Annotated in this window: 52 protein-coding genes (1 of these 52 only partly in view); 29 read left to right on the top strand and 23 right to left on the bottom strand. The window is 60.7% G+C overall.

The features are described 5' to 3' along the window. Positions 1 to 224: 224 nt before the first annotated feature. Positions 225 to 1,181: a drug/metabolite exporter YedA gene (gene yedA / locus I5L79_RS13695; RefSeq protein WP_196955617.1), complete on the bottom strand. Its 957-nt coding sequence runs from the start codon at positions 1,179 to 1,181 to the stop codon at positions 225 to 227. An 85-nt stretch (positions 1,182 to 1,266) separates the two neighbouring features. Continuing rightward, the gene (locus I5L79_RS13690) at positions 1,267 to 3,219 is read right to left on the bottom strand and encodes a sialate O-acetylesterase (protein ID WP_196955616.1); all 1,953 of its coding nucleotides are present in this window, start codon (positions 3,217 to 3,219) and stop codon (positions 1,267 to 1,269) included. Between the two features lie 180 nt (positions 3,220 to 3,399). On the opposite strand from I5L79_RS13690, the gene I5L79_RS13685 reads away from it, so the two are divergent. The 4 genes from I5L79_RS13685 (at position 3,400) to I5L79_RS13670 (ending at position 8,892) form a co-directional block, all read left to right on the top strand. Then, positions 3,400 to 5,055 carry a M1 family metallopeptidase gene (locus tag I5L79_RS13685; protein WP_196955615.1) on the top strand — a complete coding sequence of 552 codons (1,656 nt, stop codon included), beginning with the start codon at positions 3,400 to 3,402 and terminating at the stop codon, positions 5,053 to 5,055. Positions 5,056 to 5,115: 60 nt separating this feature from the next. Further along, positions 5,116 to 6,639: a dienelactone hydrolase family protein gene (locus I5L79_RS13680; protein ID WP_196955614.1), complete on the top strand. Its 1,524-nt coding sequence runs from the start codon at positions 5,116 to 5,118 to the stop codon at positions 6,637 to 6,639. A 344-nt stretch (positions 6,640 to 6,983) separates the two neighbouring features. Beyond that, positions 6,984 to 8,390: a dihydrolipoyl dehydrogenase gene (gene lpdA, locus I5L79_RS13675; protein ID WP_196955613.1), complete on the top strand. Its 1,407-nt coding sequence runs from the start codon at positions 6,984 to 6,986 to the stop codon at positions 8,388 to 8,390. Positions 8,391 to 8,490: 100 nt separating this feature from the next. After that, positions 8,491 to 8,892: a hypothetical protein gene (locus I5L79_RS13670; RefSeq protein ID WP_196955612.1), complete on the top strand. Its 402-nt coding sequence runs from the start codon at positions 8,491 to 8,493 to the stop codon at positions 8,890 to 8,892. 18 nt (positions 8,893 to 8,910) lie between these two features. Here the strand turns inward: I5L79_RS13670 and I5L79_RS13665 are convergent, their stop codons facing one another. The 4 genes from I5L79_RS13665 to I5L79_RS13650 all read right to left on the bottom strand — a co-directional run bounded on the left by I5L79_RS13665 (position 8,911) and on the right by I5L79_RS13650 (position 13,321). Further along, positions 8,911 to 9,759, bottom strand: a complete 849-nt coding sequence (locus I5L79_RS13665) for a DUF5694 domain-containing protein (protein ID WP_196955611.1) — start codon at positions 9,757 to 9,759, stop codon at positions 8,911 to 8,913. Positions 9,760 to 10,019: 260 nt separating this feature from the next. Continuing rightward, entirely contained in the window at positions 10,020 to 10,670 is a 651-nt protein-coding gene (locus I5L79_RS13660) for a phospholipid scramblase-related protein (protein ID WP_231403083.1), read from the bottom strand. Positions 10,671 to 10,750: 80 nt separating this feature from the next. Continuing rightward, positions 10,751 to 12,250, bottom strand: coding sequence for a TPM domain-containing protein (locus tag I5L79_RS13655; RefSeq protein WP_196955610.1), 1,500 nt, complete (start codon positions 12,248 to 12,250; stop codon positions 10,751 to 10,753). A gap of 183 nt (positions 12,251 to 12,433) precedes the next feature. Further along, entirely contained in the window at positions 12,434 to 13,321 is an 888-nt protein-coding gene (locus tag I5L79_RS13650) for a DUF922 domain-containing protein (protein ID WP_196955609.1), read from the bottom strand. A 165-nt stretch (positions 13,322 to 13,486) separates the two neighbouring features. Here I5L79_RS13650 and I5L79_RS13645 point away from each other — a divergent pair, with 165 nt between their 5' ends. The 3 genes from I5L79_RS13645 (at position 13,487) to lepB (ending at position 16,701) form a co-directional block, all read left to right on the top strand. Then, positions 13,487 to 14,689, top strand: coding sequence for a hypothetical protein (locus tag I5L79_RS13645; protein WP_196955608.1), 1,203 nt, complete (start codon positions 13,487 to 13,489; stop codon positions 14,687 to 14,689). Between the two features lie 56 nt (positions 14,690 to 14,745). After that, on the top strand, positions 14,746 to 15,333 hold the full coding sequence (locus I5L79_RS13640; RefSeq protein WP_196955607.1) for a YdeI/OmpD-associated family protein: 588 nt from the start codon (positions 14,746 to 14,748) through the stop codon (positions 15,331 to 15,333). A 204-nt stretch (positions 15,334 to 15,537) separates the two neighbouring features. Beyond that, complete coding sequence (lepB, locus tag I5L79_RS13635) at positions 15,538 to 16,701, top strand: signal peptidase I (RefSeq protein WP_196955606.1); 1,164 nt, start codon at positions 15,538 to 15,540, stop codon at positions 16,699 to 16,701. A gap of 158 nt (positions 16,702 to 16,859) precedes the next feature. On the opposite strand, the gene I5L79_RS13630 is transcribed toward lepB, so the two are convergent. After that, the gene (locus I5L79_RS13630) at positions 16,860 to 18,518 is read right to left on the bottom strand and encodes a hypothetical protein (RefSeq protein ID WP_196955605.1); all 1,659 of its coding nucleotides are present in this window, start codon (positions 18,516 to 18,518) and stop codon (positions 16,860 to 16,862) included. 238 nt (positions 18,519 to 18,756) lie between these two features. On the opposite strand from I5L79_RS13630, the gene I5L79_RS13625 reads away from it, so the two are divergent. Both I5L79_RS13625 and I5L79_RS13620 read left to right on the top strand, forming a co-directional pair. After that, positions 18,757 to 19,164 (top strand): hypothetical protein, encoded by a 408-nt coding sequence (locus I5L79_RS13625; RefSeq protein WP_196955604.1) that lies wholly within the window; start codon positions 18,757 to 18,759, stop codon positions 19,162 to 19,164. Between the two features lie 135 nt (positions 19,165 to 19,299). After that, on the top strand, positions 19,300 to 19,530 hold the full coding sequence (locus I5L79_RS13620) for a hypothetical protein (protein WP_196955603.1): 231 nt from the start codon (positions 19,300 to 19,302) through the stop codon (positions 19,528 to 19,530). A gap of 89 nt (positions 19,531 to 19,619) precedes the next feature. Here the strand turns inward: I5L79_RS13620 and I5L79_RS13615 are convergent, their stop codons facing one another. From I5L79_RS13615 to I5L79_RS13595, 5 genes are all read right to left on the bottom strand, one after another. Next, positions 19,620 to 20,600, bottom strand: coding sequence for a phosphatidylglycerol lysyltransferase domain-containing protein (locus I5L79_RS13615; protein ID WP_196955602.1), 981 nt, complete (start codon positions 20,598 to 20,600; stop codon positions 19,620 to 19,622). A gap of 161 nt (positions 20,601 to 20,761) precedes the next feature. Further along, positions 20,762 to 21,748, bottom strand: coding sequence for a 23S rRNA (adenine(1618)-N(6))-methyltransferase RlmF (rlmF, locus tag I5L79_RS13610; RefSeq protein ID WP_196955601.1), 987 nt, complete (start codon positions 21,746 to 21,748; stop codon positions 20,762 to 20,764). 182 nt (positions 21,749 to 21,930) lie between these two features. Next, positions 21,931 to 22,389 carry a cold-shock protein gene (locus tag I5L79_RS13605; protein WP_196955600.1) on the bottom strand — a complete coding sequence of 153 codons (459 nt, stop codon included), beginning with the start codon at positions 22,387 to 22,389 and terminating at the stop codon, positions 21,931 to 21,933. A gap of 303 nt (positions 22,390 to 22,692) precedes the next feature. Then, positions 22,693 to 22,902 (bottom strand): zinc ribbon domain-containing protein YjdM, encoded by a 210-nt coding sequence (locus I5L79_RS13600; protein WP_196955599.1) that lies wholly within the window; start codon positions 22,900 to 22,902, stop codon positions 22,693 to 22,695. Positions 22,903 to 22,985: 83 nt separating this feature from the next. After that, a complete protein-coding gene (locus I5L79_RS13595) occupies positions 22,986 to 23,594 on the bottom strand; it encodes a pseudouridine synthase (protein ID WP_196955598.1) in 609 nt (202 codons plus the stop codon). Between the two features lie 218 nt (positions 23,595 to 23,812). On the opposite strand from I5L79_RS13595, the gene I5L79_RS13590 reads away from it, so the two are divergent. The 3 genes from I5L79_RS13590 (at position 23,813) to I5L79_RS13585 (ending at position 25,314) form a co-directional block, all read left to right on the top strand. Further along, on the top strand, positions 23,813 to 23,986 hold the full coding sequence (locus I5L79_RS13590) for an SDR family NAD(P)-dependent oxidoreductase (protein WP_231403082.1): 174 nt from the start codon (positions 23,813 to 23,815) through the stop codon (positions 23,984 to 23,986). A gap of 11 nt (positions 23,987 to 23,997) precedes the next feature. After that, positions 23,998 to 24,078 (top strand): hypothetical protein, encoded by an 81-nt coding sequence (locus I5L79_RS23790; RefSeq protein ID WP_394368808.1) that lies wholly within the window; start codon positions 23,998 to 24,000, stop codon positions 24,076 to 24,078. Positions 24,079 to 24,225: 147 nt separating this feature from the next. Continuing rightward, positions 24,226 to 25,314, top strand: coding sequence for a M23 family metallopeptidase (locus I5L79_RS13585; RefSeq protein ID WP_196955597.1), 1,089 nt, complete (start codon positions 24,226 to 24,228; stop codon positions 25,312 to 25,314). A 76-nt stretch (positions 25,315 to 25,390) separates the two neighbouring features. Here the strand turns inward: I5L79_RS13585 and I5L79_RS13580 are convergent, their stop codons facing one another. From I5L79_RS13580 to I5L79_RS13555, 6 genes are all read right to left on the bottom strand, one after another. Further along, positions 25,391 to 26,716, bottom strand: a complete 1,326-nt coding sequence (locus tag I5L79_RS13580) for a serine hydrolase domain-containing protein (protein ID WP_196955596.1) — start codon at positions 26,714 to 26,716, stop codon at positions 25,391 to 25,393. Between the two features lie 36 nt (positions 26,717 to 26,752). Then, positions 26,753 to 27,457, bottom strand: a complete 705-nt coding sequence (locus I5L79_RS13575; RefSeq protein ID WP_196955595.1) for a LytR/AlgR family response regulator transcription factor — start codon at positions 27,455 to 27,457, stop codon at positions 26,753 to 26,755. A 262-nt stretch (positions 27,458 to 27,719) separates the two neighbouring features. Next, positions 27,720 to 28,826 (bottom strand): chorismate mutase, encoded by a 1,107-nt coding sequence (locus tag I5L79_RS13570; protein WP_231403081.1) that lies wholly within the window; start codon positions 28,824 to 28,826, stop codon positions 27,720 to 27,722. Between the two features lie 175 nt (positions 28,827 to 29,001). Next, the gene (locus I5L79_RS13565; protein ID WP_196955594.1) at positions 29,002 to 29,847 is read right to left on the bottom strand and encodes a prephenate dehydrogenase; all 846 of its coding nucleotides are present in this window, start codon (positions 29,845 to 29,847) and stop codon (positions 29,002 to 29,004) included. Then, positions 29,844 to 31,034 carry a pyridoxal phosphate-dependent aminotransferase gene (locus I5L79_RS13560; protein ID WP_196955593.1) on the bottom strand — a complete coding sequence of 397 codons (1,191 nt, stop codon included), beginning with the start codon at positions 31,032 to 31,034 and terminating at the stop codon, positions 29,844 to 29,846. The genes I5L79_RS13565 and I5L79_RS13560 overlap by 4 nt, the downstream gene beginning before the upstream one ends. 26 nt (positions 31,035 to 31,060) lie before the next feature. Then, a complete protein-coding gene (locus tag I5L79_RS13555; RefSeq protein ID WP_196955592.1) occupies positions 31,061 to 31,945 on the bottom strand; it encodes a prephenate dehydratase in 885 nt (294 codons plus the stop codon). 455 nt (positions 31,946 to 32,400) lie between these two features. On the opposite strand from I5L79_RS13555, the gene I5L79_RS13550 reads away from it, so the two are divergent. From I5L79_RS13550 to I5L79_RS13540, 3 genes are all read left to right on the top strand, one after another. Beyond that, on the top strand, positions 32,401 to 33,597 hold the full coding sequence (locus I5L79_RS13550; protein ID WP_196955591.1) for a tetratricopeptide repeat protein: 1,197 nt from the start codon (positions 32,401 to 32,403) through the stop codon (positions 33,595 to 33,597). A gap of 73 nt (positions 33,598 to 33,670) precedes the next feature. Further along, complete coding sequence (locus I5L79_RS13545) at positions 33,671 to 34,747, top strand: tetratricopeptide repeat protein (protein WP_196955590.1); 1,077 nt, start codon at positions 33,671 to 33,673, stop codon at positions 34,745 to 34,747. Positions 34,748 to 34,887: 140 nt separating this feature from the next. Next, a complete protein-coding gene (locus I5L79_RS13540; protein WP_196955589.1) occupies positions 34,888 to 35,649 on the top strand; it encodes a porin family protein in 762 nt (253 codons plus the stop codon). 500 nt (positions 35,650 to 36,149) lie between these two features. Here the strand turns inward: I5L79_RS13540 and I5L79_RS13535 are convergent, their stop codons facing one another. Beyond that, entirely contained in the window at positions 36,150 to 38,090 is a 1,941-nt protein-coding gene (locus I5L79_RS13535; protein WP_196955588.1) for a vWA domain-containing protein, read from the bottom strand. A gap of 191 nt (positions 38,091 to 38,281) precedes the next feature. Between I5L79_RS13535 and I5L79_RS13530 the strand changes: the two genes are divergently transcribed. Next, positions 38,282 to 38,908 carry an RNA polymerase sigma factor gene (locus tag I5L79_RS13530; protein ID WP_196955587.1) on the top strand — a complete coding sequence of 209 codons (627 nt, stop codon included), beginning with the start codon at positions 38,282 to 38,284 and terminating at the stop codon, positions 38,906 to 38,908. Further along, positions 38,895 to 40,181 carry an energy transducer TonB gene (locus I5L79_RS13525; RefSeq protein WP_196955586.1) on the top strand — a complete coding sequence of 429 codons (1,287 nt, stop codon included), beginning with the start codon at positions 38,895 to 38,897 and terminating at the stop codon, positions 40,179 to 40,181. The genes I5L79_RS13530 and I5L79_RS13525 overlap by 14 nt, the downstream gene beginning before the upstream one ends. A gap of 86 nt (positions 40,182 to 40,267) precedes the next feature. Here the strand turns inward: I5L79_RS13525 and I5L79_RS13520 are convergent, their stop codons facing one another. Next, positions 40,268 to 40,510: a hypothetical protein gene (locus I5L79_RS13520; RefSeq protein WP_196955585.1), complete on the bottom strand. Its 243-nt coding sequence runs from the start codon at positions 40,508 to 40,510 to the stop codon at positions 40,268 to 40,270. Between the two features lie 199 nt (positions 40,511 to 40,709). Between I5L79_RS13520 and fumC the strand changes: the two genes are divergently transcribed. The 6 genes from fumC to I5L79_RS13490 all read left to right on the top strand — a co-directional run bounded on the left by fumC (position 40,710) and on the right by I5L79_RS13490 (position 45,088). Beyond that, a complete protein-coding gene (gene fumC, locus I5L79_RS13515) occupies positions 40,710 to 42,116 on the top strand; it encodes a class II fumarate hydratase (RefSeq protein ID WP_196955584.1) in 1,407 nt (468 codons plus the stop codon). Positions 42,117 to 42,221: 105 nt separating this feature from the next. Beyond that, the gene (locus I5L79_RS13510) at positions 42,222 to 42,818 is read left to right on the top strand and encodes a GNAT family N-acetyltransferase (protein ID WP_196955583.1); all 597 of its coding nucleotides are present in this window, start codon (positions 42,222 to 42,224) and stop codon (positions 42,816 to 42,818) included. Continuing rightward, complete coding sequence (locus I5L79_RS13505; protein WP_317191382.1) at positions 42,811 to 43,209, top strand: diacylglycerol kinase family protein; 399 nt, start codon at positions 42,811 to 42,813, stop codon at positions 43,207 to 43,209. Before I5L79_RS13510 ends, I5L79_RS13505 begins: the two co-directional genes overlap by 8 nt. Before the next feature lie 87 nt (positions 43,210 to 43,296). Next, complete coding sequence (locus tag I5L79_RS23335) at positions 43,297 to 43,767, top strand: DUF6970 domain-containing protein (RefSeq protein WP_231403080.1); 471 nt, start codon at positions 43,297 to 43,299, stop codon at positions 43,765 to 43,767. Positions 43,768 to 43,870: 103 nt separating this feature from the next. Further along, positions 43,871 to 44,374, top strand: a complete 504-nt coding sequence (locus I5L79_RS13495) for a DinB family protein (RefSeq protein ID WP_196955582.1) — start codon at positions 43,871 to 43,873, stop codon at positions 44,372 to 44,374. A 105-nt stretch (positions 44,375 to 44,479) separates the two neighbouring features. Beyond that, a complete protein-coding gene (locus I5L79_RS13490) occupies positions 44,480 to 45,088 on the top strand; it encodes a thioredoxin family protein (RefSeq protein WP_196955581.1) in 609 nt (202 codons plus the stop codon). 80 nt (positions 45,089 to 45,168) lie between these two features. Here I5L79_RS13490 and I5L79_RS13485 read toward each other — a convergent pair whose 3' ends face one another. Further along, entirely contained in the window at positions 45,169 to 45,963 is a 795-nt protein-coding gene (locus I5L79_RS13485; RefSeq protein ID WP_196955580.1) for a DUF4382 domain-containing protein, read from the bottom strand. Positions 45,964 to 46,076: 113 nt separating this feature from the next. Further along, positions 46,077 to 49,124, bottom strand: coding sequence for an AsmA family protein (locus I5L79_RS13480; RefSeq protein WP_196955579.1), 3,048 nt, complete (start codon positions 49,122 to 49,124; stop codon positions 46,077 to 46,079). Positions 49,125 to 49,286: 162 nt separating this feature from the next. Between I5L79_RS13480 and I5L79_RS13475 the strand changes: the two genes are divergently transcribed. Continuing rightward, on the top strand, positions 49,287 to 50,324 hold the full coding sequence (locus tag I5L79_RS13475; RefSeq protein WP_231403079.1) for a PorP/SprF family type IX secretion system membrane protein: 1,038 nt from the start codon (positions 49,287 to 49,289) through the stop codon (positions 50,322 to 50,324). Between the two features lie 68 nt (positions 50,325 to 50,392). Continuing rightward, entirely contained in the window at positions 50,393 to 51,658 is a 1,266-nt protein-coding gene (locus I5L79_RS13470) for an SUMF1/EgtB/PvdO family nonheme iron enzyme (protein WP_196955577.1), read from the top strand. A 161-nt stretch (positions 51,659 to 51,819) separates the two neighbouring features. On the opposite strand, the gene I5L79_RS13465 is transcribed toward I5L79_RS13470, so the two are convergent. Continuing rightward, positions 51,820 to 52,527 carry a ComF family protein gene (locus I5L79_RS13465; RefSeq protein WP_196955576.1) on the bottom strand — a complete coding sequence of 236 codons (708 nt, stop codon included), beginning with the start codon at positions 52,525 to 52,527 and terminating at the stop codon, positions 51,820 to 51,822. 174 nt (positions 52,528 to 52,701) lie between these two features. Between I5L79_RS13465 and I5L79_RS13460 the strand changes: the two genes are divergently transcribed. The 4 genes from I5L79_RS13460 to I5L79_RS13445 all read left to right on the top strand — a co-directional run. Then, on the top strand, positions 52,702 to 53,082 hold the full coding sequence (locus I5L79_RS13460) for a carboxymuconolactone decarboxylase family protein (RefSeq protein ID WP_196955575.1): 381 nt from the start codon (positions 52,702 to 52,704) through the stop codon (positions 53,080 to 53,082). Positions 53,083 to 53,085: 3 nt separating this feature from the next. Beyond that, positions 53,086 to 53,451 carry a hypothetical protein gene (locus tag I5L79_RS13455; protein ID WP_196955574.1) on the top strand — a complete coding sequence of 122 codons (366 nt, stop codon included), beginning with the start codon at positions 53,086 to 53,088 and terminating at the stop codon, positions 53,449 to 53,451. A gap of 92 nt (positions 53,452 to 53,543) precedes the next feature. Next, positions 53,544 to 54,320 carry an exodeoxyribonuclease III gene (locus tag I5L79_RS13450; protein ID WP_196955573.1) on the top strand — a complete coding sequence of 259 codons (777 nt, stop codon included), beginning with the start codon at positions 53,544 to 53,546 and terminating at the stop codon, positions 54,318 to 54,320. A gap of 133 nt (positions 54,321 to 54,453) precedes the next feature. Further along, a protein-coding gene (locus I5L79_RS13445) for a DUF4175 family protein (RefSeq protein WP_196955572.1) crosses the window boundary here: on the top strand, positions 54,454 to 56,012 show its 5' end (the start). The gene runs 1,864 nt beyond the window's last position; the window shows 1,559 of its 3,423 coding nt (coding positions 1–1,559); it begins with the start codon at positions 54,454 to 54,456; the stop codon falls past the right edge of the window.

The raw sequence follows: 56,012 nt of genomic DNA, 5'->3' as shown, positions 1-56,012 counted from the left end.
CTTGCTTGCTTCCTGAAAAGTAGAGCCGCTTACGGTACACTTGGGCTATAGGTTATATAAATACATTGCCTCCATCACCCCCTCTTTCTATTGCGGCTGATTGGGATGATGCAGCGCGCTAACATTGGCTCCCGTCAACCTTTGGCTGGTTTAAAGAAAGGCCTATCAGCAGTAGCTAGCGGCAACGCAGACAGCCGATCCTCAGGGTAGCGCCCTACACGAAGCTAGGCTTTAGAAGCAACCGTTTCCGACGAAGATTCTGAAGTTGGTGCTTCCGGCGCCCGGCGGCCGCCCAGCACTACCAGTACCACGGCCACTACAATGAGAGCAGCCCCACCGAGCATCTGGGCATTGAGCGTTTCGCCGGCAAAGGCCCACCCCAGCAGCACCGCTACTACCGGGTTCACGAAAGCATACGTGCCCGCCAGAGCTGGCTCCACGTGCCGCAGCAGCCAGATGTAGGCGGTAAAAGCCACGATGCTCCCAAACGTAACCAGGTAAGCATACGCCAGCCACGATTTGGTAGTAACGGCAGCTATGCTGAAGCCGGCTGCCTCGCCGCGCAGTAAGCCCACTACTATCATCACCAGCCCGCCGCACAGCATCTGCATCCCACCCGATACGAATGGGGACGAAGCCGGCTGCTTTTTCTTGGAGTAGAGTGAGCCAATAGCCCACACCAGGGCCGCCGTGAGCACGCACACGATACCAATGATTTCGTGGCCCGGAATAGCTACGTGGGCCGCGCCCGGGGTGCGTGCCAGCAGATATACGCCCACCATGCCAATTGCCAGCCCTATTGATACCCACAGCGTAGGCCGCGCCGAGACGCCGCTCAGCCAGCCCAGCAGCGCCAGAAACATGGGGACCGTGGCTACCAGCAGCGCCGCCAGCCCCGAGGGAATGTACTGCTCACCCACCGTCACGCCCCCGTTGCCGAACGCCAGCAGGCAGATGCCAATAAGAAGCGCCGTACCCCAGCCCCGCAGCGTGGGGGCTGGCTCCCCGCGCCAGCGCATAAATCCATAGAGCAGCGCCCCGGCCAGCGCGTAGCGCGTACCAGCCATTAGCAGAGGCGGAATGGAGTCGATGGCAAAGCGGATGCCCAGGTAGGTGGAGCCCCAGATGATATACAGAGCGGCAAAAGCCAGCAGCAGCGAAGCGCGGGAAGGGCGAGGCATACGGGAAAAGCAAAGTACAGGGCAAACCTACACCGGAAAACCCGGGCGGGTTGCGCCGGAATCCTGCGAAGCTGCGCCCGGCAGCTTATTTCCAGCCAGTGGTAAGGCCGGGCCAGTCGTCGGTGCGGAAGGGCGGAGCGGGCAGGCCTTCCTTGTTGTACAGATTAGGGAACGGATTGTTGCTCCAGGCGTAGCGCACAGCCACCGGCGCGGGCACCTGCGGGCTCGAAAGCACCAGAGTATTGCCTTCCAGCCGGCCCTGGGCCCACACGAATTTGCGGTCGGCTCCAGCAATGGCGAAGCTTTTGAGCGTGGTGCCGCCAGCGTCTTTCAGCTCGAGCCCGCTGCCGGTATTTTTGAAGGTGATACGCACTTCCTGGCCCTGCACCTGCATTTTCTCAAACGTTGGGCCGGAGGCTACTACCTGCTTGTCCCCGTAGGCTACCTGCCGGGCAGCCAGCGCCAGGCGGCGGCCCACTTCCTGCTTGTTGCGGGGGTGGATATCGGCCGGGTTGCCAATGTCGATGGCGGTGGCCATGCCGGTGCGGGGCAAGCTGAGGGTGCGGGCCTGGGCCTCGCGTAGCTCGGCCCACTCGTAGTCGGCGGGCTGGGGCTCATCGGCCATGAAGTTGGCCAGCTGCACGAACAGGAACGGAAAGTCGCCCTGGCCCCAGCGCTGCCGCCAGTCCCGGATCAGGGTTGGAAACAAAGAACGGTACTGCTCGGCCCGGCCGGCGTTGCTTTCGCCCTGGTACCAGATGGCGCCTTTGATGGCATAGGGTAGCAACGGCGCAATCATGGCATTATAGAGCACCGTGGGGCTGTTCTGGGCCCCGGCCGGAAACGGGTTGCGCGGGGTGGTTTGCCGGTCATACGCTATCTGGTACGCCCAATTGCCAGCCAGCGGTACCGCGCGGGGGCCGGTGGTCAGAGTCATATCCCGGGCCTCGCCCCAGATGCCTCCACCCCCACCGTTGTCTACCACGCGCACCGTCACTACGTTGCGACCGGGCTTTACCAACGCCGCCGGCACGGTGTAGCGGCGGGGCTCGTTGTAGCCGTTGGTGCGTCCGATGAAGGTCCCGTTGAACCAGGTGGAGTCGTTGTCGTCTATCTGGGCCAGGCTAAGCTGGGCGGGCTGGTTGGCTTCCTCGGCGGTGAGGGTTACTTCCTTGCGAAACCATATCACTCCATCAAAATTTTGCAGGCCCGGGGTAGCTTCCCAAACGCCGGGCAGCGGCATGGTTGGCCAATTGGCCGCCGCGTAGTTAACTTCAAACCAAGCTTGGGCGCCGGGGCGGTGGCCCTGGTCCTGACCAGCCGGGCTGCGGCGCCAGGCAGCCATCTGCGCTTCAAAGTCGGCTACCTGATGGCTGATGTCGCGCGGGTTGCTGCGTAGCTCCTCCACAACTGGCGTAAACTCGGGCAAGGCCTTTAGGGCCTCTGCACTGGTCCACGACTCGGCTGGGGTACCGCCCCACTCGGCCGTAATCAGGCCGATGGGCACGTGGTAGCGCTGCTGCAGGTCGCGGGCAAAAAAGTAGGCTACGGCCGAGAAGCTGCCGGCCGTAGCCGGGCTGCACACCTGCCAGCCGGCCCCGCCAAACTCGGCTTGGGGGCGCGAGGCCATTACGTTGGGCACGTCAATCAGCCGAATCTGCGGGAAGGCAGCGGCGGCAATTTCCCGGGGGCCGTTGTCGGCGTCGCGCAGGGGCCACTCCATGTTCGACTGCCCCGAGGCCAGCCACACGTCGCCCACCAGGATATCGATCAGCTCCAGGGTGTTGCTGCCTTTGATGGACATGGTATAGGGGCCACCGGCGGGCATGGCGGGCAGCGTGAGCGTCCATTTGCCAGTGGCATCGGGCTGGGCAGCGTAGGTTTTGCCCTGGAACGTGAGGCTGACTTTCTCGCCCGGCGCGGCCCAGCCCCAGAGCGGCAGCCGGGTGTCGCGCTGCAGTACCATGTGGGAGCCCACCAGCCGGGGCAGCCGCACGGCAGCCTGCGCGGCAGAGCTTACGACACCAAAACCAAGCAACAATAGCGGGAAACGAAGCATCGAGAACCGGGCTTTCAGACGTGAACAAACGTTTGCACAGCCAATAGTAAGCAGAAATAGCCCGAAATGCCGCTCAGCCAGCCGCGCAACGAGGCCCCGAAGCAGGCGTCTGTTCCGGGCGCAGTATCTTGGCTGCTCTTCCTTCTCTCCGCTTGTTCTATGCTCCGACGTATACTGCTGTTCGCCGCGCTGTTGAGTTTAACCCAGGCCGCTACGGCCCAGCTGCTGCAGCCCAAAGCCGGCTTCACCCGCGCCGATTCCCTGCGCGGGCAGCTTACGCCCCTGCGCACCTGCTATGACCTCAACTATTATCACCTTGATGTGAAGCTGGATGTGGATAAGCGCTTCCTGAGCGGATCCAACCTGTTCCGCTTCACGGCTACCCAGGACTTCACGCGGCTGCAGTTTGATTTGTTTGCCAACCTCTCGGTAGACAAGGTGGAGTACCAGGGCAAATCGGTGCCGTTCACGCGGGAGGCCAATGCGGTGTTCGTGACGTTCCCGCAGCCCATCCGCCAGGGCACCCGCGACCAGTTCACGGTGTTTTACTCCGGCCAGCCCGTTGTGGCCAAGAAAGCACCTTGGGATGGGGGCTTCGTGTTCACGCAGGATGCCGCCGGTAAGCCCTGGGTAGCCACCGCCTGCCAGGGCGTAGGCGCCAGCATCTGGTGGCCCACCAAAGACCACCAATCCGACGAGGTTGACTCCATGCTCATCAGCATCTCGGTGCCCAAGGGCCTCAAAGACGTGTCGAATGGCCGCCTGCGCAAAGTCACGAAGCTGAAGGGCGGCTACACACGCTACGACTGGTTCGTGAACAACCCCATTAACAACTACGATGTGGCCCTGAACGTGGGCGACTACCGGCACTTCAACGGGGGTACCTACGCCGGGGAGAAAGGCCCGCTCACGCTCGACTATTGGGTGCTGCCCGAAAACCTGACCAAAGCCAAAAAGCACTTCGCCGCCAACGTGCCGGCCATGCTCAAGGCGTTTGAGTACTGGTTTGGACCGTATCCATTTTATGAAGATGGCTACAAGCTGGTAGATGCGCCCCACCTCGGTATGGAGCACCAGAGCGCCGTGGCCTACGGCAACAAATACCTCAACGGCTACCTCGGCAAAGACCGCAGCAACACCGGCTGGGGCCTGAAATGGGACTTCATCGTCATCCACGAAAGCGGGCATGAGTGGTTCGGCAACAACATCACGAGCAAGGACATTGCCGACATGTGGGTGCACGAAAGCTTCACCACTTACTCGGAGTCGTTGTTTGTGGAAAGCATGTTCGGCAAACAAGCAGGCCAGGAATACCTCCACGGCCAGCGCCGCAACATCCAGAACGACGGCTCCATCATTGGCCCCTACGGCGTGAATAAGGAAGGCTCCGGCGACATGTACGACAAGGGCGCCAGCCTGCTAAACATGCTACGCGTGGGGCTGGACAATGACGACAAATGGCGCGAGCTGCTGCGTGGCCTCAACCAGCAGTTCTACCATCAAACCGTCACCACGGAACAAGTGGTCGACTACTTCCGGGGCACCGGCCGCTACCTGAAGCCCGTATTCGACCAGTATCTGCGCCACAAGACCATACCAACGCTGGAAATCAGATTTGACGAAGGCCAGATGCTGGCACGCTGGCTTGCCGATGTGCCCGAATTCGACATGCCTATTCAGGTGCGCACCAAGGGCGGTACCTACCAGCGCATTTTCCCCAAAACCAAGTGGGAGAAATTCGCCATAGCCGGCGCCACCAAAGAAAACATCGAGGTGGACACGTTTAACTACTACATCGGGGTGCTGGTAGAGTAGCGTATGAGGCGGCAGCAGGGCCGATGAGGTTGTATTATTGCCGCTTCATTCAAATTCCCCATGATAAAAACTGCGTTACTGCTCGTTCTGTGCTTTTGCACTTCCGTGGCCCAGGCGGCTTCCGGCTTTGCCGACCTTAAGCCCGGCCCGCACACCGTTGGCTTCCGTGTGGTGCAGCAGTACGATTACGCCCGGGCCTATAAAGGCCGTACCGATGCCGTAACCGGGAAAACAACCACCGGCGAACTGGCCCGGCCCGTGCAAACCCTGGTGTGGTACCCGGCCCAGAAAGGCGGCACTGCCATCCGCTACGCCGATTACCTGCGCACGGAGGCCACCGACGAGAACTTTACCCGGACCGATGCGGAAACCGCCGCCTTCCTGGCTGACAAGCTGCAGTGGGCTGCCGCGCAGGTCGGCCAGAAGCAGGCGCAACAGCTCCTTGATCAGCGCATGTGGGCCGTGCGCAATGCCCCGGCGGCGGCTGGTAAGTTTCCGGTGGTGATTTATGCGGCCGGTGGCGGCGGCACTGCCCACGAAGTCGCCGACTTTTGCGAATACCTCGCCAGCCAGGGCTACGTGGTGCTGGCCAGCCGCAGCCTGGGCACGCGCACGAAGGACATGAACTTCGACGCCGAAGGGCTGGATACCCAGGCGCGGGATATTCAGTTCCTGCTTTCCTACGCCCACACATTACCCCAGGCCGACATGGCACACGTGGCGGCCGCCGGCTGGAGCTGGGGTGGCTTGGCTAATGCGCTGGCGGCCACCCAAGACGCGCGCATAAGCGCCATCGTGAGCTTTGATGGTACCAAAGCCTGGGAGGATACCAAACCCGTGTCCCGCGTGCGCCTGACCGTACCGTGGCTGTACGTGCAGCGCCGCTCCGAATCGGTGCGCGAGCTTAGCGCCAAAGGGATGCAAACGACGGGCATCCTGCTGAATGAAGCCAAGTACGCAGACCTCTACCACGTGGTGATGAACCCGATGGAGCACAGCGACTTTTCGACCATCGGCCTGCGCTTTGCCGGAGCGGAGCACTTCACGGAGTATTCCCGCGCTGAGGTAGAAGCAGCCTACCACTGGGCCTGCCGCTACACCCTCGAATTCCTCAATGCCAACTTGAAAGGCGATGCCACCGGCCGCCAGTTTCTGGACCGCACGCCCACGCAGAACGGTGTGCCAGCCCATATGGCTCGCCTCTACCACCTGCCCGCCCGGTCCGGCCCCGTGCCTACGCAGGCCGGCTTCGCGGCTGCCCTGGCCCGGGAAGGCTTCGATAAAGCTTTGGAAATCTACCGCCGCCTGCAGCAGCAGGAGCCCACATTTGCGTTGTCGGAAGGTGCGCTGAATACCTGGGGCTACCAGCTTATGCGCGAGGCCCGCGACCTGCCTGCCGCCAGGGCCATCTTCGCCCTGGGCACGGAGCTGTACCCCAACGACGCCAACCTCTTCGACTCCCTGGGGGAAGCCGACGAGAACAGCAAGGACCCCAAGTCAGCCATTACCCACTACCGCCGCTCCCTGGAGCTGAACCCCGCCAACCTCAACGCCCGCCAGCGCCTGCAGGCCCTCGGCGGCTAAGGAAAACGTGTCATGGCGAGGCACAGGCGAACCAATCAATCCGCTGACATGGGCTGAGCCTTCTAATTTGAAGCCCTAACGTCTGCTCTGGCGTTAGGGCTTTTTGGTTAAATGGAGTTTGTTATCAGCAGCAGACGGATTGTTTCGGCTGCGCCTCGCCATAACAGGATAAGGGCTGAGGGAAAAGACCGTGTCGTTCAAGGGCATTACCATGCCGGCCTCCTACCACCCCTCCTTAAAAAAGGAGGTGAGCTTGCCCCAGAACAAAACTCACTATTTCACCATTTCACTAAATCACCTTCCGTACCTTCGCCCCCGTTGATGCTCACGAATTCATCCTTAGTATGAACCAATACGACGTTACCGTCATCGGCTCCGGGCCCGGCGGCTATGTGGCGGCTATCCGCTGCGCCCAGCTGGGCCTCAAAACCGCCCTCATCGAGAAGTACGATACCCTGGGCGGCACCTGCCTCAACGTAGGCTGCATTCCCAGCAAGGCCCTGCTCGACTCGACGGAGCACTACCACAACGCCGCGCACACCTTCAAGGAGCACGGCATTGAGCTGAGTGACCTGCAGATCAACATGAATCAGCTCATCGACCGCAAAAACGGGGTGGTGAAGGCCAATACCGACGGGATTCAGTTCCTGATGAAGAAAAACAAGATTGACGTCCTGCACGGCGTCGGCTCGTTTGTCGATAAAAACCACATCAGCATTGCGCCCACAGCCGGCGGCGAGGCCCAGCAGATTGAGACGAAAAACGTCATCATTGCTACCGGCTCCAAGCCCACGGTACTGCCGTTCATTCAGCAGGACAAGCAGCGCATCATCACCAGCACCGAGGCCCTGAATATCCGCGAAGTGCCCAAGCACATGATTGTGATTGGCGGCGGCGTCATCGGGCTGGAAATGGCCTCCGTGTATGCCCGCCTCGGCGCGAAAGTATCGGTGGTGGAGTTTATGGATTCCCTCATTCCAACCATGGACCGTGGCCTGGGCAAGGAGCTCAAGCGCATCCTGGGCAAAATCGGCATCGAGTTCTTCCTGAGCCACAAAGTAACCGGCGCCACCCGCGAGGGCGACACCGTGACGGTAACCGCGACCAACCCCAAAGGCGAGGAAGTGAAGTTTGAGGGCGACTACTGCCTGGTAGCCGTAGGCCGCGTGCCCTACACCGCGGGCCTGAACCTGGAAGCCGCCGGCGTGGCCATGGAAGAGCGTGGCCGCATTAAGGTTGATGAGCACCTGCAAACCAACGTGCCCGGCATCTACGCCATCGGCGACGTGATTCGCGGCGCTATGCTGGCCCACAAGGCCGAGGAAGAAGGCGTGTTCGTGGCCGAAACTATTGTGGGCCAGAAGCCCCACATCAATTACCTGCTCATCCCCGGCGTGGTCTACACCTGGCCCGAGGTGGCCGGCGTGGGCTACACCGAAGAGCAGCTCAAGGAGCAGGGCAAGGCCTACAAAACCGGCTCTTTCCCGTTCCGCGCCTCGGGCCGCGCCCGCGCCTCCATGGACCTAGACGGCTTCGTGAAAGTGCTGGCTGACAAGGAAACCGACGAAATCCTGGGTGTGCACATGATCGGCCCCCGCATCGCCGACCTCATTGCCGAAGCCGTAACGGCCATGGAGTTCCGCGCCTCCGCCGAGGACGTAGCCCGCATGAGCCACGCCCACCCCACCTACGCCGAAGCTATGAAGGAAGCCTGCCTGGCTGCCACGGAGAACCGGGCGATTCATATGTAATTCTGAGCCGAGAGGTAGCACGCAAAAGCGGCTGAAACTCCTGGGAGCTTCAGCCGCTTTTGTGTTTATTCGTTATATCATACGTGAAAACTAAAATATCATGGCGGCTCCATTTACGAGCGAGGTGATTTTTGAGGAGTGTTTGCCTTTGATTGATATAGTAGTTCGGGAGTTAACCCTAACCACTGGGATGATGATTGACTGTCAGTCAGCAGGGGTTGATGACGTGCTATGGCGAATAAGTAACCAGAAAGCAGCTATGGCAATTGACTTAATGCCTTATGTGGAAGTCATTCCCTATAAGTACACGTATCTTATTGCGTCGGACCCTTTCAATAAATGGAATCCTTATTTGCATAGGACACTATTATTTGTGCTGCTAAAACTTGGTGGAAAATCTGAAGATCAACTACCTGTATGGGCAGGTCTGCCTTGGCTTGTGGCTCAAAAAGACTGGAACCCCAATTACCTCAAAGGATTTGAGCTTTGGTATAAACGCTAACGCATACTGCCGGAGCCTTTACTTTAGCACATCCTTCAGTTCCTTCAGCCGAAACCGCGAATCGTACTGGGCAAACTCGCGCATCATGGCCGTGTGGGCCGCGCCTGCCAGTACCAGCACGCGTTGATCGGCGGGCTCCACGGTTTTCTGCACCACCGAGTACATGTAGAGGTTGCGCCGGTACCATTCCGATACCAGCCAGGGCCCGGCAAAGCTTTCGATGCTGCCGGCCTTGTTGAGCAGGTCGAGGTAAGCGCCCTTATTCTCATTTATGCTGCGGGGCGTATTGAAATCGAGCAGAAGCTGCGTGAGGGTGAAGGTGCTGAGCTTCTGATTCTGGTCGGCTTCCACTCGTTTGAAGGTTTCGCCAATGCGCTGCATCAGGGCCGCCTGCTGGGCGTGCTGCATAGCCTTTTGCACACTGTCGAAGGGGAACGTGGTTTTGAGGTAATCGAAGGCGTACACGCGCTGCAGACCCGCCTTTTTAGCGGTGCGGAAGGCCAGCTGGATAATCTCATTTTTCAGGAAAAAGTCGCGCTGACCGGGCTTGGGGTATTTGGCCTGGATGGCCTGCTCGTACTGCCCGCCTAAGTAAAGTTTGTAAAGCGCGTCGAGCTCGGCCTGGTTGTTCCAGTCCCACTCCACAAAGACCTTATCGGGGTGCCACTGGCTGAGGCGGTTGGTCATCGTTTCCAGCTCGGCCTGGGCCTTGGGCGCCAGCACATCAAATGATTTCGTCTTGACGATATCAGCGCCGGGGTTGTGGAAGTGGAAGGTGCCCAGCAGCAGCAGCTCGGCGGGCTTAGTTTGGGCAGTAGCTCCTAGGCCTAGTAGGAGGCCACAGAGCAGAATCAGCAGTGTTTTCATGCGCTTGTCTTGGAAATGGCTGCAAGGTAGAGCCCCTTTGGCAGATGCTTGATTTCCAGCAAGTCACATAATGATGTAGTCAAGGCGCTATTTAGTGGTAACCTTACTGGACAGCAGCGTTGCTGTGGTAAACAAGAACTACATAACTATAAACATATAAACGCGAAAGCGACTGGATATTTCGGGGAGCTGCAGCCGCTTTTGCGTTCGTTAAGCAACTGAGGCGCCGACGGCTGGTGCGTTGCGGCTTATTGGTTAAGCTAGGCCGGAGTATAGGTAAAATCCTGGTTGATAGTGCCTGTGGCCTGGCTGCGGGTTTCCTTATACAGCGTGTCAATGGCCAGGCCGGCGGCGAGCAGCAGGGCAGCCGTGGCGGGCTGGGCGGTGCCCCGGGTGGAAAGGGAAATAAGGTAGTTGTCGGCGGTGGTGAACAGCTCCCGACCTACGCCGGCCCATTTCTTGGTTACCAAGCCCAGCTCCTGCCCGGCCGCATCCAGAAAGCGGAAGTCCCAGCCAATCCAGTTGCCTTTGATATCAGCCACCCGTACGTCGTGGGCATTGTAGACGTGGAAGCCGCCGCCCAGCGTCAGGATCTTGCTTTCGAAGTACCCGAGCAGCTCGTTCTCGCTACCTAACACGTCGATGCGGGAGCGGAGAAAGCGCCAGCCGCGCTTCAGCCTCAGCACGACGGCATTGTCGGAGAGGCGGCGCACTACCACAGTGGTGGGCATCCGGTGTTTTTGCAGCAGTAGGCGCGTCCAGTTAATCCAGGCTGGATTTTCTTCGGTTGCATAGCCAAGGTGTTCCTGACTTTCGGCGTCGAGAATGTCAAAAGAATCCTTAAGCTTCAGAAAGCCGACATGCTCCCGAATGAAGTACGCATGGCGGTTAAGCAGCTGAGTGGAAGCCATACCGTTGGTTGAATGGTGCAAGCGGGTATACGGCTCCGGCCGGCCTGGGGCTGCCCGGGAACTACCTCAGGCGGGAGTTGCTACCAGCTGCTGCCAGCGCCTCCGCCCCCGGAGCTGCCCCCGCTGCTGCTGGAAGACGACGAAGACCCACCGGAAAACGATGACCCCGACGAGGAGCCGCTGGAAGAGGACAGCTGGGAGGTGGTGTACTTCTCCTTTTTGACGTGCTGGCAGAAGGCACAGGTGTGTACGTGCCAGCCCCAGCCCCCGTGGGAGGTAGTGGCGGCCTGCACTTCCTCATCGGGTTGGGGCTCCAGGGTGCGGTGGTGGCACTTAGGGCAGGCTTCGGCGTCGGAGCCGAGGTTGGCGTAGTCGAGGGTGAGCTGGTGCCGGCAGGCCGGGCACTGCCACACGTCGTAGTCGATGGACTGAATGCGCTCCTCGGCGGCCTGGCCCGGCTGCAGGGCGGCATCGTCCTGGGTTTCGGAGAGGCGGTGCATGGGCGTGGCGCAGACCGGGCAGGCGTAGGCTTCGTCGCGCAGGGCCGCCAGGCGCTGCCGGTGCCGGGGCCAGTAGAACGCCATGCCCAGCGGAAACAGGAACCGCAGCCAGCCCAGGCCGTAGTGGGTTTCGCTCAGAAACTGGTAGCGGGCGTGGCGGCTTTTATCGGCGTAGCTGCTGGCCAGCAGCTGGTTTACTTTTCGCAGGTAGCCGTGCAGATATAGCCCCGGCCAGGCATAGCACAACCCGATGAGCAGTAGGGGCGGCACGGCCCAGTCCAGCACCACGGTTGCCAGCACCAGCCCCGCAATCAGCAGCACACCTAGAAACAGCACCCAGTAGTTGGCCGCCGGCTTTTTGATGCGGAAGCCCAGTACCAGCACGCACACCACCATAAACACCAGCGCCGCCACCATGCCCACGCCTTCCAGCTCGCTCCACGCATTGGGGTCGGGCTGGTACTCTTCAATCAGGTGGGTAGCGTCATCCGTGAAAGCCTGGACGGGCTCCCCGGCCAGCACGGCGGCCGAATCGGCGGGCTCCAAGCGGCCGGTAGCCAGCTGGCGCAGTAGGGCCGCCACACCGGCGCGCACGGCCGCATCGTAGTTGTGGGTGCGCAGGTGAGGCAGCATGTAGCGCTGCTGAATGCGGAAGCAGATAACGTCGGGCAGGTCGGCTTCCAGCCCGTAGCCGGTTTCAAACTCCACCCGCCGCTGGTCTTCCACCACCAGCATCAGCAGGCCGTTGTTTTTGGTTTTGTCCCCGATTTTCCAGCGGTTGAACAGGGCAGTGGCGGCGGTTTTGGGCACTTCCTCCCCAATGCTGCGGGTCAGTACCACGTCGATATGGGCCCGGCCGCTTTGGTCTAGGGGACGCAGTATGGCGTTCAGGTCCCGCACCGTGGCGGGCTGCAGCAGGTGGTCGGGGTCACTCACGTAGCTTTCCTCCAGCGTTTTGGGGTCGGGAATGGTAGTGAGGTAGTCGGCCTGCGCGGTGGCTTGGTGGCTTATCGATGAGCCCAAGGCCAGCACCACCAGTGCCTTCAACAGGAAACTTCGCAACAGTAGAGCAGGTGCCATAGGCCGGAAAACGGGTTTGTCGGCTAAAGAAAGGCAACTCCCGGTTATGACAAAGCGGTTAAGGCAGTACGATGTAGAGACGCGACACTTCGCGTCTCCTCGTTGAACGACCAGCACTGCGTAGCTTAAACAACATCAGCAACGACGAGACGCGAAGTGTCGCGTCTCTACACACAACTTGCTTTACTGCCGGCTGCCGCGCACGTAGGCGCTGAGCTGCTCGTCCAGGTCGCGCACCTGCAGCACCAGCTGCTTGCCGGCGTAGGGCTGGAGGGCGCGCAGCTCCTGGGCTACCTGGCGCTGCCAGGTCAGCAGGCGGGGGCGGTTGGCGTACACTTCCCGGTCGAACTGGTCCTGGCGGGTGTTGGCCTCGGCCATGAGCTGGCGGAAGATGGCGCGGTGCCGGCGGGTGAGGTCGGGGGTGGTAGTGGCCTGGGCCTGCAGGCGCCGGGCGAGGTGGCGGGCGTAGAGCTCGGTCAGGTCGAAGTGGAGCTGCTCGTGGGCCAGGGTCTGGCCGGGCGTGCGCGAGGGGTGAAACGAAGAGTGCTGGCAGTCGAAGTAGGTTTCGATGGTGAGGCGCGTGGTGCGCTGCCAGGGCTGGCTGCTGCAGCGGTAGCGGATGCCGCTGTTGGTGGCGGCCTCACAGCGCCCACCCCGGCTGGGCCCCTTGAAATCGGCGGGCATGAGACGACGGGCCGGATGCCAGAGGATTTCCTGCTCGTAGGGCTGCAGGCTGGCCGTGCGGAAGGCGCGGGCCTGCAAGCCGGTTGTGGCCGGAGTTGTGGGCTTTTCGAGGCGCAGCAGGTTGGCGCCTAGCTGGCGGGCCTGGTCGGTAGCCAGCCGAAGCAGGGCCGTCGAGTCGGAGCCGAACGTGAGCAGAGACGGGCGCACCTGAATGCAGGCCAGCTCCCGGGCGGAGGCTTCCACTGGCTCGGAGGCAGCCAGCACCAGCACCGTTTGGGTGGGAGGCGGATAGACAGGCGGCTGCAGCTCGGGGCGCTGCACGGCTACCTGGGGCGCGCAGCCGGCCAGCGTCAGGCCCAGCCCTATCCACATACGCAGGCGCATCATCGGCAGCAAATTGAATGAGGTGGAAGAGGGCGGCCACAGCAGCTGCCTCGTTGCTAAAGTTAGGGAGAACTGCTCAGTCTGGTTATATAGTGCAGGATGAAATAGATGAGTATCTACTACCTGTTTGCACGGTATTTTACGCTGGGTTGATATCTTCGAACTCTAATGGAAGACACCCCAACTACTGCCCCCCAATGGATTCAGGACTTGCAGGAAAGGTCCTGGGAGTTGGAGTTCCTGATTTCGGGTGGCGCTATTTTTACTCTGATTCAGGGAGCCGGCTTTTTCGTAACTCAGGTACAGTCGCTGAAGACCACGGCCTGGTTACCGGGTACTGATTTTTTCCTGCTGTTTGGGGTGTTGGCCATACAAGTGCTGACGTTGAGCTTCGGTCTGCACCTGTTGTTGCGGTCATTCTGGGTTGCGCTGGTATGCGTCACTTACCTTTTCCCTCAGGGCGCAGCGCTGGCGCGGGTGCGGTGGCGGCGGCCTTTTCGGGCGGTAGCTCCCAGTGGCTCGTATTTTTATGAGCTGCTGCTAAAGCTCAACAGGCTATGCGCCACGGTTATGTTCTTGGCCATTATCAGTACCCTGCTGCTCGGGGGGCTGATGCTGACCGTAGTTGTGCTGGGAACGTTGCCTTCCCTGTTTGCCTCATCAGGGCCTGACGGCTGGTATGATTGGTACGGCGAAGGATTCCTCATCCTGCTGATGGTGTACATCCTGGACCTGCTCCTGTTTGGCGCGTTGCGGCGAACCTGGGGGATAGCGTGGCTTTTGTTTCCGGTGTTCTGGCTATTTGACCGCGTGAGTCTGCGCGTGCTGCTACAGCCGACGCTGTGGCTGTTTGTCTCGCGCGTGTCGCGCTGGCGCATGGCAGGGTGGCTGACGGTCTTTATGGCGGTGGCGCTCATTTACAGCTACGCCGTAATCTACCAGGATTTGCATCTGCGCAACGTGCTGGACCGGCGCGACTATCGCAATGCGCTGGCACCGGGGCCGGCCCTGCAATACGGCAATTATCGGGACGAAATGAACGGGCAACTTCAGCGGGGACCATCCATTCCGTCCAAGTTTGTTGATAAGCCCTTTCTGGAGGTATTTCTGGTATACCGCAAGCAATACGACGCCGATATGCTTAAGTCGGACTCCGCGAAATACCTGTCTGATTTGGTGCTAATCAGCATCGACGATACGTTGCGCCAGGATGTAGCCTGGTATCCTACTTACAACCAAGCCAACGACCAAATGGGCATTACGGCTATGGTTTCAGTGCAAAAGCTGAAGGTCGGCCCTCACCGCCTGCTGCTCCACAGCAAAGGAGACAGTAGCCGGCACTCTGTCATACCGTTCTGGAAGACAGAGTAGGTGTCCGGGCCATTCTCATCGCGAATACCAAGAGTTACTCTTTCCTCCCCGCTTCTATGCCCCGCACCGATACCTACGCCCAGGCCCAGCCCGCCAGCCGCGCCGAGTGGCGGCAGTGGCTGGCCGACCACCACGCCAGCAGCCCCGGCGTGTGGCTCGTGTATTTCAAAAAGCACACCGGCCAGCCCAGCGTAACCTACCCGGAAGCAGTGGAGGAGGCCCTGTGCTTTGGCTGGATCGACTCGCACCCGCGCAAGCTCGACGCCGACCGGTCGCAGCTGCTGTTCACGCCCCGCAAGCCCAAAAGCGGCTGGAGCAAAGTAAATAAAGAGCGGCTGGTGCGGCTGGAAGAAGCCGGGCAACTGATGCCCGCCGGCCTGGCTGCCATTGCCCGCGCCAGGCAAAACGGCGCCTGGGAAAGCCTTGACGCCGCCGAAGCCGGTACCGTGCCCGACGACCTGGCCGCGGCCCTGGCTGCCAACGCCGATGCGGCTCGCCACTTTGCGGCCTTTTCGCCCACGGCCCGCAAAATGCTGTTGATGTGGGTACTGGGCGCCAAGCAGCCAGCTACCCGCGCCCGGCGCATAGCCGAAACCGTGCGGCTGGCCGCCTTGAACAAGCGCGCCAACTTCGACCGGGAGTAGGCTTGAGTGAAATAGCAGAAAGAGAAGCCTCCAAGCGGCTGAAGCCCCGGTGGCTTCAGCCGCTTTTAGTTTATTGTCAAGATACTATATGCCTGGCTGCCAGCGTTGGGAACCGGCTGCGTCCGGGCATTGGCATTGTGCTGGTATTGTCGGACGCATCTACTCCACACTACAAGACACGTCCTCACCTTCACACCAACTTCTATGAGCCTTTTTAACTCCCGCCGCCGCGGCACTTCCGCTACGCCTCCCCTACCCAAAAGCCCCGCCCGCGAATGGCGCGATGCCGTGGTGTTTGCCGTGGTAGCAGCCACGCTCATCCGATGGTCGGCAGTGGAGGCTTACCACATTCCCACGCCCAGCATGGAAAGCTCCCTGATGGTGGGCGACTACCTGTTTGTGAGCCGGCTGCACTACGGTCCCATCACGCCCCAAACGCCGCTGCAGGTACCGCTCACGCATCAAACCATCTGGGGAACGGAGCTGAAAAGCTACTCCGAGGCCATTCAGCTGCCGGCCTTTCGCCTGCCAGGGTTTAGCTCGGTGCAGCGCAACGACGTGGTGGTGTTTCATGTGCCCCACGAGCAGGACCGGCCCGCCGATATGCGCACTCACCTCATCAAGCGCTGCGTGGCCATTGCGGGCGATACGCTGGAAATCCGCCGGGGCCAGGTGATGCTGAACGGGCAGCCCAGCCACCCCGCCGGTCGTATGCAGAATACGTATTTCCTGCAGGTAGCCGCGCCCGACGATGCCATCCGCCAGGCTCTGCACGAACACGGCGTGGTGGATTACAACGAGCCGGATGGAGTGCCCCGCGCCGTTATCGACCCGGAAACGGGCAAATCCGGCTTCCTGATCAGCTGTACGGCCGAGGTAGCCGAATACTTCCGGCATCAGCCCTACGCTCAGGGCCTCACCATCCCTACGTACGCCGTTAGCCTATTTCCCGGCGTGGCCGACTTTCACAATCCCACCGCTGCTCCCACCAATCAGCCGCCCACCTGGCAGCTGGACGACTACGGCCCGCTGGTGGTGCCCCGCAAAGGTCAGACGGTTGCCCTCACACCGGCCAATGCAGGCATGTATTACATCATTGTGGCCCAGTACGAGCACAATGAGGGCATCAGCTGGCAGAATGGCATGATCTACCAGCACGGCCGGCCGCTGACCAGCTATACCATCAAGCAGAACTACTACTTCATGATGGGCGACAACCGCCACAACTCCGAGGACTCGCGCTTCTGGGGTTTCGTCCCCGAAGATCATATCGTGGGCAAGGCGGTCTTCGTCTGGCTGTCCATCGACCCCTACGCCGACTTGCTCCACAAAATCCGCTGGGACCGGCTGTTTCGCGTCATCAGCTAGAAAGCTTCCGTTAGAGAGTCAGCCGCGGCGCGGTGGCATTTGGTTCGGTGTTGTTCCGGTTCCGATGCCGCCGCTCCGTGGCTCTTTTGTTTCTCCGGGCAGCGGAACGTGCTGTCACGCTTCAGCTAGGATCGGAGCTGTCGTTGGGTTGAAACCCGCTACGTCTTGCGCACCAGCTTGAATCCGTCGCGGGTTATCTGGTACAGCTGGCCCTGGATGGTAATGGTTTCGCCTTCCAGCAGCTTGCTCAGGTCAAGCAGGTCGGATTCGATAGTGTGCAGGCTGAAGCCGTGCTTGCGGGCCAGGGCCAGGTAGCGGGGGTTGATGTAGTCGTGGACGCCGCACAGGATGATGCGCACGTGGGCGGTGGTGTTTTTGAGCAGTCGGGTGTCGCGAGGGAAGGTGTGGTTGTCGGCAATGAGGATGAGGTCGGTGGAGTCGGAGGTAAGCTGCTGGGCATGGAGCAGGGCTTCGGCGTCGTTTTCGGGCGCGTCGCCACCCCCGCCGGCCTTCATGGCTTCCACCAGCTTGTTCTTGATGGCCTCGTAGCTGTCGGTTTTCACGGAGTAAAAGCCCCCGGTTTTACCGATGTGCTTGGTTTTGTCGGGCTGGTCGTCGCCGTCGTTGAAGAACACGAAGGTTTTCTTGTCTTCGAGGGCGCTGAGCTGCAGCCAGGCCAGCAGGTCGTAGGTGTAAGGGAACATGCTGCCGGTCACGTCCGTCACCACCACTTCCTTGCTCCACTCGGGGTGGCGCTGCATCACGCGGGCTACCACGTTGGCATCGGGCGGCAGCACCAGCTCAGGGGACGTGGTGTCGGCCAGCAGCTCTCCGGCCGGGGTAATGCGGGCCTCACAGTAGTCGCGCTTGCCTTTCTTTTTCAGAAACACGCGGTAGAGGCGGGCCACGGAGTCGGACAGGGAGAAGTCGGTAATGGCCAGATCGGGGCGGCCCAGCAGCTGAAACGGCCCCAGTGGCAGCCGCACGGCACCCTTCACCTCAAACGGAAACTGGCGCCGGTGAATGTAGAACCCCGAGGCAAATAACACGCTTTGGCGGATGGCTTCTTCCAGCTCCGCGGGGCACGTGAGCTTGCTGTTAGGCTGCACCCGCACCTGCCTGGTCTTGCCGTGCTCGTCCACCGACATTTCAAATCGGATGATCTGCCCGATGCGCTGGGGGCACCGATACGCCCGGCGCAGGTGGCGGGCCATCTGGCGGGTAGAGGCCTGGGTAAAGGGCAGATTACAGGCCACCTTTTTGCCTTGCTTTTTGCGGGCAGCCTTTTTCTTCGCCAGCTTTTTATCCAGCAGGCGCAGCTTGCGCGTGAGGCTGTCGAGGTCGGCGCGGCTGGTGGCGGCAGTGGCGTGTCGGGCCACGTACACCACAAAACCGTGAAAGAAAGGCTGGCACTCCGCGGGGCTGTTGCAGCCGGTTTGCTCTACCAGCGTCCAGGTGATGGACTCATCCTGGAGCAGTCCCGGCAACCCAGCCGCTAGGTTGCGGATGCGGCTCAGGTTGAGCTGGCGCTGGTCGAAGGTTGGGTTCAGGCGGAAGGCTGTATACACCAGATCGACGCGCACAATATGCCGCTCCCGCAGGTGCAGGGCCTGCAAATCGGCCCCGGAAAAGGTGGAAGGCAGCCGGATGGCCTCCAGGTCAGGCAAGGGCTGGTAGCGCTCCGTGCGGTAGGCGTTGAGCTGGTCGTAAAAGGCGCTTAGGTCCGCCTCGGAAAGTGGGGTTTGCGCCTGGATAGGGCCGGATAGGAACACGAAAAACAGGCTACCCAGCAGGGCACGAAGGAATACAGCAAGCATAACGCCGGATAAACACTACAACAGGAGCCAAAATACGGTTTTGCCCGGAAGCACGCCTATAGCAGCCGGCAGAGGCCTGTTGCCGAAACGCAGCGGGAATGTCCGTTCGGGCTTCAATGCCGGGCAGCAGCTGATTTCGGTGCTGGCAAAAGGGGAAACCTTCCGAGCCTGGGTGCCGAATACGTTATGCTGCCGGTTGATGCCGGCGGCGCCGTCGTTTCGCTATACTAGGCACGCTATGGGCAAGCACAAAAAGAAGCACTCGAAGAAAGACACCGTATCGGAGGACCTGTTTGACGCGGCGGCTCTTTCCATCCGCAACTACCGGAAGGTAACGAACGAAATTGCCAAGCTCAGCACCGGCCAGAAGCTGGTAGGCGGCCTGGTATTGCTGGCCGCCGGCTATTTCTACCTAGATAAGACCAAGCAGGATGACGGTGTCAACTCCCTGCTGGCGGGCCTGAACCTGCCGTGGCAGCCGAAACCTGCTGCTAAAGCAACGCCCCCGCTGCCAGCCGCCAAGCCCACGCCGGCAACAGCTTCCGTGCCGGCCGAAGCGCCCCGGAAAAGCCGTAAATCCGCCAAAACAAGCAAGGCTTCTGGCGAATTCGGCAAGAAACCCGCCGCTAGTCCCGACGACCTATAGCGGCCGGGTTTACTCGCCTTCGCCAAAGGCAATGTTAAGAATTGCGTTTGCGGCAACCTTGAGCCGGCGAATTGCGGATACCAGTATCCTGCTTTTTTGTACTGCATCCGTCTCGTTCATTTACCTGCAATAGCCATGACCAAGAAGAAAAAAGCCAAAGCCGGCAAAAAGAAAAAAACACTGTTTACCGGGGCCGTGAAGTCAATTAAGAAGCTCAGCACCACCCAGAAAGTGGTGGGCGGCTCTGCCCTGGTCGCGCTGGGTCTGGGCTACCTCGCAGCCCGGCGCGGCAGCTTCACTACAGCTCCCGACATAGACGCCAACACCGGCGAGACGTTGAGCTCCACCGAGGGCGCCAGCATTTAAGGCAAAGGCGTAACAAAATCAGGGCCCGATGGCCGAAGCATGTATGGCTTCGGCCATCGGGCCCTGCCTGTAAACAGCTGCCTATGATGCTACAGAATATGGTTGGCGCGCGCCAGCCGGGCCAGGGGCAGCAACGGCAAGCGGTGCGGCGCTGCCAGGTAACGGGGCATGTCGAAGCCCGCAAACTCGTGCTTGCTTTTCGAGAGGTTGGTGAGTGGGTGGTAGCGGTCAATCAGGCGGAACGTTACGTCCCGGCAGTAGTCGTAGACCGATGAGGCAGGCAGCAGCTGACTGCCGCTGGCAGGCCCGATGCACCCGCCCAGCGACAGGCACTGGTAGCCTTCCGCCTGGAGCTGCCCAGCCAGCATGGCTACTACTGATAGAAACACGCCCCAGATTTTGGTGGGCAGCAGCCGGAACTGGTGCAGCTGGTAGCCCTTCAGCCCTCCATCCTGGTACCAGGGGTCGAGCACGCAAAATCCCAGCGGCGTGCGCTCGGGCCCCGCCTGAATGACGAAAAAACGTACGTCGGGCTCGTGCGTGAACTGAAGCAGGCGAGAAATAAAGCCAATTTCTTTCTGGGCTGGTGACAGCCGAATAAACTCCTGGTTAATGGCTTGCAGCTGCTCCCGTTCGGCGGCACTCAGCTCGGCCAGGTTGCGTTCCGCCAGACTAAGCTGCGCTTTACCGGCCTTTTTCAAGGCTCCCCGTGTAGAGGCCGAAAATGCTAGGGGGCACGTCAGATCCAGGCAGCGCTCCGTGCCAATGCGTACAAACCGCATGGGGCGCGCACTAGCCTGCGCCAGGTTTGCAGCGGCATCCTCACTTAAATACCCGAATATGCTTCTGGGATGCTGCTTCAGAAAGGCCTGCAACAGAGCAGTCCGCTCGGCGGGCCCGGCAATAGGGTCGCCCAACACCACGTTGCCGGCCAGCGTGCGGCGATAAGCCAAGAAACCGGCTGGGTGGTCGAAGTACCGCAGGTTCGGTTGCAGCGCGGCGTAGGCATTGGGGTCAGAAGCACACCGGCGCAGGGTTTCGAAGCGGGAGGCAGGAGCGGCAAGAAGCATAGCAGGCTGCCGGCGCTTGGTAGCGGTGGCGCCCGGCAGAGCGAAAGGTACGCCACGCGCCACCTGTCCGTCAATCCCCTGATGATGTGAGTTACAAGATGAAGATAAGCCGCCACGCAGTTCATAGCACCTCGTTCTGCCGTACTGCTCAGTGCACGCCTTTATACCTGCGAGGGCGGCTGGGCACCCCAGCGCTTGGTGCGCCAGGCTTGCTGCTGCTCTGCATCAAGGAACGTCCAGGCCACGAGGCGGCTGATTTTGTGGCCCTGCGTCATGGGAATGGTGCGCACGTCGGTGGCCTGCAGCTTCTTCAGCGACTTGTACAGGCCGGGCAGGGTTTCCTTTTTCGATACCAGCGTGGTAAACCAGAAGAAGTTGTGGCGGTTGAGGGCGCTTTCCTCGGCCATGCGCCACAGAAACGTGGCCTCGCCGCCGGGGTACCACAGCTCCGACGACTGCCCCCCGAAGTTGGGAGTGGACGGAGCGGTTCTGGCCGTGCCCAGGTTGCGCTCCTTGCGCTGGCCGGCCGCCTCGGCTTCGGCCGGGGAGCCGTGGAAGGGCGGATTGCACAATGTCAGGTCGAAAAACTCGTTGGGCTTCACCATACCGCTGAAGATATCCGTGGACTTGGGCTGGAGGCGTACTTCCACGGCTCCCGCCAGGGAAGGGTTGCTGGCCGCAATCTGCCGGGCCATGCGCACGGCCGCCGGGTCCACATCGGAGCCCACGAACTTCCAGCCGTACTCCCGGTGCCCGATGATGGGGTAGATGCAGTTAGCCCCCACGCCCACGTCCAGCACCCGTACCATGCGGCCGGTGGGCACCACGCCTTCGTTTACGCTGGCCAGCAGGTCGGCAGCGTAGTGCACGTAGTCGGCGCGACCCGGAATGGGCGGCGTGAGGTAGCCGGCCGGAATATCCCAGTTCGGCACGTTGTAAAACTGCTTGAGCAGAGCCTTGTTCAGGGCCTTCACCGCCGCGGGATTGGCAAAGTCGATGGTAGTGGTCTGGTACTGGTTTACGGCCACGAAGGGCGCCAGCTCCGGCATCACCTGACTGAGCCGGGCAAAATCGTACTGGCCCCGGTGGCGGTTACGGGGGTGCAGGCCTTCTTTCTCGGGGGCGGGGTCGTGGGGCAATTGGCTCATGGGGCAGGCAGAAAGGGAAAGCGGCTTCCCGCCAATGGGCCGGGCCGCCAGCAAAGCTAATGAGAGTTGTATGGGGGCAGCGTCGGAACCGAGCAAGCTACCCCGACAAAAATGCCAAAACGCCTGTCGGGCCGCGCAGAGCACGGTACGGCAGGCGTCCTTATAGCGGATAACAAGAGGGCTTAGCTTTCCAGCTTCACGCGCACGGCAGCGGGACCTTTCGGGCCCATTTCCACCTCAAACGAAACCTTATCACTTTCCTTGATCTGGTTGATGAGGTTGTTGGCGTGCACGAAAATGCTTTCCTGCGTCTGCTGGTCTTTGATGAAGCCGTAGCCCTTGGAGTCGTTGAAGAACGACACCACACCCTTGCGGATAGGGTCTTCCGGGGCCATGTCTTCCTGCTTCATCACGTTGATGCGGATGTCCTCTACCTTGATTTCCTTTTTCTTCTTGGTAGGGTCCGGAGGCGTAGCGGTGATGTTGCCATCCTCATCTACATAGGCCAGCATGTCTTCCAGGTTCTGCCCTTTTTTGGCGTTGGCCTGGCGCTCTTCTTTCTTGTCAGCCTTATCGTTGCGCTTTTTCAGGCGCTTTTTTTCATTTTCCTTCTTGCCGAAGGTGGCTTGTGATCTGGCCATGTGGTGGTGTAGTCGTGATGATATCCGCTTAGACGAGCAAAGCCGGGAGAAAGGGGCACTAGATAATGAAAATATACACGCTTAATCCCCCGAAGGTTCACTCCGGGCTGCCAATATATTGGATAGAAGATAAAGCCGGCGCGGAGTCGGCGCGGAACCTCGGTCCGCGGCCGCCCTCGGTTGCTCAAACCCTCGGCTAAGTGCCCGGGTGCTGAGCTACGGTAGTGCAAAGCTAATGCTTATTCCGGCAAGTACGCCCTGCCGCTGGCCGGAGCCGCCGTAGCCGGATGGTCAGCTGCGAGTTTAGGCCTTCTTCACGAAAGCAGTTTTGAGCACCATCATCGAGCCTCCGGCCCGGCCTTCCACTTCCTCAGGGCTGTTGGTGAGGCGAATGTTCTTGACCAACGTACCGCGCTTGAGCACGGTGGAAGAGCCTTTCACTTTCAGGTCTTTGATGATGTGTACCGAGTCGCCGTCCTGCAGCAGGGCGCCGTTGCTGTCTTTTACGTCCATAAGATGGGGCGCCGGGAACAGGTTTTGTCGGCGCGGCGCGAATATCGGCAAACTTCCCCGGTAGGCTTGGGAAGTGCTTTACCTCAGCTCAGAGGGCCGAAATCAGATACCTCCCGCACTGCGCCGCCCGCCAGCCCGGCCAGCGTGACCTCACCAATGCGCACGCGCACCAGCCGTAGGGTGGGAAAGCCCACGGCCGCCGTCATCTTGCGCACCTGGCGGTATTTGCCTTCCGTCACGGTAATGCTTACCCAGCTGGTGGGGCCGTGCCGCTCGTCGCGGATGCGGCGGGCCCGGGCCGGCAGGTCAGGCGCGGAGGGCAGGCGATGAACCAGGCAGGGCAGGGTGCAGTACTTGTCGCCGTGCAGCCCAATTTCCACGCCTTCCCGGAGTTGGGCCACGGCCCCGTCGGTTATCAGGCCATCTACCTGAGCGTAGTATTCCTTTTCTACGTGGCGGCTGCGCACCAGCTCGCTCAGCTTGCCGTCGGTAGTGAGCAGGAGCAGTCCTTCGCTGGCTTCATCCAGGCGGCCGATGGCCATGGTGCCCTCCGGAAAGTCGTACAGCTCGCCCAGAAAGTGCTTTTTCCGAACCTCACGGGGGGCCTCGCTGCGGAACTGGCTGAGGTAGCCGTAAGGCTTGTGCAGCAGAAAGTGGCGGTGAGCGGGCGGCCCGGTGGCAGGATCAAGCATAAGCAACAGTAAGCGACCCGACCAGGTGAATGTCGGCCGCGCAAATGAAAGCGCAAGGTACACCGGCCCGGCCTGGCGCCACCTCGACCGTAACCCCACGCCGGGCAGAGACTTAGATAAAGATCATCAATACATGGCTCTATTGGTTTGCTATAGCTGATAAACCAACCATTTTTTCGCCCCAGCACCAGGACGAACAGCCAGGCTTGGAATCGAGCATGACCTCGCAGCCGGAGTTTATCCGCCCCGGCTACCAGGGCGCCAACAAGCTCCAAGACAAATTTATCCTCATTACGGGCGGCGACTCTGGCATCGGCCGGGCCGTGGCCGTGCAGCTGGCTGCCAAGGGCATCCGCGTAAAATCCGTAGCGCCGGGCAGCCTTCGGAGGTAGCCCCGGCCTACGTGTTCCTGGCCTCGGAAGACGGCTCCTATCTCACCGGACAGACGCTGCACTCCAACGGCGGCAAGGTGGTCAATGCCTGATTGATTTCCAGAAGGATATAAAGCAAAGCGGCATGCAGGTTTCTGCAGGGCGCTTTTTTGTGGCCTGCCCAAGCCGGTTCATTACCTGCAGGCAACCCCAGGCCCTGGGGCAGCATCTGCCGGAAACATCTTCTCAAATTCCGCCCCATGCTGTTTCCCTACCTTTTGGCCCTGGCCGCTGCTATGACGGCCCCCGCCGACCAACCCCAACCCGTGTCCGTAACCGTGGCGCCCACCCGCGTGCTGCTGGAAGAACGGGCCGGCTCCCGCCTCAACTTCGACTTTCAGGTACAGGCCGGCGCTGACTCACTCTGGCTGCAGAAAGTGGAAGTATCCGTGTATGATAAGGCCGGGGCGCTGGTAGTGCGCAAGTTTGTCGATAACAACGGGTTCAGCCCCAGCGTGACCAGCCTCTCGCACCGGGTTTTTGCGCCGGGGCAGCCGGCATTGGTCTTCAACCCATTCCACTCGTTTCCGGCGGATGTGGACGTAACCCGGCTGCGCTACACCTTCGAGTTTCAGACCAGCAAACAGGCCGAGGTGACGCAAACCCTAGAGGTGCGGCCGGAGCGCTACCAGCCTAAAGCGGCGCTAACCATTCCTCTCAAAGGGCGCCTGCTGATCTGGGACGGGCACGATGAGCACGCCCACCACCGCCGCCTCGACTTCCAGCACCCCGTAGCCAAGCAGGTAGGAATTCGCAGCAACTTCATGCGCTATGCTCACGATTTTGTGGTGGTGAACGAGGCCGGCGACAAGCACACCGGCGAGGGTAAAAAGAACACCGACTACTTCGGCTTCAACCAGCCCGTGCACGCGCCAGCGGCCGGGCGCGTGGTAGCTGCCTACGCCCAGCAGCCCGACAACGACAACGGCCAGGACTACTTCAACCCGCGTGATATGGTGGGCAAAGACCCGCTGCTGCTCTATGGCAACTACGTGGTGGTTGACCACGGGCAGGGCGAGTTCAGCTTGCTGGGCCACCTCCGGCAGGGCAGCGTGCAGGTGAAGGTAGGCGACCAGGTGCGCGCCGGCCAGGTGCTGGCCCACGTGGGCTCCTCGGGCAGCTCGTACTTCCCGCACCTGCACTATGAGCTGCGCACCGGCCCTGACCTGAACGTGGAAGGACTGCCAGCCTACTTCCGCAAGTTCCGGTTGGTACGCGGCAGCCAAAGCCGCGGCGTAGCCCAAGGCGCCCTCGACAGCGGCGACATCGTGCTGCAGGAAAGTAAGTAACGCACCTAATTCCAAAAGCAAAGCGGCTGAAGCTCGGGTAGCTTCAGCCGCTTTTGTGTGGGAGAAATCTACGTTGTTACTCCCGCTTAAACAGGTACGTATTACCGGCCTGGCGCAGCGTAAACGTGTGCTGGGCGGCGTCGAAATCCATCTGCAGACCGGCTTCGGGAAACACAAACTGCGTTTTGGACTTGGGGGTTAGCGGGAAGGCGCCCTGGCCGGTAGCCTGCCCCATGAGGGTGTTGCCTTCCACCGTCACGTTGATTTTCAGGGGCATCTGGGTGCTGGCGTAATTACCCACAAACGGGTTCAGGTCGGCCGCTGAGAGGGCAGGAGCGCTGAAATCGGGCAGGCGGTAGGGCAGGCTGAAGTAGATGGAAAGCACGCCCAGCAGCACGTCGTTGGTGGAGTAAGGTGTGTTGCCGGTGTACGCCACCGTCAGCTTCTCGGCGGGGAAGTGCGTCAGCCCGGCGCGGAACCCATCGATGATGCCGAAGTGGCCGTAGCTTTTGTGGCCGTTGAAGGGCATCATCATCATGCCCAGGCCGTAGCCGTCCTGCACAGCCTGCATTTGCTGCAGGGTGGCGGGCTTCACAAGCTTGCCCGAGAACAGGCCTTCCATAATGCGCGCCAGATCCTGGGAGTTGGACACCACGGCCCCGGCGCCGCCCGGAATGCTCATGTCGGTTTCGGGCTGCGCGTCCCAGCTGGTGCCGTTCCACTTGAAGGACGCCGCCTCGTGCTTCTTGGCGTCGATGCGGCTGCCGTAGTAGGTGTCTTTCAGCTTAAGCTTATCGACAATGCGCTTCTGCAGGGCCTGGGCATAAGACTGTTTGGTAACTTTCTCGACGATATAGCCCAGCAGCACGTAGTTGGTGTTGCTGTACTCGTACTTGGCACCCGGCTCAAAATCGGGCGGGGCAGCGGCCATAATCGTCAGCAGCTCGGCCTGGGTTTTGGGCTGGGTCATGTACTGCAGGTAGGCTTCATCGGCCGTGAAGCTATGCAGGCCGCTGCGGTGCATAAGCAGCTGCTGCACCGTGACTCTGGCGGCGTTGGGCAGCTGCGGAAACCAGGCGGTAATGGGCGCGTCCAGCTTCAGCTTGCCTTCTTCTACCAGCTGCATCACCATCGTGGCCGTTATCAGCTTGCTTACCGAGCCCACCCGGTAGCGCGTGGCCGCCGTGGCTGGTGTAGCCGTGGGCTTAGTTTGCGCCAGCCCGGTGGTGCGGCTGTAGATTACCTGACCGTTTTGCACCAACGTAAGGCTGCCCATGGCCTTGTGGTTGGTCTCCAGAGACGTGAGCAGGCTGTCGAGCTTGGGTTGGTTGAGCGTTTGGGCCAGGGTGGTGCCGGCCCATAGCAGCGGCAGCAACAGCAGAGAAAGTGTTTTGCGGAACATAGAACGGTGAAGGAGAGAAGAGTATAAAGTGAAAAGCTATTTTCGGAAGTAAGCCAGCAGCTCGGCCCGGTAGGAGTTGCCGATGGGAATAAGCGTATTGTCCTGGAGCAGCACGTTGTCGGGCTGCAGCATTTTGATGTGGGCCGCCGCCACAATAAAGGAGCGGTGCACCCGCAGAAAGGCCCCTCCCAGCACCTCCGCCATTTCCTTCATGGTTTGGTGCAGCAGGTAGGTTTTAGTGGCCGTCGTGATTTTCACGTAGTCCTTACAGCCCTCCACGTACACCACGTCGCCGTGCGGCACCTTCAGCAAACCCTGGCGCTCCTTCACCAGCAGGTATTTCCCGGTTTCGGCATCAGTCAGCGGCACGGGCTGGGTGGGCGGCAGGCGCGAAATGGCTTTCATAAACCGCTCGTAGCTGAAGGGCTTAAGCAGATAGTCGACCACATCCAGCTCGAAGCCCTCGTAGGCGTACTCGCGGTAGGCGGTGGTGAAAATGGTTTTGGGCGGCTGCTGCAGGCTTTTAAGAAAGTGGAGCCCCGTCACCAGCGGCATTTCAATGTCCAGAAACATCAAGTCTACGGGCTGCTGGGCCAGGTGCTCGTAGGCTTCCATGGCGTTGCGGCACTTGCCCGAGAGCGTGAGGCCGGGCGTCTGCCCGATAAACTGGCTGAGTACCTGGTGGGCCAGGGGCTCATCGTCCACAATCAGGCAACGGATGGGTGCGGGCGTGGTGGTCATGGTTGAAAGGCAGAGTAGGCGGCCGGGTAAATGGTTGCAAGGTCGGCAGCCAGCGGCCGAATAATGAAAAAAGTATTCATCCTGCTTGGGCTGCCAGCTGCCGGCACAACTGCTTTTCCGTTGTCTGCCCTGTCAGGAGCAGCTCCATCAAGTATCCAGGCAAGTGTATAGAAGACGCAAAAAGCCCCGGAACACCACGCTTTGCATGGCATTTCGGGGCTTTTCCGTACGGCTTCTTACAACCTGTTCTGAAGCATGTTCTCTATTCCATCACCTTGTTCTGGTGGGTAATAGACTCCAGGTGTACGGCCGCCAAATACTGCTCCACAAACTCCGGTGTGAGACCCACCGAGGCACCCTGGCGCAGACTGCGCTCCAGCACCTCGTTCCAGCGGCTGGTTTGCAGAATGGTGATGTCGTTTTCCTTTTTATACTGGCCGATTTTCTCGGCAATGCCCATGCGGCGGCCCAGCAGCTGAATAATTTCGGCATCGAGCTGGTTGATTTGCTCGCGGAAACCCGACAGCGCCGTCAGGAACTCGTGCTGGTCGGTGGTTTCGTGGCGCCACACCAGATCCTCAATCAGTTGGCCCAGCACCTCGGGCGTAATCTGCTGCTTGGCGTCGCTCCAGGCGTTGTCGGGGTCGATGTGGCTTTCAATCATGTTGCCGTCGAAGCCCAGGTTGAGGGCCTGCTGCGCTACGCCGAACAGTGTATCGCGGCGGCCGCAGATGTGGCTGGGGTCGCAGAGGAGGGGCATATCGGGGAAACGGCGCTTCATCTCAATGGGCAGGTGCCACATCGGCGCGTTGCGGAAGTCGGTGTTGCCGTAGCTAGAGAAGCCCCGGTGAATGAGGCCCACCTGCTCCAGGCCGGCTTTCTGCAGGCGCTCCACGGCGCCCACCCATAGCTCCAGCTCGGGGTGAATAGGGTTTTTCACCAGCACCGGCACCTGCACCCCGCGCAGCACGTTGGCAATTTCCTGCACCGAGAAGGGGTTGCCGGTGGTGCGGGCACCCACCCACATGATATCCACTCCGAAGGCGAGGCAGTCTTCTACGTGCTTGGCCGTGGCTACTTCCACCGCCACTGGCAGGCCCGTTAGCTCACTGGCTTTCTTTAGCCAGGGCAGCCCCTTGGTGCCCACGCCCTCGAAGCCGCCGGGCTTGGTGCGGGGCTTCCAGATACCGGCGCGCAGAGCCTGCACCTTGCCGGTGGCAGCCAGACGCTGGCAGGTTTCGAGTACCTGCTCCTCGGTTTCGGCCGAGCACGGCCCCGAAATCAGGTAGGGCTTGTCGTTGGGCTGGCGGTTGAAGAGTGCCGACTGCATAGGTTCGGGCGTTTGCGGAGTTGCTGCTGGGGAGTTCATATGATGAAGGGTTGAATGTCTGAAAGGGTTGATTGTTTGATCTTTAGTCGTTTAGAACGTCATTCCGAGTGCAGCCGAGGAATCTCACTAGTGTGGTAAACTGACTACTACCACAACATCCGCACGCGAGATGCTTCGGCTTCGCTCAGCAGGACGGATATTTTTCTACTGAGCATCAGGGCAGAATCTTACGAATGTGGTTAGCTTGCTCGATGGCGTGGTGAAGGCCGTCAAAATCTTCACGCGCAATGAGGTTGCGCAGGTTCTGGAGTTGGTGGAGGTGTTCGTCTAGTACATCGAGAACATTGAGGCGGTTCTGGCGGAAGATGGGCACCCACATATCCGGGGAGCTTTTGGCTAGGCGCACCGTGGAGGCAAAGCCGCCGCTGGCCAGATCAAAAATGCGCTGCTCCTCTTTTTCCTTTTCCAGCACCGTGAGGGCAAGGGCAAAGGAGGTGATGTGCGAAATGTGCGAGACGTAGGCCGCGTGCAGGTCGTGGGCAGCGGCATCCAAGAACAGCAGGTGCATCCCCAGGTCCCGAAACACCCGCTCCACGAGCTGCACGGCATCCGGGTCGCTGTGCTGGGCGTCGCAGACCACCAGGGTTTTGTCGGTGAACAAATCCGGCACCGCTGCCTCGGGGCCCGAATACTCGGTGCCGGCCATGGGGTGCACCGCCACGAAGCGGCTCCGGCGCGGGTGTTCTTGCAAATGAGCCAGCAGCGTGGCCTTGGTCGAGCCCACGTCGATAACGACCTGCTGCGCCACTTCGTCCAACACCTGCGGCACCACCGTCAGCATAGCATCCATGGGCACGGCTACTACCACCAGGTCAGCGCGGCGCACGGCGGCGGCCAGGTCGGCGGTGGTTTCATCTACTAAGCCCAGCTCCTGGGCGCGGCGGGCGTTGGCGGCGTCCTGATCGACCCCAATGATGTGCTCCGCCAAATCCAATTGGCGCAGGCTAAGCCCCAGGGAGCCGCCAATCAGTCCCAGCCCGATTATTGTGACGGTTTTCATCGGCTAACGGACGTTACGGGCTGCCGCTGCTGCCATTGCGCAATACGCCCCAGCGCCTGGCTCAGCACTTCCTCCGACTGGCACAAGCTCACGCGCACGTAGCCGTTGCCATTCGAGCCGAAGATGCCGCCCGGGGTGATGAATACGTAGGTTTCGCGCAGCACCTCGTCGCTCAGGGCGTAGCCATCGGCTACCGAAGCCGGCACGGCAGCCCACACGAACAGACCGGTTTGCTCAGGGTCGGGTTGGCAGCCCAAGGCGCTGAGCAGCTCCAGCACCAGGGCACGGCGGCGGCGGTACACGGCGTTCAGCTCGGCGTACCACTCATGGTCGAGGCGGAGGGCGGCTACCGCGGCTTGTTGCACCGGCAGAAACATGCCCGAGTCCATGTTGCTCTTGAAGCGGAGCACTTCCTGCAGCCAGTCGGCGCGGCCGACCAGCATACCCACGCGCCAGCCGGCCATGTTGTGGCTCTTGCTCAGGGAGTTTAATTCCAAGGCTACCTCGCGGGCCCCGGGCACGGCCAGCAGGCTGGTGGGCTCATCGTTGAGGATGAAGCTATACGGATTATCGTGGACCAGCATGATCTGGTGCTCCCGGGCAAACTCCACCAGCCGCGAGAGGAAAGCTAAATCGGCGCGGGTGCCAGTAGGCATGTGGGGGTAGTTCACCAGCATCATCTTCACGCCCGTCAGGTCCGACTGGGCCAGGGCCTCCAGGTCGGGCAGCCAGCCCGCTTCGGCGGTAAGGTCGTATTCGCGCACGGTAGCCCCGCAAAGCTGAGCCACGGCCCGGTAGGTAGGGTAGCCGGGGTTCGGAATCAGCACCGTGTCGCCGGCTTCCAGAAACGTCATGCCCACGTGCATAATGCCTTCCTTCGAGCCCAGCAGCGGCAATACTTCGGTGGCCGGGTTGAGCAGCACGCCGTAGCTGGCCCCGTACCACTCGGCTATGGCCCCGCGCAGAGCGGGCGTGCCCTGGTAGCCCTGGTAGCCGTGGGCCGTAGGCAGGGCCGCCGTGCTGGTGAGGGCCGCCGTCACGCTGGGGTGCGGGGGTAGGTCGGGGGAGCCAATACCGAGGTTGATGATGCTGGCACCGGCCTGCTGCATGGCCGCCAGCTCGCGCAGCTTCTGCGAGAAGTAGTATTCGCCGGTGTGGCGGAGGCGGGAAGCGGGAGTCACGTTCATGGGTAGATAACCAATTCGGGCAGGCATTAGTAACAGGCGGCCGTGGGCTCGGCGGGCGTGGGCAGCAACTCGTTCATTTCGCCGCGGTGGTAGATGCCCAGCACCTGCAGGTCCTCGGTGAGCTCGGGCAGCTCGGCCAGCAGCTCGTGCAGATGATACACGTTGTCGAACTCCACATCGATATGGAAGGAGTAGTGCCAGGGCTGCCCCGGCCGGGGGCTCGACTGCAGCTTAGTAAGGTTGAGGCCGTGGCCGGCAATGCGGGTGAGCACCCGCGCCAGCGTGCCCGGGGCGTGGGCCGTGTGGAAGTAGAGCGAAGCTTTATCGGCCTGGGGCAGGGTGGGCGCTTCGGCGGTGGCCGGGGCCAGGGCCAGGAAGCGGGTGTAGTTGCCGGGGTCGGCGTGGATGTCGGGGGCCAGCAACTCCAGCCCGAACAGGTGGGCGGCCTGCTCTCCGGCTACGGCGGCTACGCCCCACTGCAGCTCCTCGCGCACGCGCTGGGCGCTCCGGCCGGTGTCGTCGGTTTCTACCAGGCGCCAGCTGTGCTGGTCGAGGAAGGGCCCGCACTGGCGCAGGGCCATGGGGTGGGAGTGTACTTCCTTGATGTCGGCCAGGGTCTGGCCCGGCAGCGCCAGCAGGTGCTGGCGGATGGGCAGGTAGATTTCCCCCGTCACGCGCACGGTGCCCTGTTGCAGCAGCAGGTAGTTGGGCAAAATGCTGCCGGCCAGCGTGTTTTCAATGGCCATCAGCCCAGCCGACGCGCGGCCATCAGCTACGCGCTGCACCACTTCCTGAAAGGTTGCGCAGGGCTGCAGCGCGGGCGCGGCCCCAAAGTGCAGGCGGGCAGCTTGCTCGTGGAAGGAACCGGCGTAGCCCTGGATGGCAATGGCAGAAAGCGGGGTGGACGACATAGTGGGCAAGAAAAAAGGGCCTCCGTGGTGCGGGGCCCTGGTTGTTGAGAGTTGATGCGCTTGGCAAGTCATCAGCAACAGCGGGCCGGCTGCTTCTTAAAAAAGAAGCAGTAATAGCCGTAGAAACAGAAGCTGGTGGAAGAAGCGGGCATCAGTCAAAGTCAAAAAGAAAGCGCCTCTCGATGGGGTCGAGAGGCGCTGAAGTTTCGGGGAGGAAAAGCTACAGAGGGGCCGCTCGACTACGCGTGGGCGTAGTAGAAATAAAAGCTAAAAAAGAAGCGGCTCGTCGGCTGAGGCATGAGGATCAGGTGCTTTGCAGGAGCAAGGTGGGCGCTGATTCCGACAATTCCAAATGAGGAAGCAGGAAATCTTTCATTTCTCCGAACCCGGGTTACGTGGAGAATCAGCATTTTAGCGGTGCATTCCGTTGTTCTTTGCTACTGATTTCACCGTTGATGTATCGTTACTTTCTAGGGGCCGCACTGCTGCTCTCCGCTGCGGCCCGGGCCCAAACTGCGCCCACGGCCGCCGTCCTCACGCAGGCCGATAAGCTAACTACCGCCCAGCAGTATGAGGCGGCGTACGCGCTGCTGGACAAGGCCGACCCCCAAAACCAGCAGCCGGACGTGGTGCTGGCCAAGGAAAAGCTCCTGCTCAACTACTACCTCGTCAGCCTCAACTATCAGGGCTTCGGGCTGAAAAATCTGGAGCCGGGCGAAACCGTGGCGCAGCTGCGCGGCCAGGAAGGCAACTATAGTATGCACCTGCTCGACATCCCGAAGGAGCTGAAGCGCCTGCAGCAGAAATACCCGCAGAACTTCGCCCTCAGCAAGGGACTGGGCGACTATTACTACCAGGTGCAGCAGTGCCACTGCGGCGAGCGGGACAAGACCGACGACCAACTGCGGGCCCTGGTATTGCGCTACTACGGCCAGGCCCACGCCCACGGAGCCGGCGACTTTATGTCGTACTACGCCGTGGGCTACGCCCTGCTGGTGCAGAAAAAGCCCGAGCTTAGTCTGGCCCCGTTTGAGAAGTCCATTGCCCTGAACGCGGACTACCCGACTTCGCACTACAACCTGGCTTTCGCCCAGCTGCAGCTGGGACGCTGGGGCGACGCTACGCCGCACGCCCAGGCTGCCTACCGCCTCTACTCCGACCCGGAGCTGAAAGCCGATGCCGCCCGCATGCTCGGCCACCTGTACTTGCAGCAGAAACAGCCAACCGAAGCCAAAACCGCTTTGCAGCAGAGCCTCGACCTGCAGCCCCGCAACTACGCTTCGCTGCGGCAGCTGCTGGAGCTGGCCGTGACCGAGCGCGCCTCCACGGCCCCAGAGCTGGCCGCCCGCCTCTACCTGCTCGACCCGGCCGACGAACAGATGTTCATCGATATTATGGACATCTACCAGGCTGCCAACCAGTGGGCCGAAGCCGAAGCCGTTTTCCGGAGCCAGCTGCCTACGGCCCCCAAAGCCCCGGCGGCTCAGGGCCTGCTGCATTTCTACCTGGCTATTCTGAACATGCAGCTGCAGCGCCCCAGGGAGGCCCGGCCCCACTTTCTGGCCGCCCAAACGCAGCTGCGCAAAATCTCCAAACCCGATAATCCTCTATTTGAGCTGATCGAAAAGGGGTTGAAAGAAACCCACCCGTAGTGCCAGGCGCTGGCGGCAGCACCAGTTTCCGACGGGCGCGGCGTATCTTCGGCAGCTTATTTGTCGGTTTCTGATGCGCTCCGGTTTTGTGTGCTTTCTGGTTTGGTGCGCCGCTTCGGCCGGGGTGTGGGCGCAAACTTCGCCCACCGAAGCCACTGTGCTCAAGCAGGCTGATGCCTTGCTGGCCTGGCGCAAGTACCAAGCCGCCTTTCAGCTGCTGCAGGTGTTCGACCCCTGGCACCGCCAGCCGGCCGTAGCCCTCAGAGCCGCCGACATTGCCCTTCACTACCACACCCAGCAGCAGAATTTCCGGGCCTTCGACTTCAAGGACCTGACACTTACAGAGTCGCTCGACTCGCTGCGCCGCCACGCGTCCGACTCGGTAAGCTACCAGTTTCCGATAGGCCAGGTGCTCGACTCCCTGCACCGACGCTTTCCGCAGAACTATAAAGTGGAAAAAGCCTTGGCCGACTATTACTTCGAGCTGCAGCAGTGCGCCTGCTCGGAGGAGGAGTTTTCGGAGGATGAGCTGTTTCAGCGCATGGTGAGCCACTACCGCGTTGCGCACGGCCACGGCTACGGCGACTACCTCTCTTACTACGCCCTCGGCTATGCCTTTATGCGCCTCGGCGACTTTCCGGCCAGCGCCGCGGCCTACGAGCGGTCCATTGCCCTGCGCAAGGACTACGCCCTGGCACACTTCCAGCTGGCCTACGACTACTTAGAGCTCAAGCGCCTACCCGACGCCCGGGACCAGGCCCGGCTGGCCGTGGCGCTGTTCAAGCAGCCCCAGCTGCGCGCCGATGCCGAGTTTCTGCTGGCCGAGCTGGAGCACCGCCTCGCTACCCCAGCCGCCGTGGTAGCCCTCCCGGCCGCTTCCCTCAGCGTAGCCCCTGACTCGGCAGTGCAGGCCGTTACTTCGCTGAAGTCAGGCCCCGTACACCTGGTAGTGCCTGAGCTGCGCTTCCAGCCCGATTCGGTAGAGGCACTGGAGCCGCGGCTGCCAGCATTGGTCGACACCACGCAAACGCCAGCCCGCTGGCCGCAGCAGCTACCGGTTCCGCCGCCACAACCAGTTGAGCCGGTATCTGACCCGGCGCCGCCGCCAGCTACAGGTTTTCTTCCAAAAGCTTTCGGGAAAGAGCAGTAACCCTGTAGCGCCAGCGCGTACAGATCGTTTTTCATTTTTGGCACGGTTTTCCATTAGTACCTGTCCGAAGCCGGCCGGCTGCTCGTGCACACGCAGCCCCGGCGCTTTTCCACATACCGGAACTCCTAGATCTTACTGCCATGAACACGCGTCTTTTTGGCCGCCTGGCCGCTGCTTGCCTTTTTGTTTCTGCTTCCTTCACCGCCGCCGAGGCCCAAACCCGTACCGTGCAAACGCACCGCGTGGGCTATCCGGCCCCGGCCCGCTCTTCTTACTCACCCGCCAGTTCCAGCTCCGGCGTGAAATTCGGCATCAAAGCCGGCTTGAACGTGGCCGACTGGTCGGGAGATGCGGTGGAAAGCCTGCAAAACCTGGCCGACCTGAGCCAGGGTAGCGTGACCCGCGAAACGAAGCTTGGCTTCCACGCCGGGGTGTATGCCACGCTGCCTTTGGGCGACAAGTTCTCCATTGAGCCAGGCGTGCAGTACTCCGAGAAAGGCATGCGCCTAACCGGCACCCTGCCCTTTGAGCAGTTTGACTTCCTGAATGCCAAAGTAACGGCCACGGCCCGCATGGCTTACCTTGATATTCCGTTGATTGCCAAAGCCCACCTCACGCCCGGCCTCTACCTCTACGCCGGCCCGCAGGCGTCCATCCTGCTCAGCAACAAGGCCCGCATAGAAGCCGGTGTTCTGGGTTTCGATGCTTACCAGCAAGATTTCGACATCAAAAGCCAGTTCCGCCCCGTGGACTTTGCCGTAACCGGCGGCCTGGGCTACCAGTTCGATAGCGGCTTTGGCCTGAGCGCCGGCTACGACTACGGCCTGTCGTCCCTGGACAAAAACAACCGCTTCGATGCGCAGAACCGCGTGATTAAGGCCGCCCTGAATTTCTCTTTTTAACTTCCAGCCTCTTTCCCGCCAGTTCAGCAAAAAGCCCCGCTACAAACGTAGCGGGGCTTTTTACGTGCGGTTCCGAAGGCCGGCTTCTGCCTCTCCTGCACGGGCCGGCTGCGGGATAAACTGAATAGCTGAGCTAACAATAAAACGAGAGCAATAGAACACAACGGGTTATAACATAGGGCAGACCGGAACCACCGTTTCAAGTAAGGGGGCATCTGGCTGCAATCAGATGCGTTGAAACGGTGGCTATGCCGGTGAGTGAGTTGGTAGCCCGGTCTGCCCTGGTGCCAGCAGCGTCAAGCGCTGCCAGTCACCACATGTCGACGTAAAGAATTTTACTGGCTGATACCTCTGGCTCAGCGTCCAAAGTGTTGGTTTAGCATGGCAGAAACCTGCATGCAAAAGTCTGTGAGGTGAGGAAGGTATTCAGATAGATGCCACTGCCCGAACTATTCCACACGGCCCCGAGCATTTTTTTTAAATTTTTTTTTCCGGTAGGCCTATCGGCTTCCATAGTCGTTGGGCGTAGGCCGGATTCCTTCTGCCAGCTTGATGAGGCGCACCATTTCGGCGCGGTAGCCATCGGGGTCAAACGATTTGGCTTGCCCGGCCAGTTGCGCAGTAGCTTCCCAGGTAGCGGTGCCCCGGTAGTCGCTCTGCCGCAAGAGCATACCAAACTGCGCCACTGCGGCCGCGAACCGCAGATTTTCACTTGCTTTCTGAATTGGACGAGCCTCGCCGGTCAGAGGGTGAGCCAGCAACTTGCTGGTAAGGCCCTGGGGCTCTTTGTAGCGCAGCTTCACGGTGAGCAGCTCAGCACTTTTTGCGGCGGGGGAAACTGGCGGGGCGGGCTGATATTTCAGCGGGTCAACGGTGGCAGGGGCGCCAACGGGCACGATTTCGTAGAGGGCCGTTACGGTATGCCCGGAGCCCAGCTCCCCGGCGTCTTTGCGGTCGTTGTTAAAGTCCTCGGCGGCCAATAGGCGGTTTTCGTAGCCTACGAGGCGGTACTCGCGCACCCGGGCCGGGTTGAACTCCACCTGCAGCTTCACGTCTTTGGCCAGCGTGAAAAGCGTGCCGCCAAACTGCTGTACCAGTACCCGGCGAGCCTCATCCAGGTTGTCGAGGTAGGCGTAGTTGCCGTTGCCCTTATCGGCCAGCAGCTCCATCTTTTTGTCCTGATAGTTCCCCTGGCCCACGCCCAGCACCGTCAGGAACACGCCGGTTTCGCGCTCTTCGGTGATGAGCCGTTCCATAGCATCGTCGCTCTGCTCGCCTACGTTGAAGTCCCCGTCAGTGCACAGAATTACCCGGTTGTTGCCTTCGCGGTTGAAGTTTTCCCGGGCTACGCGGTAGGCCAGGCGCAGGCCCGCACCGCCGGCCGTAGAGCCTCCGGCTTCCAGTTGTTCAATGGCGGCCAGAATATCGGCCCGCTTGCTGCCGGCCGTAGGCGGCAACACCGTACCAGCCGCGCCGGCATAGACGACGAGGGCAACTTTATCCTGAGGGCGCAGCTCCTTGGTGAGCAGCCGCAGCGCCTGCTTTACCAGGCCGAGCCGGTCTTCGCCCTGCATGGAGCCCGATACATCGACCAGAAATACCAGGTTGGCCGGCGGCAGCTTTTCGGTGGCAACTTTGCGCGCCTGCAGCGCTACCTGCACCAGCTGGTGCTCGTTGTTCCAGGGACACTGAGCCTGCTCGGTGATGAGGTGAAAGGGGGCCGAGGCGCCAGAAGCCGGCTGCGGGTAGTCGTACTGAAAGTAGTTGAGCATTTCTTCGACCCGCACGGCGTCACGGGGCGGGTACTGGCCTTGCTGCAGAAAGCGCCGCACGTTGCTGTAGCTGGCCGCGTCCACATCAATGCTGAAGGTGCTCAGGGGCTCTTTGCCCACGGCCCGGAAGCCGTTCTCAGCAATAGTAGCGTACGATTCGCCCGCTCCAGGCTCCGGCGCAGGGGCCAAGTAGCCGGCAACACTGTTGCTATAAGCTCTTGCTTTTCGGTCTTTATGACTCTCCTGCACCGTGGCGGCTCCTCTTATTTGTACCCCGGCTGCTCTGCCTTGGATGCCGGTCACAACTACTTCGTTGAGTTGTTTGGTGTCCGGCGAAAGGGCAACATCGACAACGACTTTCCCCGTGAGTTTTACTTCTTTCGTGACGTAGCCAACAAAACTGAACGTCAGCGCTTTACTTCCTGCCGGAACCTGCAACGTGTAGCGCCCATCCGAGCCAGTGCTGGTTCCAATGGAGGTGCCCTTCACCAATACGGTAACCCCTGGCAGGCCGACGGCCTTTTTCCCTGTGGCATCCGTGACGCGCCCTTGTAGCGAATAGGTGGCCTGCGCTGAAGACTTGGAGCGCACCAGCGGCTCTACCGACTGGGCCAGCGTGGGCACGGTAGCCAATAGGCTGGCAATTAGTAACACATAACGGCATTTCATACAAACACGAGTTAAAGTGAATGGATATGCTTTTGATGCAGTACTTAGTCGAATTGCACACGGATGGCGCAAAATTTCCCGGCTGTGAAAAGCCCTACGCCAGAGGCGGCCTGCTGATTTTTAAGTAAATGCTCTTTTTTGCTCCCGTAAAAACCGTAGCTTCGGAAAGATTCTGCCTGGCCCTCGTGTCTATGTTTTTTCGCCGCCGTTCTAAGTCGCCCACTGAGCTTTCCGATGAGGAACTGCTGCTGCGCTACCGCCAGCACGGCGACGTGCAGGACGTGGGCATGCTCTACGACCGGCACCTAACGGCCGTATTTGCCATCTGCCGCCGCTACCTGCGCCCCGACGAAGACGCTCAGGACGCCGTGATGCAGCTCTTCGAGCAACTGGTAGAAAAGCTTCGCCGCCACGAGGTAGACAACTTCACGGCCTGGCTGCACACCACCGCCCGCAACTACTGCCTGATGGTGCTGCGGGCCCGGCAGCGCACCAGCCCCGAGGGTGGAGGCCCGCTTATCTTGCATTTTCCTGATGCTACGGATATGGAATCGGCAGCCGGCCGGCATCTACCTGCTGATGACCCCGAAGAAGCTGCCTCAACCGAAGCCCGCCTCCGCTACCTGGAGCACGCCCTTACCGAGCTGCCGGACGGGCAGCGCCAGTGCCTGGAGCTGTTTTATTTACAACAGAAGTGCTACCGCGACATTGCCGACGCCACCGGTTATGATCTTAGTCTGGTGAAAAGCTACCTGCAAAACGGCAAACGCAACCTTAAACGCATGCTTGAATCTTATCCTACCGATGCCGCCTCGTAACCTCACGCTTGTGCCCCCGCCCGCCCCCGACCAGCACGTGTCGGCGGAGCTGTTGCGCCAGTACGCGGCCGGTACGCTGGTGCCTGCCCAGCAGTATCATGTGGAGGCCCACACCAGCGACTGTGCCCGCTGCGCCGAAGTGCTGGAAGGTTTGTCCGTCACCGATTACGCCACCACGGAGCGGGGTCTGGCCTCCGTGCGCAGCCGCTTACACACGCGCCTGGCAGTAGATGCCGCCCGGCACTCGCACCGCTACGCGGCCTGGACCGGGGTAGCAGCTACGCTGCTGCTGCTGGTAGTGGCCGCCAGTGTCTTCTGGCTGAACTCCCGGCCTTTTATGGCTCGCCGTACTCCGGTAGCCAACACCGCGGCCGAAGTACCCATACTGGCTCCGCAAGTGGGTACCCCGGCAGCAGAGCAGCTGGCTCCTTTCGCTAACCCTGCAGCCCCGGTTGCGCCATTAGTGGCAGCGGCTCCGAGAGCAAATGCAACTCCAGAAGCTGGCCTGACAGCAGTATCTCCACAGCCGCAGGTGGCTTACCAGAGCCGTATAGTACCGCCCCGCGTGAGGCACGTCGGCTCAGCGCTGGCAGGTTCAGCTACCACCAGGCAACCAGCAAAAGTAATTTCTGCCAACGCAGTATTCACCAACCAACTTGCCTCTGCTACTACCACTACATCAACCAGTACCCTTACCTCCGATGCTGCTTCCCCGGCTGCTGAAGCCTATTCCGTGGTGGTAGCGGCTATGGAGCCCCGCCCCAGTAGTGCCTTGCGGGCAATAGCACTATCAGCCCCGCGAGTAGAAGGAGTTAAGCTACCCGCTGTGGCTATGGCTGGCAGCACTGCCAAACCCACAGAAGTGGCTACGGCTGCTACCGCTACTAATAAAGCCGGCAAGCTTCCATCGGTTCCAGCTGCGGCAGCACCGGTAGCCGGGGGCCGTACTGCCATGCAGATGCCGCCTTCTCCAGATTTGGCCTCAGTGCCGTTGGGTGGCCACGCGGCATTCCGGCGCTACCTTAAAAAGGAGCTGAAATTTCCCGAGGCCGACCGAGCTAAAGGTGTGGAAGGCGTGGTGAAGCTGCGCTTCGTGGTAGCCGCCGACGGCTCGCTGCAGGATATTAAAGTGGTGAGCCCCGTGTCGGAAGAGTGCGACGCAGAAGCTATCCGCCTGCTTAAAGAGGGCCCAGCATGGTACCCAGCCATTGTACGTGGGAAGCGCGTACCAACGGTTATGCGGGTTTCCGTTACCTTCAACCCACTGGAGTAACTTCTTGATGTAACCACTCATGCAAAAGGGCCACCGCAATTACCTGGGTAATTGCGGTGGCCCTTTTGCATGAGTGGTTGGTATTGCTAGCCGCTGTAGCCGCCGCCGCTTTCGGGGGCAGTGGCGCTTCCGCCGGGTCCGTCGGGAGCAGGCAGCTCCGAGTCGGTTTTCAGCTTTACCTGGCTATAGTCGGGGGCGCCGTTGCCAGCGGTGGGCACGGGGGCTGTGTTTTCGGAGGAAGGTGCAGTAGCGCCGGCGCTCTGGTCCGTGGTGGGAGTAGCCGAAGAGGTAGATAAGGCGTCGGACTCGTCTTCGAAGGTCTTTTTCATGATATGGGCAGAAGGTGCAGGTGAGAAATTCAACGTTTAGTTGGGCTATACGCAGCCCCGCCGGCCGCAGCCACGGGCGACACCCGCAGAATTTGGGGATTTCGGTAGCGGGCGGGGCAGGGTTGCGTACTTTTGCCTCGCCGCCCCAGCTGGGGCACGTTTAGCCGTTCCTTCCTCTTCTCATCCCACGTTCAGAAGCATGACGCAGTTCCGCACCGAGAAAGACACCATGGGCACCGTGCAGGTGCCGGCCGACGCCTACTACGGCGCCCAGACCCAGCGCAGCATCGACAACTTCCAGATTGCCCAGGACATCAACCGGATGCCCAAGGAAATCATCCGCGCCTTCGCCTACCTCAAGAAAGCTGCTGCCCTTACCAACCGCGACGCCGGCGTGCTGCCCGCCGACAAGGCCGAGCTGATTGGCCGCGTGTGCGACGAAATCCTGGAGGGCAAACTCGATAAGGAGTTTCCGCTGGTGGTGTGGCAGACCGGCTCGGGCACGCAAAGCAACATGAACGTGAACGAGGTGGTAGCCTACCGCGGCCACGTGCTGCAGGGCGGCCTCCTCTCCGACGAGAAAAAAGTGCTGGCCCCCAACGACGACGTGAACAAGAGCCAGAGCTCCAACGACACGTTCCCGACGGCCATGCACATTGCGGCCTACAAGATTCTGGTGGAAACCACCATTCCTGGCATCGAGAAGCTGCGCGACACGCTCAAAAGCAAGTCGGAGCAGTTCATGCACATCGTTAAAATCGGCCGCACCCACTTGATGGATGCCACCCCGCTAACGGTAGGACAGGAGTTTTCGGGCTACGTGTCGCAGCTCGACCACGGCCTGCGTGCCATCAAGAATACGCTGGCTCACCTGAGCGAGCTGGCTTTAGGTGGTACTGCCGTAGGTACGGGCATCAATACCCCTCCCGGCTACTCCGAAAACGTAGCCAAGCACATTGCCGAGCTGACGGGTCTGCCCTTCATTACGGCCGAGAACAAGTTTGAGGCCCTGGCCGCCCACGACGCCATTGTGGAAGCCCATGGCGCTCTGAAAACCGTGGCCGCTTCGCTGATGAAAATAGGCAACGACATCCGCCTGCTGGCTTCGGGTCCGCGCGCCGGCATCGGGGAGCTGCACATTCCCGATAACGAGCCGGGCTCCAGCATCATGCCCGGCAAGGTGAACCCCACTCAGTGCGAGGCCATGACGATGGTAGCGGCGCAGGTGATGGGCAACGACGTAGCCATCAACATCGGCGGCATGAACGGCCACTTCGAGCTGAACGTGTTCAAGCCCGTCATGATCTACAACTTCCTACACTCAGCCCGCCTCATTGGCGACGTGTGCGTGAGCTTCAACGACAAGTGCGCCGTAGGCATCGAGCCGCTGGAAGCCAACATCAAAAAGCACGTGGATTCGTCGCTGATGCTGGTGACGGCCCTCAACCCCCACATTGGCTACTACAAAGCCGCCGAAATTGCTCAGACGGCCCACAAAAACGGCTCTACGCTGAAGGAAACCGCCCTGCAGCTTGGCTACCTCACCGAGGAGCAGTTCAACGAGTGGCTGAAGCCCGAAGACATGGTAGGCGAAATCAAGAAATAGCGCCTGCTTTCCGCTGAAGCCGAAACGCCGCTGCTCCACTCTGGGGCAGCGGCGTTTCGGTTTTTCGGGCATCTTTACGCTGCGTACTTCATCTGCCTTATCCGCATGGATTTCTCCGCTGACATCATTCTGGAAAACGACCGGGCTTTGCTACGTCCATTGGTGGGCACTGACGTTGACCTGCTGCAGGAACCAGCCGCCGACCCGGAACTGTGGCTCTACACGCTCACCCGCGCCGACAGCCGCTCGGAGCTGGAAGCCTACGTGGCCGCCGCGCTGCAGGGCCGGGCACAGGCACGGCGCTACCCGTTTATCATCATCGACAAGCAAACGGGTCGGGCCGCAGGCAGCACCAGCTACTACAACGTGGTGCCTGAGGAGCAGCGCCTGAGCATAGGCTACACCTGGATTGGCACTGATTTCCAACGCACGGGCCTCAACCGGGCCGCCAAGCACCTGCTATTGCGCTATGCTTTCGATGAGCTGGGCTGCAAGCGGGTGGAGCTGGAAACGGATGCGCGCAACTATAAGTCGCAGAACGCCATGCGGCAGATGGGCGCCACCGAGGAGGGCACCTTGCGCAGCCACCGCCCCACGCAGGGCGGCATCCGACGCGACACTATTATCTTCAGCATCATCCGGCCGGAGTGGGCGGCGCTGCGGCAAACCGTCTTCGGCGCTTTCGATACCGCTCGTGGCTGATTCCCAACCCCGCCGCTTTCCGGCCATACTGCGGCAGCGGGCCGCCAGCTTTGGCTATGCCTTTCGGGGCGTGGCAGCGGCTTTGCGCACCGAGGTGCACCTGCGGCTGCATGCGGCGGCTACGCTGGTGGTATTGGGGCTGGGCTGGTATTTCAAAATCACGCCCGGGGAATGGGCCGCCGTGGCCCTGAGCGTGGGCGCCGTGTGGTGTGCTGAGCTGATGAATACGGCTATTGAAGCGGTGGTAAACCTGGTTTCGCCCGAGTACCACCCGCTGGCCGGCCGGGCCAAGGACGTAGCCGCCGGGGCGGTGCTGGTAATGGCGCTGGCCGCGCTAACGGTGGGCCTGCTGGTATTCGCGCCGCGGGTGTGGGCCCTGCTTGGCCGGTAACCCGGCCAACCCCGCTTCCGGTTTGGCGTAAGCCGGAGAGTTACCAGCTCTTCATTACTTTCGCGGCCCCGCTTTGCTTTCTGCCTTATGCGCCTGATTTTTTCCCTTGCCCCGCTAGCCGCCCTGCTCCTGGCTGGCGCCTGTGCCCGTCGGCCCGAAGTGAGTACGCCCGCCAACGACAACCCCCGGGAAGTGCAGTCGGAGGCTACCTCGTCGCCTTCCACGGTAAATCCTACCACCAGCCGGCCGGCTTCTTCCACCGTTGCCATGTTTGATACCACTGCCCGGCCTGCCTGGCTGCAGAAGCGCATTGCCGAGCTGGGCGCCACCGAAAAGCCCCAGAACCCCAAGGCGCGCATCCTGAGCTACCGCCTTGATGGGCAGTTGGTGTACTACTTCAACGCGCCCTGCTGCGACCAGTACTCCACGCTCTACAGCGCCAAAGGAACGGTGCTTTGCCGCCCGGATGGCGGCTTCACGGGCCGGGGCGACGGCAAGTGCCCCGATTTTGAGAAAAAGCGTACCGAGGAGCGCCTCGTGTGGGAAGACCCCCGGTAGCGTTTGAAAATGTAGATAAAGCTATTTGGTGGCTGGGCCGGTTAAGCCGCTGTAGCACCTTCGCGCCGTCGTTTACTTGTCTTGCCCTGTTTAGTTTTTACCCATGAGTAACACCAACGAAAAGCTGGGGGCCTACAACGTGTGGGCCAACGAAACCCTGCTCCGCCACCTTGATAGCCTGGTAGCTGCCGGCGCTACCCTTCCGGCCAGCAGCCTGCGCCTGTTCAGCCACGTGCTCAACGCCCAGGCCATCTGGCTGGGCCGCCTCACCGCTACGCCCAGTCCCGTAAAAGTGTGGCAGGAGCACGACCTGGCAGGCCTGCACCACTGGCACGAGCAAACCTCGGCCCGCTTCCGCGACTACGTGGCGGCCGCCGATGAGGCCGAGCTGAGCCGCCTGATTACGTACACCAACTCGGCCGGGGAGGGATACACCAGCCAGGTAGCGGATATTTTCACCCACGTGCCCGTACACGCCAACTACCACCGGGCCCAGGTAGCCCGCGACCTGCGCCTGCACGGCCTGGAGCCCATCAATACCGATTTTATTACGTACTGCCGGGAGCTGTCGGCCAAAGCGGCGGCGGCCGACGTGCCCAGCCTGTAGGCGCTGGCACCGTGAAGCCCTTCCCGGCGCAAACATCTGCCGCCGGGAAGGGTTTTTCATGCTCAGTCCCTTATCCTTTCTGTCTTATTTCTTCTCTGCTGCCCTATGGCACTTCCCGTTCTTTCGGCCGAGCGTCTGCACACTGCCTACTCCTACGCGGCCTACCGCCAGCTTATCGATGAGCTGCTCACGCAAGGCCTTACTACCGGCCCGCAGCAGTCGGAGGCCCTCACGCACTACGCCCGACTGAACGTGCAGCGCATGGAGCGGATAGATAAGACCGTGCAGGTGCTGCCCCAGCTACTGGTAGCCGTGCAGGAGTTGCCGCGCCCCTACGTGTGGCTGGTACTCACCGAAGGCTGGTGCGGCGATGCAGCGCAGATTGTCCCGACGCTGGAAGCCGTGGCCCAGGCCAGCCAGGGCCAGCTAGCCACTCGCTACCTGCTGCGCGACGAAAACCTGGACTTGATGGACCGTTACCTTACAAATGGGGGCCGAGCCATTCCCAAGCTCATCATGCTCGATGCTGTTACCCTGGAGGAAGTAACCCAGTGGGGGCCCCGGCCAGCTCCCGCGCAGGCATTGTTTCTGGACCTGAAAGCCCAGGGACTCTCGCACGAAGCCTACGCCGAGCAGGTACACGCCTGGTATGCCAAAGACAAAACCCGCACCACCCAGGCAGAACTGCTGGCGCTGGTGCAAAAGCTGGGTTAAGCTTACTTTCTTGAAAAACAAAAAAGGCCTTCCGCTGTCAGCGGAAGGCCTTTTTTGTAGGCAAGGACAAAGGCTTATGATTACTGTGTAAGAGTGATAACACCTACACTGGTAACGTTATCGGCTACTACCGAAACATTCTCTTTTTGCGTGTCCTTGTACGGAGCCGCGGCTTTAAACTCTAAGCGGTATGTGCCAGCTTTAGCACCAAAAACCTGGAAACCGCCATTGGCATCAGTGTACGTGTTGATGGTGTCTCCGTTGGCTACGTCGGTACGGATAGCCATTACCTGGGGCTTGGCCGCCAGCGGCGTTACCGTGCCTTTGATGGAACCAGCTAAGGCAAACGGTACGGCCCGGATGACGGGCTTGAGGTTGTACTCACCGTTGCCGCGGGCTACCACCGATTTGGCTACGTCAAAGTCCAGCACAAACGAGTAGGTCACCCCAGCTTTCAAATCCTCGTTCACGTTGATTTTCAGGCCGGAAGTCTGGCCGCTGGGCACTTTGAGGTCAACCGTGGTTCCATCTTTCAGCGTCAGCGTATTGTTCGGGCCCAGTACCAACCTAATCTGCTCGATATGACCAGCCGGAAAATTCTGTCCGGCAATGAAGGCGTAGCTGCCATTTACCAACGATAGCAGGTTGTATTTGCCAGCCTCGGAGTCCAGATCCTGCCAGCCTTCCTCACCAGCAGCGTTGGTAGCGTTTACCTGTACTTTCTGCAAATCGATGTTTACAGCTTTGTAGTCGCCGGGGGCGTCAATGAGGAGCACTTGAATAGCTGCCGAGTCATTGTCGGTTTCATTGTCATCATTACAGCCTGCAAAGGCCAAGCTTGCTAGGGCTAAGGGCAAAAAGCGAAGAAATTTCATGGTAAAAGGGGAAAGGGAATTAATTGAAGAAAGGGGAAGAAGCCGGGTAGCAACTTCCGTACCGGGCAGACAACAACGCAGCCCGGATGATTCCTGGTGTGCAGGATTCTGTCCTACTTCTTAGTGGTATCGGCGGGGGCGGGCTCAGTCGGCTTGGGCTTTTTGCCGAACAGGATGCCGTTAAGCTTGTCCTTGGCCTTGTCCTGGATTTTGGTCTGGGTTTCCTGACGCTTCTTTTCCAGCTCCAAGCGAGCCTTATCAGTCAGTTCCTGCTGCTTGCGCAGGGCTTCTTTCTGCAGGCTGTCCTGGGCTACTTTAGCCTTGGAAGCCAGCTTGAGCTTGGCATCGTCTACCTTGCTTTGCACCACGCTCGTCACCAGGCTTTTCGCTAGGTCCTTGGCCTGGGTTTTGGCGCCGGCAGTGGTCAGCTTCACATCGGGGTTCGAGAGGCTGCCGCCGATTTTCAGGCCCATGGTCACGCGCTCCGTGCCTTTGATGTCCTGCACGCCGGTGAGCTGGGTAAGCTTGGCGTTGAGGGCATTGCCGACTTTACCGGTAGGCACGTCCAGCGCCATTACATATTCCAGTCCGCCGTTCACGTTGCTGGAGCCGCCCACGGTGGTTTTAATCTGACCCACGGTGAAATCGAAGGGCTTCACGATGAAGTTGCCATTCAGCATCTCGGCCGCCACGTCTTTGTTTTCCACCACGAACTTTTTCAGCTCATTCAGCTGGGTGAGGTTGCCAACTTTGTTGAGCACACCGGAGTTGCCCACGGCGGCCCGCACCACCTCAAACACGCCTTTGCCGGTGAGGGAGCTGTACACGGGCAGCATGTCCTGGCCCATTTCTCCGCTCACGTTGAAGTTGGTGGAGAAGATGCCCTCTACCTGCGAGGCCAGCGGCACAAACTTCTTCACCGACTCAAACGCCCGGAAAGCATTCTGGAAGTTCAGGTTCTTGATATTGAGCCCAAAGTTGAACTTGGGGTGTTGCAAGTCCTTGCTGCTGTAAGAGCCGTTGGTAGCAAAAGCCCCGCCCAGGGTGTTGAAGGTCAGGCCATCCATGCGGGCGGCCTCGTCGCGCACTACCACGGTGCCTTTCACGTCCTGGAGCTTGAGGTTGTCGTATTGTACTTCGCCCACGTTGGAGTTCAACGTCAGGTCGAAGAACTTGGGAATCTGGAGTACGCCCTGGGCTTTGGCGGGCGCGGCGGTTTTGGCCGTGGCGGTGGGCTTGGCCGTCACCTCGTCAACCATCCACTCGTTCACGTTAAAGCGCTTGGAATTTACCGTGAGGTTGCCGCGCAGGGGCTGGCCGGGCGTGAACAGGTAGCCCATATAGTTGTTGATGGTGCCCGAGGCCGCAATATCCGATGAACCCACGAAGCCCTGCATGTCCTTGAGTACGATGTTGGCGTTGTTGAATGTAGCCGTAGCCTGCGTGACTTTCACGCCCTGGGGCAGGTCGGTGCTCTTGTAGGTTACGTTCTTGGCATTCACCGTGCCCGAGGCCACAATGTTCTGGTAGCGGCCGGCTTCCACGTCGGCCATGTTGCCCTTGGCGGCCACATTGCCGTTCAGGCGGCCCGTCACCGTCATGCCTTCCAGCGGGAAGATCTTGGTGATTTTGGTCAGATCGATGATGCCTTTCACGTCGGCATCAAACACCGGCTTGTCGAGGTTCTGAGCGGCTACGCGGCCTTCCAGCGGCTCCCCGTCCAGCAGCATCCGGAACTGCGGAATGTTGATGCGCGTGTCGTTTACCTGGCCGGTGGTATTGGTCACGGTGCCGTTCATGGTCAGGTTCTCGATGGGGGCCGGGAACTGCTTGCTTTTCACGTAGCCGTTGGTGAGGCGCAGGGCAGCCTGGGTCACGGGCATCTGGGTTTTGGAGTAGGTGCCCTTGGCGGTGGCATCTACGGCCAGCAACCCGCGCAACAGTAAGTCCTGCACGGGGTACACCTTCATCATCTCGGCCAGGTCCACGTTGGCTTTCACGCGCCCATCTACTTTCATGGGCTCCAGCCCGTCAATCAGCACGTTGCCGTCGATGGGGTTTTTGCCTAGATCCAGGTGAAACTGCTTCACGTTCACCTTCACGTTGTTGGTGAAGCCCGAAGGGTTATCTACCTGCATGTCCACGTTGATGTTGCGGGCTTCCTGGGGCAACTGCGGGTATTTGAACGTGCCATTCTTCACCTGCAGGTTCACGCCGTAGCCGGGCATCTTCACCTCATTCTGCACGCCCTTGAAGTAGCCATCAAACGCCACTTTTCCAGTGGCATTCAGGTCCTTGAACTGCTCGTTGTAGGCGCCCGGCACCAAGCTCAGGATGTTCTTGAAGTCGGTTTCGAGGGCTTTGAAGGTGAGGTCGTAGGTAATGTCGGTGGCGTTGGGCAGGCCGATGGCGCCCTGGAAGGTCGCGGGAAAGTCGTTCAACTGCACCTTGTTGTCTTTGAAGGTGAACAGCATCTTGCCCAGGTCCATGGCCAGGGTCACGTCGCCGGCCAGCTTCTTGTCGGTCACGTACTCGGTGCCATCGTACTGCATCGAGAAGCTCTGGGCCGTGGTCTGGCTCACCATGTCGAACACGTTCTGCTCGAAGTCGCCGGAGCCCGTGTGGTCGATGCCGCGCAGCTGCATGGCGAACGGGATGGTCAGGTCCTCGTAGCGCAGCTTGCCCCCATTGATTTCCCAGCCCTTAATAGCCACCCGCACCTGACTGGTATCCTGACCCTTGGCGGCCGCGGCCGAGTCGGATAGAAAAATATCCCAGTTGGCGCGGCCGCTTTTTAGCACCCGCAAGCTCAGGTCGGGCTGGTTGAGCTGGATGGTTTTGATCTTGATTTCGTCGCCGCGCACCACGCTCATCAAGTCCAGCCCCACCCGTAAGGAGGGCAGAAAGGCCAGCGTATCGCGCGAAAACGAATCCTGCCCGATAATGCGCAACCCGTCGATACCCAACGACAGGTCAGGGAAGGAGCGCAACAGGCTCAAGCTCACGTTGTCGGGATTATACTCCACCTTCGCGGCCACGCGCTGGGCCAGCTGCTTGTCGAGGGCTTGCTTTATTTTGTCTTTGAACAGAACCGGGGCCAGGGCCACCGCGGCCACTAGCACGACCAGAAAAATCAGAACTCCCAGAAGAAACTTCCGCATAACCGTAGAGAAGTAAAAGAAAACCGAAACGAACCAGACGCCCGCCGTGGTACGTAAGCGGGGCGGCTGACTTCGGTAAAGATGCCGGGATTTTCCCCATTTTCGAACCTTCGGCCGCCGGCCCACACACCAAACCCGCCCGTAATGCCGTTAGAGGGGCCCATGATGCCGATGCCAACCACCGCCCGCCTGCGCCTGTTTCTGGGTACGATGAGCTTGTGGGTAGGAGGCGTTGCATCGGCTGGGGCGCAGGACCTGTATTTTTCGCAGCCCTACGCCACCCGCCTGCACCTGAACCCGGCTTTTACGGGCCTGCAGCACGACTACGGCATTACGCTGGCTTACCGCGACCAGTTCCCTTCCCTGGCCGGCTCATTCCAAAGCTCCCACCTCGGCGCCGACTACCGCTTCAATGAGCAGCGCAGCGCCGTTGGGGGAGTCCTCAACCTCGACCAGCTGGGCGCCATCGGCTACACCCGGCTGGAAGCGGCCGCCCTCTACGCCTACCACGCCCGCCTTACCGCCGATGTGTACCTAAGTGGCGGAGCCCAGGTGACGTATGGCAACCAGCGCATCAGCTATGGCAACCTCGTGTTTGGCGACCAGCTTTCCGACGAAGGCCTGAACACCAGCCCCACCGCCGAGGCCATTCCCTTCGACCCGGTGCATTACCTGAGCATCGGCCTCGGCGGGCTGCTGTACACCCGGCAAGCCTGGCTGGGGCTTAGTACCTACCACCTTAACCGCCCCGACCTGGGGGTGCAGGCTGCGGGGCCGTTGCCCACGCGCTTTACATTTACCGCCGGGGTAAAGCACTTTTTTTCAGAAACAACCGTTAAACAGCACTACCGCGAAGCCAGCCTCTCGCCTACGCTTGCCTACACCCGCCAGGGCGGCAGCCAGCGGGCCGAAGCCGGGCTTTACGGCACCTTCACCCCGCTTACCGTGGGGTTGCTGTACCGGGGCATTCCGCTGCCCGGCGCACCGCAACCTGCTTCGGTGCTCACGACTATCGTGGGGATACAGATGCCCGGTTTTCGCGTGGGCTACAGCTACGACGCGGAGCTCGGGCACCGTAACCTGGGCGCGGGCGGCGCCCACGAAATTGTACTGACTCTGGAACAGGTGGATGTGCTGGCTGCGGCCCGCCGCCGAATTAGCCGGAAAAATTACCGGTCAGTTCCTTGCCCGTACTTTTGAGTTTTTGTATTATTGCACTCAAATTGCCTTCACTAACTCTTTTCTTCTCAGGTAATTTCGTCTAACGTATGAACCTCGCTAAATACCTCTGCTACGCTGCCTTGGGGTCCCTGGCGCTGGGAGCCTGCAAAAAAGGTCCTCCTACCAGCACCAAGCCCGGCAAGTACAGCTCCACTACGGGGCTGGAATACAACACTGAGCAGGGCATGAAGGTTGCTGATTATCAAGGCATTCCCGAAGGCCCCGGTCTCGTTTTCATCGAAGGCGGCCGCACAGTGCTGGGCTCGGCTGAGGAAGATGTAGCCATGACGCGCGACAACGTGGAGCGCACGGTTACCATTGCTTCGTTCTATATGGACGAAGCTGAGGTGGCCAACATCCACTGGCTGGAGTATTTGCATTTTGTCCGCAAAGACTCCGCCGAAGAGTTCTATCAGTCGGCCTTGCCAGATACCACGGTGTGGGCGCGTGAGCTGTCGTTCAACGACCCGTATGTGGACTACTACCTGCGCTACCCCGGTTTCCGCTACTTCCCCGTGGTGGGTGTGAGCTGGCTGCAGGCCAACGACTATTGCACCTGGCGTACTGCCAAGGTGAATGAGAAGCTGGCTGGCGAAGGTGATATTGAAGATGGCGGCAAAAAGAAAGGCGGCGGCCTCTTCGGCAAGAAGAAAAGCGCCGACGCTACCGCTGATGCCGCAGCAGGTGGTGCTGAAGGTACCGGCAAGTCAAAAATTGCCATCGAAAACGGCAACACGCTGCCTAACTACCGTCTGCCCACCGAGGCAGAGTGGGAGTACGCTGCTCAGGCCCTTATCGGCACGCAGGAAACCGGCAACGAAAACCAGGAAAACAAGCGCATCTATCCATGGGATGGTCGCCAGGTGCGTAACCCCTACGGCAAGAAGATGGGCCAGTTCCTGGCTAACTTCAAGCGTGGCCGCGGTGACTACGCCGGTATTGCCGGCAGCCTGAACGACGGCGCCATGATTACCGAGTACGTGTACGCCTACCCACCAAACGACTACGGCCTGTACAATATGTCGGGCAACGTGAACGAGTGGGTGCAGGACATCTACCGCCCGCTGTCGTTCCAGGACGAGGAAGACCTGAACCCCTTCCGTCGTAACGGCTTCCTCGACAAAGCTGAAGGTTACGACAAGAAGGGGTACCAGTCGCTTATCGATGACCACGTACGCGTGTTCAAAGGCGGTTCCTGGAAAGATGTAGCTTACTGGTTGTCGCCCGGTACGCGCCGCTTCATGGCTGAAGACTCAGCTACGGCTGCCATCGGCTTCCGCTGTGCCATGATCAACGCCGGCTCGAACAAATAAACCACGGATTCGCGCGGATTTCGCGGATTTTGTGGACGATTAAAGCTAAACAAGAAGGCCTCGTTTTCACGAGGCCTTCTTGTTTTTATATGTGGTTTTGGTTGAGGACTGCGCCAGCTACAAAATCCGTGGAATCCGATAAATTCGTGAGAATCCGTGGTTTACCGGTCGGCGCAGGCAATGGTAGCTATACTGACGGCGCGGGCTCCGGCAGCCAACAGCACTAGCGTACAGGCTTCGAGGGTAGCTCCGGTGGTCAGCACATCGTCTACTACCAGCACATGCTTGCCAGCCACCTCTGCCGGTTTAGCTACCGCGAATACCTCGGCTACGTTTTCCCAGCGCTGCACGCGGTTTTTGCGGGTTTGAGAAACCGTGTGCTCTAGGCGCCGCAAGGCCTCCGCCTGCCACGGCACCTGCAGGCTGTCGGCCAGGCCCTGGGCAAAGGAATCGGTCTGGTTGTAGCCTCGTTTGGCCAGCTTGCGCGGATGTAGCGGCACCGGCGCAATCAGGTCCACATCGTGGGCGAGCAGACCATTCCGAGCCAGCTCGGCACCGTACCAGCAACCCAGCACCCGGCCTATTTCGGGTTGGTTGCGGTATTTGAGCTGGTGCAGCAGGTGCTGCACGCGGCCCCGGCGCAGAAAGCGTAGGTAGCTCAAGGCATGCTGCACCGGTACCTTGCCCCAGAAGCGCCGGGCCAGTGGGTTTTCCGTCTCGGGCAACAAGTGGTAATCGGTGAAGGGTAGCTGGGCCCGGCAGCTGGTGCAGATATGGTCTTCGCCCCGGGCCAGCAGATCGGAGCAGCCCAGGCACAGTTGCGGAAACAGCAACGACACAAAATCGGTGAGCAGGGCGGGCAGCGGCATAGCGGGTAGTGGATAGGGTAGTAGCTGGAAGATAGACAATAAGCCGCCGAAAAGAAACTCCCGCTACCCCAGCCCCGCCCAAAACCACCTGTTGGCCAAAACTTCTGCCTAATTTTAGGTTTCTACTCTCGCGGGCCACCGGGCCTGTTTTCCTTTCGTTTTTCCTTTCCCTATATGTCCCTCGTTTCTGAGTTCAACGACTACCGCCAGCGCATGAATGAAAAAATCATGGCGGCGGATAACAAGGTCATCAAGCGTTTCTTCAACCTCGACACCAACACCTACCAGGAAGGCGCCCTCGACGTGCGCACCAAGGAAATGCTGGGCCTGGCCTGCTCCATGGTGCTGCGCTGCGACGACTGCATCAAGTACCACCTCGGCAAGTGCCACGAGGAAGGCATTAACGACACGGAGATTTACGAGGTATTTGCCATTGCCAACCTCATCGGCGGCAGCATCGTGATTCCGCACTTCCGCCGGGCTGTGGAGTATTGGGAAGCCCTCAAGGAGGAATCGGCCGCGCCGGCACCGCCCCACGCCGAGCACACCGCATAAGCCATGCTGAACCCCGAGGAAACCGAAGCTCAGTTTGAGCAGCGCTGGTGGGAGTTGATGAACGACCTGCGCGAGCGGTTCGGCAAAAAGCCCGACCTGAACGCGCTGCTGCTGCTTATTGGCGTGCAGGAGCTGGGCCAGGGCGGCGGCCCCTTCACCAAGGAGCAGAAGCAGGATCTGATGCACATTGCCACCTGCCGCCTGTTCAGCCTCTCCGGCTACTACGAGCTGGAAAGCGTGGACGAAGACGGCTGGCCCCACTTCCGTCTGCTCAAGCCCGTGCCCTTCTCCACCCTCAAGGAGCAGGAGCGCATGCTCAAATGGCACATGCTGGAGTATTTCCAGGAAATGGACCGGCTGAATGGGTAAAGGGCTGGCTGGTTGTCTTGTTGAATGGCTCATTTATTCATCAATTGACCAGCCAGCCACTCAACAAGACAACCATTTAATAACCCAACCAGTTGAAAATCATCAGCTATAACGTCAACGGGCTGCGGTCGGCGCTGAGCAAAGGCCTGCTGGACTGGCTGCAGGCGGAGGTGCCCGACGTGCTGTGCCTGCAGGAGATAAAGGCCGGGCGCGAGCCACTGGATGTGAGCGGGCTGGAGGCGCTGGGCTACCACGTGTACCAGCACCCGGCTCAGAAACCCGGCTACAGCGGTGTTGCCACCCTCACGCGCCAGCTTCCGCGCCACGTGGAGGTAGGCTGCGGCACCGACTGCTATGACCTGGAAGGCCGCGTGCTGCGCCTGGATTTCGACGACTTTTCGGTGCTGAACGTGTACATGCCCTCCGGCACCAGCAGCCCCGAGCGGCAGGCTTTCAAAGTGGAGTGGCTGCACTTTTTCCGGCGCTACGTGCGGGAGCTGCAAGCGGCGGGCACTCCACCCCTAGTTATAGCCGGTGACTTCAACTGCTGCCAGCGGGAGCTGGACCTGCACAATCCCAAAGCCAACCAAAACTCCCCCGGCTTCACGCCCGAGGAACGGCAGTGGTTTAAGGATTTCCTGGCCGATGGCTTCACCGACTCCTTCCGCCACATCCACGGCGACGCCCCCGGGCACTACTCCTGGTGGACGTACCGGGCCGGCGCCCGGGCCCGCAACGTGGGCTGGCGCCTCGATCACCTGCTGGTAGACAATACGTTGCAACCACGCGTGGCGGGGGCGGGTCTTTTGGCCGATGTGGTGCATTCAGACCATTGCCCGGCCTACGTGCAGCTATCCGCCGCCAGTTAAGCTTTGCCCCAGAGTTGTTGGGGAATCTTTGCAGCGCATCTGCGGGTTCTGACGTAAATTTAACGGGGCGGTGCCGTTCGGCAGCTTGCTGCCCGACCCCTCTGCACTGCTTTTCCTTTTATTGCCCTCTTTTATGCTGGTGGAAGACACTCCCCGGCTGACGACGGCACCCGCTGCCCGCTCCTCGGCGCTGGCACAGGTGCTCACGCAGCTGGAAGCCTTTAAGCGCAAGTTTTACCTGAGTTTGCTCGTGCGCGGCGGCCTCGTGGCTGGTGGCCTGTTGCTCACGCTGTTCGTTGTCCTCAACCTGCTGGAGTACTTTCTGTACCTGCCTACTTGGGTGCGGGGTGGGCTGCTGTTTGGGTTTCTGGGGCTGGGCGTGTACGCGTTTGTGCGCTGGATCTGGCAGCCGCTGGCCGCCCTTACCAACCTCCGCCGCCTGCTCTCCGACGAACAGGCTGCCCAGCGCGTGGGCGAGCTGTTTCCGCAGGTACAAGACAAGCTCCTGAACGCCCTTCAGCTCCAGGGCCAAGCCCGCGAAAACGCCCTGATTGCGGCCAGCCTGGAGCAGCGCGCTGCCCAGTTCACGGGCCTCGAATTTGCCCAAGGCATTAATATTCCGGCCCAAACGCGGCCCCTGTGGAAGTACGTAGCCGTGCCCGCCGCCGTGGCCGTGGCCGTATTGCTGATTTATCCCAGCCTGTTTATGCAGGGCACGGGCCGTATTCTCAACTACCGGCAGAAATATGCGCCGCCGGCGCCGTTTCGGTTCGTGGTAGAGAATAAGTCGTTGCGGGCATTTAAGGGAGAAGACTTCCGCTTGCAGGTGGCTGTGGAGGGAGAGGCCCTGCCCAACGACATCACCATTCAATACGACGGCCACGAGCGGCACTTGACCAAGGAAGCCGGCAACAAGTACTCCTTCGAATTTCGGCAGCTACGCCGCGACGTAGACTTCCAGCTCGCCGCCGCCGGCTTCTCCTCGGATAGCTACGCCCTGACGGTGCGCGAGCGGCCCGACCTGCGTGACTTCGCCCTGCACATCACCTACCCGGCGTACACTGGCAAAGCCGCCGAAACCATCCGCAACACCGGCAACGCTACCGTGCCCGAGGGCAGCACGCTGCGCTGGGAGTTCAGTACCGACGCTACCGATGCGCTGGAGCTACAGTTCCGTGCCCCCGACGAAACCGTAGCGGCCCAGGCCAGCGGCAGCCAATTTCAGGCCACGCGCCGCATTCTGCGCACCCAGGCCTACGCCGTGCGCCTGCGCAACGCCGCCTCCCTCAACCGTGACCCCATCGAGTACCAGCTTACGGCCATTCCCGACCAGGTGCCGGACATCACGCTTGAAGCTTTTTCCGATACGGTTTCGCGGCAGTACCTGGCCCTGGGCGGCACCGTGCGCGACGACTATGGCCTTTCGCGCCTGCAGCTGCACTACCGCGTACTCGGCGCCAAAGCCCGGCCCAACGCTGCTTACCAGACCCGCGCTATTGGGCTGCAGCATGGCGCCGCCCAGGTGTACGCCTACCAGTGGGATTTGCGCAGCCTGCGCCTGCAGCCCGGCGACCGGCTGGAATACTTCCTACAGGTGTGGGACAACGACGGTGTGCACGGCCCGAAAAGTGCCCGCACCCGCGCCGTGGAATTTCGCCTACCTTCCAAGCGGGAGCAGCAGGCCCAGCTGAA

This window comes from Hymenobacter guriensis, from assembly GCF_015773195.1.
GTDB lineage: Bacteria > Bacteroidota > Bacteroidia > Cytophagales > Hymenobacteraceae > Hymenobacter > Hymenobacter guriensis.
Note: the sequence above shows the minus strand (reverse complement) of the source record. Positions and strands in the feature narration are given on the sequence as shown.

Coding starts and splice junctions, on each gene's coding strand:
- lpdA (WP_196955613.1), top strand. CDS start 6,984: ATGAACCAATACGACGTTACCGTCATCGGCTCCGGGCCCGGCGGCTAT.
- I5L79_RS13555 (WP_196955592.1), bottom strand. CDS start 31,945: ATGTCGTCCACCCCGCTTTCTGCCATTGCCATCCAGGGCTACGCCGGT.
- I5L79_RS13645 (WP_196955608.1), top strand. CDS start 13,487: ATGGAAGACACCCCAACTACTGCCCCCCAATGGATTCAGGACTTGCAG.
- I5L79_RS13495 (WP_196955582.1), top strand. CDS start 43,871: ATGAGTAACACCAACGAAAAGCTGGGGGCCTACAACGTGTGGGCCAAC.
- I5L79_RS13475 (WP_231403079.1), top strand. CDS start 49,287: ATGATGCCGATGCCAACCACCGCCCGCCTGCGCCTGTTTCTGGGTACG.
- I5L79_RS13640 (WP_196955607.1), top strand. CDS start 14,746: ATGCCCCGCACCGATACCTACGCCCAGGCCCAGCCCGCCAGCCGCGCC.
- I5L79_RS13680 (WP_196955614.1), top strand. CDS start 5,116: ATGATAAAAACTGCGTTACTGCTCGTTCTGTGCTTTTGCACTTCCGTG.
- I5L79_RS13665 (WP_196955611.1), bottom strand. CDS start 9,759: ATGAAAACACTGCTGATTCTGCTCTGTGGCCTCCTACTAGGCCTAGGA.
- I5L79_RS13460 (WP_196955575.1), top strand. CDS start 52,702: ATGTCCCTCGTTTCTGAGTTCAACGACTACCGCCAGCGCATGAATGAA.
- I5L79_RS13670 (WP_196955612.1), top strand. CDS start 8,491: ATGGCGGCTCCATTTACGAGCGAGGTGATTTTTGAGGAGTGTTTGCCT.
- I5L79_RS13535 (WP_196955588.1), bottom strand. CDS start 38,090: ATGAAATGCCGTTATGTGTTACTAATTGCCAGCCTATTGGCTACCGTG.
- I5L79_RS13630 (WP_196955605.1), bottom strand. CDS start 18,518: ATGCTTGCTGTATTCCTTCGTGCCCTGCTGGGTAGCCTGTTTTTCGTG.
- lepB (WP_196955606.1), top strand. CDS start 15,538: ATGAGCCTTTTTAACTCCCGCCGCCGCGGCACTTCCGCTACGCCTCCC.
- I5L79_RS13530 (WP_196955587.1), top strand. CDS start 38,282: ATGTTTTTTCGCCGCCGTTCTAAGTCGCCCACTGAGCTTTCCGATGAG.
- I5L79_RS13540 (WP_196955589.1), top strand. CDS start 34,888: ATGAACACGCGTCTTTTTGGCCGCCTGGCCGCTGCTTGCCTTTTTGTT.
- I5L79_RS13465 (WP_196955576.1), bottom strand. CDS start 52,527: ATGCCGCTGCCCGCCCTGCTCACCGATTTTGTGTCGTTGCTGTTTCCG.
- I5L79_RS13510 (WP_196955583.1), top strand. CDS start 42,222: ATGGATTTCTCCGCTGACATCATTCTGGAAAACGACCGGGCTTTGCTA.
- I5L79_RS13570 (WP_231403081.1), bottom strand. CDS start 28,826: ATGAACTCCCCAGCAGCAACTCCGCAAACGCCCGAACCTATGCAGTCG.
- I5L79_RS13655 (WP_196955610.1), bottom strand. CDS start 12,250: ATGGCACCTGCTCTACTGTTGCGAAGTTTCCTGTTGAAGGCACTGGTG.
- I5L79_RS13490 (WP_196955581.1), top strand. CDS start 44,480: ATGGCACTTCCCGTTCTTTCGGCCGAGCGTCTGCACACTGCCTACTCC.
- I5L79_RS13605 (WP_196955600.1), bottom strand. CDS start 22,389: ATGGCCAGATCACAAGCCACCTTCGGCAAGAAGGAAAATGAAAAAAAG.
- yedA (WP_196955617.1), bottom strand. CDS start 1,181: ATGCCTCGCCCTTCCCGCGCTTCGCTGCTGCTGGCTTTTGCCGCTCTG.
- I5L79_RS13485 (WP_196955580.1), bottom strand. CDS start 45,963: ATGAAATTTCTTCGCTTTTTGCCCTTAGCCCTAGCAAGCTTGGCCTTT.
- I5L79_RS13470 (WP_196955577.1), top strand. CDS start 50,393: ATGAACCTCGCTAAATACCTCTGCTACGCTGCCTTGGGGTCCCTGGCG.
- fumC (WP_196955584.1), top strand. CDS start 40,710: ATGACGCAGTTCCGCACCGAGAAAGACACCATGGGCACCGTGCAGGTG.
- I5L79_RS13525 (WP_196955586.1), top strand. CDS start 38,895: ATGCCGCCTCGTAACCTCACGCTTGTGCCCCCGCCCGCCCCCGACCAG.
- I5L79_RS23335 (WP_231403080.1), top strand. CDS start 43,297: ATGCGCCTGATTTTTTCCCTTGCCCCGCTAGCCGCCCTGCTCCTGGCT.
- I5L79_RS13580 (WP_196955596.1), bottom strand. CDS start 26,716: ATGTTCCGCAAAACACTTTCTCTGCTGTTGCTGCCGCTGCTATGGGCC.
- I5L79_RS13625 (WP_196955604.1), top strand. CDS start 18,757: ATGGGCAAGCACAAAAAGAAGCACTCGAAGAAAGACACCGTATCGGAG.
- I5L79_RS13600 (WP_196955599.1), bottom strand. CDS start 22,902: ATGGACGTAAAAGACAGCAACGGCGCCCTGCTGCAGGACGGCGACTCG.
- I5L79_RS13545 (WP_196955590.1), top strand. CDS start 33,671: ATGCGCTCCGGTTTTGTGTGCTTTCTGGTTTGGTGCGCCGCTTCGGCC.
- I5L79_RS13565 (WP_196955594.1), bottom strand. CDS start 29,847: ATGAAAACCGTCACAATAATCGGGCTGGGACTGATTGGCGGCTCCCTG.
- I5L79_RS13650 (WP_196955609.1), bottom strand. CDS start 13,321: ATGATGCGCCTGCGTATGTGGATAGGGCTGGGCCTGACGCTGGCCGGC.
- I5L79_RS13660 (WP_231403083.1), bottom strand. CDS start 10,670: ATGGCTTCCACTCAGCTGCTTAACCGCCATGCGTACTTCATTCGGGAG.
- I5L79_RS13620 (WP_196955603.1), top strand. CDS start 19,300: ATGACCAAGAAGAAAAAAGCCAAAGCCGGCAAAAAGAAAAAAACACTG.
- I5L79_RS13615 (WP_196955602.1), bottom strand. CDS start 20,600: ATGCTTCTTGCCGCTCCTGCCTCCCGCTTCGAAACCCTGCGCCGGTGT.
- I5L79_RS13480 (WP_196955579.1), bottom strand. CDS start 49,124: ATGCGGAAGTTTCTTCTGGGAGTTCTGATTTTTCTGGTCGTGCTAGTG.
- rlmF (WP_196955601.1), bottom strand. CDS start 21,748: ATGAGCCAATTGCCCCACGACCCCGCCCCCGAGAAAGAAGGCCTGCAC.
- I5L79_RS13455 (WP_196955574.1), top strand. CDS start 53,086: ATGCTGAACCCCGAGGAAACCGAAGCTCAGTTTGAGCAGCGCTGGTGG.
- I5L79_RS13590 (WP_231403082.1), top strand. CDS start 23,813: ATGACCTCGCAGCCGGAGTTTATCCGCCCCGGCTACCAGGGCGCCAAC.
- I5L79_RS13560 (WP_196955593.1), bottom strand. CDS start 31,034: ATGAACGTGACTCCCGCTTCCCGCCTCCGCCACACCGGCGAATACTAC.
- I5L79_RS13520 (WP_196955585.1), bottom strand. CDS start 40,510: ATGAAAAAGACCTTCGAAGACGAGTCCGACGCCTTATCTACCTCTTCG.
- I5L79_RS13575 (WP_196955595.1), bottom strand. CDS start 27,457: ATGACCACCACGCCCGCACCCATCCGTTGCCTGATTGTGGACGATGAG.
- I5L79_RS13550 (WP_196955591.1), top strand. CDS start 32,401: ATGTATCGTTACTTTCTAGGGGCCGCACTGCTGCTCTCCGCTGCGGCC.
- I5L79_RS13585 (WP_196955597.1), top strand. CDS start 24,226: ATGCTGTTTCCCTACCTTTTGGCCCTGGCCGCTGCTATGACGGCCCCC.
- I5L79_RS13685 (WP_196955615.1), top strand. CDS start 3,400: ATGCTCCGACGTATACTGCTGTTCGCCGCGCTGTTGAGTTTAACCCAG.
- I5L79_RS13595 (WP_196955598.1), bottom strand. CDS start 23,594: ATGCTTGATCCTGCCACCGGGCCGCCCGCTCACCGCCACTTTCTGCTG.